General features: G+C 54.1%; 57 protein-coding genes. 27 read left to right on the top strand and 30 right to left on the bottom strand.

Features of this window, described 5'->3' with window-relative positions:
* Window positions 1-2,702 (top strand): PAS domain S-box protein (locus QXT02_RS05750; RefSeq protein ID WP_342812472.1); only part of this gene is annotated, 2,702 nt, incomplete at its 5' end.
* Window positions 2,703-2,748: 46 nt separating this feature from the next.
* Here the strand turns inward: QXT02_RS05750 and QXT02_RS05755 are convergent.
* The gene (locus tag QXT02_RS05755) at window positions 2,749-3,183 is read right to left on the bottom strand and encodes a hypothetical protein (protein WP_342812474.1); all 435 of its coding nucleotides are present in this window, start codon (window positions 3,181-3,183) and stop codon (window positions 2,749-2,751) included.
* A 290-nt stretch (window positions 3,184-3,473) separates the two neighbouring features.
* On the opposite strand from QXT02_RS05755, the gene QXT02_RS05760 reads away from it, so the two are divergent.
* On the top strand, window positions 3,474-4,526 hold the full coding sequence (locus QXT02_RS05760) for a hypothetical protein (RefSeq protein WP_342812475.1): 1,053 nt from the start codon (window positions 3,474-3,476) through the stop codon (window positions 4,524-4,526).
* 78 nt (window positions 4,527-4,604) lie between these two features.
* Window positions 4,605-5,375, top strand: coding sequence for a S16 family serine protease (locus QXT02_RS05765; protein WP_342812476.1), 771 nt, complete (start codon window positions 4,605-4,607; stop codon window positions 5,373-5,375).
* Window positions 5,376-5,457: 82 nt separating this feature from the next.
* Here QXT02_RS05765 and QXT02_RS05770 read toward each other — a convergent pair whose 3' ends face one another.
* Both QXT02_RS05770 and QXT02_RS05775 read right to left on the bottom strand, forming a co-directional pair.
* Window positions 5,458-5,793, bottom strand: a complete 336-nt coding sequence (locus QXT02_RS05770; protein WP_342812478.1) for a transcriptional regulator — start codon at window positions 5,791-5,793, stop codon at window positions 5,458-5,460.
* A 104-nt stretch (window positions 5,794-5,897) separates the two neighbouring features.
* On the bottom strand, window positions 5,898-6,155 hold the full coding sequence (locus QXT02_RS05775) for a helix-turn-helix domain-containing protein (RefSeq protein ID WP_342812480.1): 258 nt from the start codon (window positions 6,153-6,155) through the stop codon (window positions 5,898-5,900).
* Between the two features lie 146 nt (window positions 6,156-6,301).
* On the opposite strand from QXT02_RS05775, the gene QXT02_RS05780 reads away from it, so the two are divergent.
* From QXT02_RS05780 to QXT02_RS05805, 6 genes are all read left to right on the top strand, one after another.
* The gene (locus tag QXT02_RS05780; protein WP_342812482.1) at window positions 6,302-6,775 is read left to right on the top strand and encodes a hypothetical protein; all 474 of its coding nucleotides are present in this window, start codon (window positions 6,302-6,304) and stop codon (window positions 6,773-6,775) included.
* A gap of 93 nt (window positions 6,776-6,868) precedes the next feature.
* Complete coding sequence (locus tag QXT02_RS05785; protein WP_342812484.1) at window positions 6,869-7,129, top strand: MoaD/ThiS family protein; 261 nt, start codon at window positions 6,869-6,871, stop codon at window positions 7,127-7,129.
* Entirely contained in the window at window positions 7,101-8,003 is a 903-nt protein-coding gene (locus tag QXT02_RS05790; protein ID WP_342812486.1) for a xanthine dehydrogenase family protein subunit M, read from the top strand. Before QXT02_RS05785 ends, QXT02_RS05790 begins: the two co-directional genes overlap by 29 nt.
* A gap of 7 nt (window positions 8,004-8,010) precedes the next feature.
* On the top strand, window positions 8,011-8,487 hold the full coding sequence (locus QXT02_RS05795) for a (2Fe-2S)-binding protein (RefSeq protein ID WP_342812534.1): 477 nt from the start codon (window positions 8,011-8,013) through the stop codon (window positions 8,485-8,487).
* A complete protein-coding gene (locus QXT02_RS05800; protein ID WP_342812487.1) occupies window positions 8,484-10,811 on the top strand; it encodes a xanthine dehydrogenase family protein molybdopterin-binding subunit in 2,328 nt (775 codons plus the stop codon). Before QXT02_RS05795 ends, QXT02_RS05800 begins: the two co-directional genes overlap by 4 nt.
* Before the next feature lie 63 nt (window positions 10,812-10,874).
* Window positions 10,875-11,246, top strand: coding sequence for an MscL family protein (locus tag QXT02_RS05805; protein ID WP_342812488.1), 372 nt, complete (start codon window positions 10,875-10,877; stop codon window positions 11,244-11,246).
* A gap of 20 nt (window positions 11,247-11,266) precedes the next feature.
* Here the strand turns inward: QXT02_RS05805 and QXT02_RS05810 are convergent, their stop codons facing one another.
* From QXT02_RS05810 to QXT02_RS05820, 3 genes are read right to left on the bottom strand one after another with little or no spacing between them, the layout of a single operon-like run.
* Window positions 11,267-11,956, bottom strand: coding sequence for a hypothetical protein (locus QXT02_RS05810; protein ID WP_342812489.1), 690 nt, complete (start codon window positions 11,954-11,956; stop codon window positions 11,267-11,269).
* Window positions 11,957-11,961: 5 nt separating this feature from the next.
* Complete coding sequence (locus QXT02_RS05815; protein WP_342812490.1) at window positions 11,962-12,375, bottom strand: iron-sulfur cluster assembly scaffold protein; 414 nt, start codon at window positions 12,373-12,375, stop codon at window positions 11,962-11,964.
* 9 nt (window positions 12,376-12,384) lie between these two features.
* Entirely contained in the window at window positions 12,385-13,554 is a 1,170-nt protein-coding gene (locus QXT02_RS05820; protein WP_342812491.1) for a cysteine desulfurase family protein, read from the bottom strand.
* Window positions 13,555-13,632: 78 nt separating this feature from the next.
* On the opposite strand from QXT02_RS05820, the gene QXT02_RS05825 reads away from it, so the two are divergent.
* A complete protein-coding gene (locus tag QXT02_RS05825; RefSeq protein ID WP_342812492.1) occupies window positions 13,633-14,133 on the top strand; it encodes a DUF5518 domain-containing protein in 501 nt (166 codons plus the stop codon).
* Between the two features lie 107 nt (window positions 14,134-14,240).
* On the opposite strand, the gene QXT02_RS05830 is transcribed toward QXT02_RS05825, so the two are convergent.
* On the bottom strand, window positions 14,241-14,462 hold the full coding sequence (locus QXT02_RS05830) for a hypothetical protein (protein ID WP_342812493.1): 222 nt from the start codon (window positions 14,460-14,462) through the stop codon (window positions 14,241-14,243).
* 66 nt (window positions 14,463-14,528) lie between these two features.
* Here QXT02_RS05830 and QXT02_RS05835 point away from each other — a divergent pair, with 66 nt between their 5' ends.
* Window positions 14,529-15,116, top strand: a complete 588-nt coding sequence (locus tag QXT02_RS05835; RefSeq protein WP_342812494.1) for a hypothetical protein — start codon at window positions 14,529-14,531, stop codon at window positions 15,114-15,116.
* A gap of 10 nt (window positions 15,117-15,126) precedes the next feature.
* Here the strand turns inward: QXT02_RS05835 and QXT02_RS05840 are convergent, their stop codons facing one another.
* A complete protein-coding gene (locus QXT02_RS05840; RefSeq protein WP_342812495.1) occupies window positions 15,127-16,266 on the bottom strand; it encodes an aspartate-semialdehyde dehydrogenase family protein in 1,140 nt (379 codons plus the stop codon).
* An 87-nt stretch (window positions 16,267-16,353) separates the two neighbouring features.
* On the opposite strand from QXT02_RS05840, the gene QXT02_RS05845 reads away from it, so the two are divergent.
* The gene (locus QXT02_RS05845; RefSeq protein WP_342812496.1) at window positions 16,354-16,494 is read left to right on the top strand and encodes a hypothetical protein; all 141 of its coding nucleotides are present in this window, start codon (window positions 16,354-16,356) and stop codon (window positions 16,492-16,494) included.
* Window positions 16,495-16,512: 18 nt separating this feature from the next.
* Here the strand turns inward: QXT02_RS05845 and QXT02_RS05850 are convergent, their stop codons facing one another.
* From QXT02_RS05850 to QXT02_RS05875, 6 genes are all read right to left on the bottom strand, one after another.
* Complete coding sequence (locus tag QXT02_RS05850) at window positions 16,513-16,839, bottom strand: DUF6951 family protein (protein ID WP_342812497.1); 327 nt, start codon at window positions 16,837-16,839, stop codon at window positions 16,513-16,515.
* 149 nt (window positions 16,840-16,988) lie between these two features.
* A complete protein-coding gene (gene dapB, locus QXT02_RS05855) occupies window positions 16,989-17,765 on the bottom strand; it encodes a 4-hydroxy-tetrahydrodipicolinate reductase (protein ID WP_342812499.1) in 777 nt (258 codons plus the stop codon).
* Window positions 17,765-18,643, bottom strand: coding sequence for a 4-hydroxy-tetrahydrodipicolinate synthase (gene dapA, locus QXT02_RS05860; RefSeq protein WP_342812500.1), 879 nt, complete (start codon window positions 18,641-18,643; stop codon window positions 17,765-17,767). The genes dapB and dapA overlap by 1 nt, the downstream gene beginning before the upstream one ends.
* Window positions 18,644-18,646: 3 nt before the next feature.
* A complete protein-coding gene (locus tag QXT02_RS05865; protein WP_342812501.1) occupies window positions 18,647-19,876 on the bottom strand; it encodes an aspartate kinase in 1,230 nt (409 codons plus the stop codon).
* Window positions 19,873-21,180, bottom strand: a complete 1,308-nt coding sequence (gene lysA, locus QXT02_RS05870) for a diaminopimelate decarboxylase (RefSeq protein WP_342812502.1) — start codon at window positions 21,178-21,180, stop codon at window positions 19,873-19,875. Before lysA ends, QXT02_RS05865 begins: the two co-directional genes overlap by 4 nt.
* Window positions 21,180-22,535 (bottom strand): acetyl ornithine aminotransferase family protein, encoded by a 1,356-nt coding sequence (locus QXT02_RS05875; RefSeq protein ID WP_342812503.1) that lies wholly within the window; start codon window positions 22,533-22,535, stop codon window positions 21,180-21,182. Before QXT02_RS05875 ends, lysA begins: the two co-directional genes overlap by 1 nt.
* Window positions 22,536-22,694: 159 nt before the next feature.
* On the opposite strand from QXT02_RS05875, the gene QXT02_RS05880 reads away from it, so the two are divergent.
* The 4 genes from QXT02_RS05880 (at window position 22,695) to QXT02_RS05895 (ending at window position 26,027) form a co-directional block, all read left to right on the top strand.
* On the top strand, window positions 22,695-24,206 hold the full coding sequence (locus tag QXT02_RS05880; protein ID WP_342812504.1) for a DHH family phosphoesterase: 1,512 nt from the start codon (window positions 22,695-22,697) through the stop codon (window positions 24,204-24,206).
* A 73-nt stretch (window positions 24,207-24,279) separates the two neighbouring features.
* The gene (locus QXT02_RS05885; protein ID WP_342812505.1) at window positions 24,280-25,107 is read left to right on the top strand and encodes a class I SAM-dependent methyltransferase family protein; all 828 of its coding nucleotides are present in this window, start codon (window positions 24,280-24,282) and stop codon (window positions 25,105-25,107) included.
* Between the two features lie 93 nt (window positions 25,108-25,200).
* Window positions 25,201-25,632, top strand: a complete 432-nt coding sequence (locus tag QXT02_RS05890) for a PUA domain-containing protein (RefSeq protein WP_342812506.1) — start codon at window positions 25,201-25,203, stop codon at window positions 25,630-25,632.
* 50 nt (window positions 25,633-25,682) lie between these two features.
* Entirely contained in the window at window positions 25,683-26,027 is a 345-nt protein-coding gene (locus QXT02_RS05895) for a nascent polypeptide-associated complex protein (protein ID WP_342812507.1), read from the top strand.
* 41 nt (window positions 26,028-26,068) lie between these two features.
* Here QXT02_RS05895 and QXT02_RS05900 read toward each other — a convergent pair whose 3' ends face one another.
* The 3 genes from QXT02_RS05900 to QXT02_RS05910 form a co-directional block, all read right to left on the bottom strand.
* On the bottom strand, window positions 26,069-26,287 hold the full coding sequence (locus QXT02_RS05900; protein WP_342812509.1) for a hypothetical protein: 219 nt from the start codon (window positions 26,285-26,287) through the stop codon (window positions 26,069-26,071).
* A gap of 3 nt (window positions 26,288-26,290) precedes the next feature.
* Window positions 26,291-26,953 carry a B3/4 domain-containing protein gene (locus QXT02_RS05905; RefSeq protein WP_342812510.1) on the bottom strand — a complete coding sequence of 221 codons (663 nt, stop codon included), beginning with the start codon at window positions 26,951-26,953 and terminating at the stop codon, window positions 26,291-26,293.
* Between the two features lie 192 nt (window positions 26,954-27,145).
* On the bottom strand, window positions 27,146-28,486 hold the full coding sequence (locus tag QXT02_RS05910) for an MFS transporter (protein WP_342812512.1): 1,341 nt from the start codon (window positions 28,484-28,486) through the stop codon (window positions 27,146-27,148).
* Window positions 28,487-28,600: 114 nt separating this feature from the next.
* On the opposite strand from QXT02_RS05910, the gene guaA reads away from it, so the two are divergent.
* Window positions 28,601-30,151: a glutamine-hydrolyzing GMP synthase gene (gene guaA, locus QXT02_RS05915; RefSeq protein ID WP_342812513.1), complete on the top strand. Its 1,551-nt coding sequence runs from the start codon at window positions 28,601-28,603 to the stop codon at window positions 30,149-30,151.
* A gap of 1 nt (window position 30,152) precedes the next feature.
* Here guaA and QXT02_RS05920 read toward each other — a convergent pair whose 3' ends face one another.
* The 3 genes from QXT02_RS05920 to QXT02_RS05930 all read right to left on the bottom strand — a co-directional run bounded on the left by QXT02_RS05920 (window position 30,153) and on the right by QXT02_RS05930 (window position 32,931).
* Window positions 30,153-30,731, bottom strand: coding sequence for a hypothetical protein (locus QXT02_RS05920; protein ID WP_342812514.1), 579 nt, complete (start codon window positions 30,729-30,731; stop codon window positions 30,153-30,155).
* Between the two features lie 138 nt (window positions 30,732-30,869).
* Complete coding sequence (locus QXT02_RS05925) at window positions 30,870-31,673, bottom strand: hypothetical protein (protein ID WP_342812515.1); 804 nt, start codon at window positions 31,671-31,673, stop codon at window positions 30,870-30,872.
* Between the two features lie 73 nt (window positions 31,674-31,746).
* Window positions 31,747-32,931: an OFA family MFS transporter gene (locus tag QXT02_RS05930; protein ID WP_342812535.1), complete on the bottom strand. Its 1,185-nt coding sequence runs from the start codon at window positions 32,929-32,931 to the stop codon at window positions 31,747-31,749.
* 168 nt (window positions 32,932-33,099) lie between these two features.
* Between QXT02_RS05930 and QXT02_RS05935 the strand changes: the two genes are divergently transcribed.
* Complete coding sequence (locus QXT02_RS05935) at window positions 33,100-33,273, top strand: hypothetical protein (RefSeq protein ID WP_342812536.1); 174 nt, start codon at window positions 33,100-33,102, stop codon at window positions 33,271-33,273.
* 331 nt (window positions 33,274-33,604) lie between these two features.
* On the opposite strand, the gene QXT02_RS05940 is transcribed toward QXT02_RS05935, so the two are convergent.
* Window positions 33,605-34,156 (bottom strand): acetate uptake transporter, encoded by a 552-nt coding sequence (locus QXT02_RS05940; protein WP_342812516.1) that lies wholly within the window; start codon window positions 34,154-34,156, stop codon window positions 33,605-33,607.
* Between the two features lie 194 nt (window positions 34,157-34,350).
* Between QXT02_RS05940 and QXT02_RS05945 the strand changes: the two genes are divergently transcribed.
* From QXT02_RS05945 to QXT02_RS05960, 4 genes are all read left to right on the top strand, one after another.
* Window positions 34,351-34,635 (top strand): acylphosphatase, encoded by a 285-nt coding sequence (locus tag QXT02_RS05945; RefSeq protein ID WP_342812517.1) that lies wholly within the window; start codon window positions 34,351-34,353, stop codon window positions 34,633-34,635.
* On the top strand, window positions 34,635-35,096 hold the full coding sequence (locus tag QXT02_RS05950) for a hypothetical protein (protein ID WP_342812518.1): 462 nt from the start codon (window positions 34,635-34,637) through the stop codon (window positions 35,094-35,096). The genes QXT02_RS05945 and QXT02_RS05950 overlap by 1 nt, the downstream gene beginning before the upstream one ends.
* Before the next feature lie 255 nt (window positions 35,097-35,351).
* Window positions 35,352-38,150 (top strand): DEAD/DEAH box helicase, encoded by a 2,799-nt coding sequence (locus tag QXT02_RS05955; protein ID WP_342812519.1) that lies wholly within the window; start codon window positions 35,352-35,354, stop codon window positions 38,148-38,150.
* A 210-nt stretch (window positions 38,151-38,360) separates the two neighbouring features.
* On the top strand, window positions 38,361-39,521 hold the full coding sequence (locus QXT02_RS05960; protein WP_342812520.1) for a hypothetical protein: 1,161 nt from the start codon (window positions 38,361-38,363) through the stop codon (window positions 39,519-39,521).
* Window positions 39,522-39,533: 12 nt separating this feature from the next.
* On the opposite strand, the gene QXT02_RS05965 is transcribed toward QXT02_RS05960, so the two are convergent.
* Window positions 39,534-39,770, bottom strand: coding sequence for a hypothetical protein (locus QXT02_RS05965; protein ID WP_342812541.1), 237 nt, complete (start codon window positions 39,768-39,770; stop codon window positions 39,534-39,536).
* Between QXT02_RS05965 and QXT02_RS05970 the strand changes: the two genes are divergently transcribed.
* Entirely contained in the window at window positions 39,666-40,727 is a 1,062-nt protein-coding gene (locus tag QXT02_RS05970) for an MFS transporter (RefSeq protein ID WP_342812538.1), read from the top strand. The two genes, QXT02_RS05965 and QXT02_RS05970, sit on opposite strands and share 105 nt — an antisense overlap.
* Here the strand turns inward: QXT02_RS05970 and QXT02_RS05975 are convergent.
* The gene (locus QXT02_RS05975; protein WP_342812521.1) at window positions 40,711-41,553 is read right to left on the bottom strand and encodes a vWA domain-containing protein; all 843 of its coding nucleotides are present in this window, start codon (window positions 41,551-41,553) and stop codon (window positions 40,711-40,713) included. The genes QXT02_RS05970 and QXT02_RS05975 overlap by 17 nt on opposite strands.
* Window positions 41,550-42,437: a MoxR family ATPase gene (locus tag QXT02_RS05980; RefSeq protein WP_342812539.1), complete on the bottom strand. Its 888-nt coding sequence runs from the start codon at window positions 42,435-42,437 to the stop codon at window positions 41,550-41,552. Before QXT02_RS05980 ends, QXT02_RS05975 begins: the two co-directional genes overlap by 4 nt.
* 91 nt (window positions 42,438-42,528) lie before the next feature.
* Between QXT02_RS05980 and QXT02_RS05985 the strand changes: the two genes are divergently transcribed.
* Together QXT02_RS05985 and QXT02_RS05990 are read left to right on the top strand one after the other, a co-directional pair.
* On the top strand, window positions 42,529-43,008 hold the full coding sequence (locus tag QXT02_RS05985; protein WP_342812523.1) for a MarR family transcriptional regulator: 480 nt from the start codon (window positions 42,529-42,531) through the stop codon (window positions 43,006-43,008).
* A complete protein-coding gene (locus QXT02_RS05990; protein WP_342812524.1) occupies window positions 43,001-44,404 on the top strand; it encodes an MATE family efflux transporter in 1,404 nt (467 codons plus the stop codon). The genes QXT02_RS05985 and QXT02_RS05990 overlap by 8 nt, the downstream gene beginning before the upstream one ends.
* Before the next feature lie 1,122 nt (window positions 44,405-45,526).
* Here QXT02_RS05990 and QXT02_RS05995 read toward each other — a convergent pair.
* The 3 genes from QXT02_RS05995 to QXT02_RS06005 all read right to left on the bottom strand — a co-directional run bounded on the left by QXT02_RS05995 (window position 45,527) and on the right by QXT02_RS06005 (window position 50,126).
* Entirely contained in the window at window positions 45,527-47,188 is a 1,662-nt protein-coding gene (locus QXT02_RS05995; protein ID WP_342812526.1) for an ATP-binding protein, read from the bottom strand.
* 339 nt (window positions 47,189-47,527) lie between these two features.
* Entirely contained in the window at window positions 47,528-48,541 is a 1,014-nt protein-coding gene (locus QXT02_RS06000; protein WP_342812540.1) for a dimethylarginine dimethylaminohydrolase family protein, read from the bottom strand.
* Between the two features lie 301 nt (window positions 48,542-48,842).
* The gene (locus QXT02_RS06005; protein WP_342812528.1) at window positions 48,843-50,126 is read right to left on the bottom strand and encodes a serpin family protein; all 1,284 of its coding nucleotides are present in this window, start codon (window positions 50,124-50,126) and stop codon (window positions 48,843-48,845) included.
* Between the two features lie 273 nt (window positions 50,127-50,399).
* Between QXT02_RS06005 and QXT02_RS06010 the strand changes: the two genes are divergently transcribed.
* Together QXT02_RS06010 and QXT02_RS06015 are read left to right on the top strand one after the other, a co-directional pair.
* Window positions 50,400-50,903 (top strand): hypothetical protein, encoded by a 504-nt coding sequence (locus tag QXT02_RS06010; protein ID WP_342812529.1) that lies wholly within the window; start codon window positions 50,400-50,402, stop codon window positions 50,901-50,903.
* Window positions 50,904-50,927: 24 nt separating this feature from the next.
* Window positions 50,928-51,752, top strand: coding sequence for a hypothetical protein (locus QXT02_RS06015; protein WP_342812530.1), 825 nt, complete (start codon window positions 50,928-50,930; stop codon window positions 51,750-51,752).
* Between the two features lie 55 nt (window positions 51,753-51,807).
* Here the strand turns inward: QXT02_RS06015 and QXT02_RS06020 are convergent, their stop codons facing one another.
* From QXT02_RS06020 to QXT02_RS06030, 3 genes are all read right to left on the bottom strand, one after another.
* A complete protein-coding gene (locus tag QXT02_RS06020) occupies window positions 51,808-52,401 on the bottom strand; it encodes a hypothetical protein (protein WP_342812531.1) in 594 nt (197 codons plus the stop codon).
* The gene (locus QXT02_RS06025) at window positions 52,394-53,185 is read right to left on the bottom strand and encodes a hypothetical protein (RefSeq protein ID WP_342812532.1); all 792 of its coding nucleotides are present in this window, start codon (window positions 53,183-53,185) and stop codon (window positions 52,394-52,396) included. Before QXT02_RS06025 ends, QXT02_RS06020 begins: the two co-directional genes overlap by 8 nt.
* Window positions 53,186-54,851: hypothetical protein (locus QXT02_RS06030; RefSeq protein WP_342812533.1), on the bottom strand; the 1,666-nt coding region annotated here is incomplete at its 5' end.

The raw sequence follows: 54,851 nt of genomic DNA on the forward strand, positions 1-54,851 counted from the left end.
GGCATGTGGCCGACTTTCTCGACGATGAAAATAGAAAGATCTTTGAAGAAAACTTCAAAAAGGCGCTGAGGGGGGAGAGGTGCGTTTACGAGCTCGTGAGGCTCAGAAAGGACGGAGGGAAGGTGTATACTCTCACCTCCTCGGCACCCTTACTCATTGAAGGTAAGGTTAAAGGCACATTTGCCGTTATCACCGATATCACGGATTTGAAGAGGACTGAATCGAAACTAAGGGAAAGTGAATTGAAGTACTCAACCATCGTGGAAAAGGGGCCAGAGGGCGTTGTTATCATCCAGGATGGAATAATAAAATTTGTCAACAGAAGGTTGTCCGAGATCACTGGAATAAAAGTGGAGGAGTATCTTGGCAGTTCATATCTTAATTTTATCGCCCCGGAATACCAGGAACTCGCCGCTGAGCGATACACAAAGAGAATGTCCGGAGTTAAAGTTCCAGATCGTTATGAGATCGAGCTCATTGGCCGAGACGGTCGCCACATCCCCTTTGAGATAATAGCCACGGTGATAGACTACGAGGGTCGGCCCGCGGACATGGTGATACTTCGAGACATCACCGAGCGTAGAAAGGCTGATCAGATGCTACGAGAAAGCGAGGAGAAGTATCGCTCGTTGGTTGAGTCGTCGTCGGACTCCATCTACATGTTGGACAGAGACTTGAGATATATCCAAGTTAATCAGGAGCTGCTGAAAAGGTTAGGCCTGCCGCAGGAGAAAGTAGTTGGCAAAACCTTTGGAGAGCTACATTCTGCCGAGGAAACGAGGGAATTCGAGGCTAAAGCAAGAGAAGTTTTCGAGACGGGGAAAGTGGTGCAACAGGAACACTACCATGCGCGGCTGGGGAGGTATTTTTTGAGAACGATTAGCCCGGTCAGGGACCCGAAAAGCGGTGAAATCAAAGCTATCATTGTGGTGGGAAAGGACATCACCGAACTGAAGCAGGCTTTGGAAAACCTGAAAAAATCCGAAGAGGAATACCGGAGCCTAGCCGAAAATGTTGCTGATATACTGCTTCGAATCGACCTCAACGGGAACTGTACATATGTCAGCAAGTCGGCCTTTGAAGAAACGGGATATACGATTGAGGATGCTAAAAAGTTAAATATCAAGGACATACTCACCCCAGAATCATACGAGACCGCCCTAGCTCGGATAAAAATGTGGAAATCAGGCACCCGAAAGTTGCCCCCTTGGGTGGCTGAAATCAAAAGCAAGGACGGCAGGATCGTACCATACGAGTTGAAAACGTCCCCCATCTTTGAAAACGGCAAACTCAGCGGCATCCAAATAATAGCCCGAAACGTCAGCGAACGCATAGCAGCGATGCAGGCTATTGAACATGCGCGTGCCTACGCAGAATCTATTGTAGAAGCCGTGCATGAACCTCTGGTGGTGCTCGATGCCGACATGAAGGTGATCTCGGCCAACCGCGCCTTCTACGAATGCTTCCAGGTAACTCCCGAGGAGACGGAAAAATACTCGCTGTACGAATTGGGCAACAAACAATGGGACATTCCGGAACTTCGAAAACTCTTAAACGACGTCGTGGAGAAAAACATCTCCTTCAAGGAATATGTGGTCGTACATGATTTCCCTCGCATCGGTAGAAAGATCATGATGCTGAACGCTAAACAGATGCGAACGAAAGAAGGAGGGAAGCCGATGGTTCTACTGGCTATTGAAGACATTACCGAGCGCCATCTGATGGAAACGCAGCTCAGGCGAAGCAGCGAAATCCAGAGCGCGATAGTCTCTCTGTTGAGCCTCCCTCTAAACTATTCCATGGAAGAAATACTAAAACGAGCCCTAAAAACCATTCTTTCTCTCTCTTGGCTCAACCTTGAGCAACGAGGCAGCATTTTCCTTGCTGACGACGAGCAAAACACCTTAGTGCTGAAAACTCAACATAAGGTTCCAGAAATTTTACAAACCTGCAGCACCGTCCCGTTCGGCAGGTGTCTTTGCGGCAGGGCAGCGGCGACCAAGAAAATTATATTCACCGACCATGTGGATGAAAATCACGAGACGAAATACGAGGGAATACGGCCTCACGGCCACTACTGCGTCCCTATTCTGACAGACGACAAGGTCGTTGGTGTAATCGATCTTTACATCCAAGAGGGTCACCGCCAAGACGAGGCGGAGATGGAATTCTTAAAAGCTGCTGCCAACGCTTTAGCGCTAATTATCACGCGCAAGAATTTTGAACTCGAGCAACTGAAGTTCATCTACAGAATTAACGAAATCTCTAAGGGTGAATGCTACCTGTACCGCTCCCACCGTGCCGCCTATAACATTGCCTCACATCTAATGCTGCTTGGGGTTCCCGGCATCTGTTTCACCAGAGAAGACCCTGAGAAACTAATTGAATATAGAATCCCTAAGGAAAACATCATCATAATATCCTCCGTGCCACTGAAGGGTTATGACACAACAGACAATCTCCAAGAAATCAGCATGAGGATCGGTGAATTCATCAGAAATAACAGGGGCTCGATTGTGCTCCTCGACGGGTTAGAATATTTGGTGAGCCGCTTTGGATTTGATATGACTTATAAATTCCTCCAAGAAAAGCGCTTCCAATTCATCGAAAACGATGCAATATTACTGATGCCGGTTGAACTGAATATTTTCAGCGAGAGGGAGAAGGCGTTGTTTGCCAGTGAGGTAAAAATCATCGGTTGAGAACTATTAACTGGTGTTTGTTCCGCTGATGCCTTCGAAAAATAAATTACTCGCCAAGAAAATCCTTGCTCACCTTCAACACATTGGTCCTGAAGTAGCGCTCCTTGGTTATGGCATGCTTTCGCTCGAGATTTTTTACCAGAGCGCTCAGTTTCGATTTCGACATGTCGAGTTCACGTCTGAGTTTGTCCTGATAGGCCCGGCCGTTCGAACGTAGTATTGCTTCAAAAACCCGCCGCTCATCCTCGGTCAGCGTCATCAGGACAACGCGCATCGCCCGCTCCGTGGAATACTTCTTGAAGATAAACGCCAGCACTGAAGCTATTCCGCCGGCAACCGCGGCCATCAAAGCGATAGCAACCAAGATTGTGTAAATATCAAGGCTGGACGAGGCCTGCAATGGGCCATAGAGCAACAGCCCAATGAATATCTGCAGCACGATCACCAGCGCCACAACGCCGAAAGCCTCTCGAAGCGTCATCGGACAGTATTAAGCCAATCAACCTATATAGGTTTGAAAATTATTAAATATCATCACGTTCTGGTTCTCCCTGAACAAATAATAAATAGGGCGTTTAAAAGCTATTTTTAAGAATTAAAGAAATTTTAAAGAATTATGAACGATAAAAAATTGAAAAAAGTCTTAAAAAATATTTTAAAAACCATTTTTTACTTTTCAAAAAGGCAAAATGAACCGTCTTGGGAAATCAATTAAATAGCTATTTCGACTCAGTCCTATCAAAAATCAATGGTGATTTAAAGATGTCCCGGTTGGGAAAAGCGGGTATTGCCGTAGCAATCGTGCTGGTAATAGTTGCAGCATCTATAGGCGGAGCCATGGCCACCCCGATAATCGTCGACTCCATCGGTGCTTCACCGGATTCTCCTCTTTACGGTCTGAGGCGACTTGGCGAAAAAATTCGTATGGTCAGCGAAGAAGAACAGATGAAGAGAAGATGGGATGAATACCTGCAAATGGTGAACAAGGGAAAGGGCTTAGAATATGCACAGATTCTCGAGGAGTTCCATGAGAAGATGACAAAGGTGGCCTCGGCCGAAGTCGAAGCCAAGGAGGAAATCGTGCGGTGGATGCAGGAACAGGTGCCCGGAATTGGGTTGGTGGAACTGAAACTTGCAGGCGAGTGCATCAGCAGGTCCAGAGGATTTGTTGAGAACGCGCCGGGATTTCCTGAGGGTTTGGAGAACATAATCAGGATATTGCAGGAACTGGAGCAGCGGTACCAAGCCGGCACTGATGAAGCCCGGGAAAATATCTTGGCACAGCTCCAGCTGGTAATGGAACAACTACGGATAATGATCAGCCGGATCAGGGGACAGCTGCCTGGAGAGTTGCGCAGATACTTTGACGCTGACAATCTGCTGATGGATGCAAGAATCGGCCTGAAACTTCGCATCGGCGGCGGACCTGTTCCTTGGATCGAAAACAGGTGGCCAGTTCAGGAAAATCTGTCCCAGCTTTTCCTAGAGGGTCTGGAAAAATTCGACAACAAATTAACCAAAGTTCAACAGAAACTTGAAGAAACGTCCGAGAATCACCCAGGGATTAGAGCGGCAGAGGTCCAGATTCAAGCCGCCATAGAACTCAGAGACAACGCCATTGCTGAGAACAGCACCGGCAACCTTGAAAAGGCTGTCTTCATCCTCAAGATGGCCTTCATGCGTCTTGACTGCGCCGAAAGAATGCTGGAACAGGCAAGAGTATGGCGTCCTGAGTTTCCGCCAACTTGGTGGTCGTGGTCAAAAGAGTTACCAATACCAATGGAGCCGTGGAAACAACCAGTGCCTAAAGGCCGGGGTTGGTGAAACTCATCAACAAATTTTTAACATCCAGCGCGGCAAACCCGCTATCGACTTTCAAAATAGATGATCGTTGGTGAAATGATGAGGAAAAAGAACAGGATTTATTTAATTGCCGTGTTCGTGGCTGCCTTGGCCTTCGTTGGCGGAACGGTTTTTGGCATCTCCATCTCGAACCTCGGCAAGATAGAAACTCAGGCAAAGGTTATGGGGTTAGAAAACTCGAGAAGCTCCTCAATTGCCATCGTTGCGGTGAGTGCCAATGAAACTGGCGCGCTGCTGAACCTGAACGTGGAAGTAAGGCCTGGCACCGGCGAGATATACGTGAACACGGCCCCGCTGGTGGAGGCTGATTTTCAATATGCCCAGTGGATCGCGGTCTCGGTCGCAGCGAACTACCTCGGTTTACCTGTGGATGACGATAACGTCGGCATCAAGGGCTTGGACATCAGCTTTTCCGTCAGCTCCGATGAACCAATCCAGCTGGTTGGGGGTCCGAGCGCCGGCGCCGCGATGACGGTACTCACCATCGCTGTGCTGGACAACAAACAGGTCAAAAACAACGTCGTGATCACAGGTGAAATCAATGATGATGGCAGCATCGGCAAGGTCGGTGGACTAATCGCCAAGCTCGAGGCGGCGGAAAAAGCGGGCAAAGAATTGTTCCTAGTCCCGCCCGGTCAGTCAAATGTAATTGTATATAAACAGGTAGCTTACAAGGTTGGTCCTTTCACCAAGATCATGCTTGAGCCGGTAACGGTCAACCTAAACGAGTATGCCGAGAACATGGGCTGGAAAGTCAAGGTCCAAGAGGTCTCAACCATCCAAGAGGCCATTACTCTTATGTTGGAATGAGCTGGTGATGAAAAAGGTAAAGTTAGGTGATTGGTATCAAAAGCTAAACCAACCATGATTGAACGGACAAATAAAATTATTTTCAGCTGGTTCCAAAGTCCTGGAAAATCCCCTTCTTCTTCATCCGGCTACAGATGGCGCAATATCGCCTGACCACATCGGCCTGACTGAGCTTGCCGCTGGCCACATCGTCGGCGAGGCTCCTGATCTCACCGCCGATGGATTTCATCAGCTTCTTTTCCAGCTTCCTCTTGCCCCGGAGCGCGCTAAGGTACTGGCTGACCGCGGGCTGCGTGATCCCCAGCTTCTTCGCCACCTCAACCTGACTCAGCTCGTAGCGCCTGACCAAATCCTTCACCACCATCGCCCGGATAGCGGGCAGCACCTGCCCGCTCACGAGTTCGCACAGCGGCTTCATTTCCTCACCAGATATCCCCTCAACCTAAATTTACATAACTTTGTTATAAATATCCCTTCTGCTCATCCGAAAGAAAAAGCGGGAGCCGGGAGCGGCTTGATCAACTAGGAACCCAGTTTTTCCTTCAGCTTTGCCCAAAACCCGGGCTTTTTCTCCGGGACCGCCTCAGTCCTAGCCGTGGCCCCTTCCTCGGCCTCTATCCTGGCCTCGGGATATTTCTCCACGTTCAGATATTTGTAAACGGTGAGATAGGAGAGATTGAGTTCCTTTGCGATCTTCTGATAAGTCATGCCCTGACTTCTCAGCTCCCGCATCTTCCTTACAACTTCAGGAGTTACTTTTCTTCTTTTATCCTCTTTCATAATTAATCGTTTCCTTCTCTTTATATATTAATTTATTTTTAACAAAACAATACAAAAAATTATCTTTAGATTAAATGATCTCATGAAATTAACATTTTTCGCGGCAAATATATATGTTATAAAAACAATAACTTCATCGGTGATTCATGGCCGAAAGAGGGCAGGTTGGCAGCACCCTCATCGGACTCGGCGCCTTTCTTATTTTTCTAGGAGTACTTTTTCTGCTGTTGGTGTTTCTGGGACATTTACCGAACCAAACCTGGATCTTCCCTTGGATCACGACCAACCGGGCTGCGGTGGTCGGTGTCATCCTCGGGGTAATTCTCCTTGGGGCTGGGCTCCACACGAGAGCCGCTGTCAAGAGATATGAAAGAAAGCTGGAAGAACTTGAGCAGGCTAGAAAGCAGCAGGAGGCCATAATCAGGGCTAAGGCCATCAAACTCGGCAAGGCCAGGGCTAAGGCCAAGAGAAAGGAGATCGCCCTGAAGCTCGCCCACGCAAAGCTGAAGAAAGCTAGGCTGAAGGCGGAGAAAAGAAAACAGGCTTTGCTGAGGGTGCGCGGCAAACTGGGTGAACGCAGCAAACGGTTGAAGAGAATAAGGAAATTAGCCGAGGTCTGAAGGGGAAAGCGAGTAAAACTTCAGACGGGCGGTTTCGGCTAAGTTAACCATAAAAACACCGGAGTTGAAAATCATCTGCAAAAGATGATCTCAATGAGCATCCGGGTCAAAGTTGAACTCATGCCCGGCCTGAGGCCGGTGAGAAAGGAAAACGTTTTTGAGATGGAGCTGCCTCCAGAGTCTAACCTAAAATCGATGCTGCTGGAGGTAGGCTTCAGGGAGGATGAAATCGAGCACCTACGCGTCTTCGTTAACGAAAAACTGGCCTCGTTGAATAAAGAGTTAAAGGATGGAGACAACATCTGGATAGGCATCGTTATGGGAGGTGGAGACGATCATCAAGACCTACAATAGGGCCCTGCTCTGCGACTTTGAATATTTTGAGCCCGTGAATATTTCTGAGGCAGTAAGTTTACTTCAAAAATATGGCGATGATGCCAAGTTGATCGCCGGAGGTACCGATCTGCTGGTTGATATAAAGGAGGAAAAAATCAAGCCTAAAGTTTTAGTGAGCATCATGAAAATTCCCGATCTGAAATGCATTGTTGAGGATGGCACGGAACTCAGGATCGGCGCCGCGACAACCCTAGCAGAGATTGAGGAGTCTCGGGTGATTAGGGAAAATTATGGGCTCATCTGCGAGGCGGCAAAGGAGTTGGGGACCGTACAAGTGAGAAATATGGCTACCATCGGCGGTAACATCTGCAATGCCGTCCCGTCCGCTGACCTGCCGCCCGCGCTGGTGGCCCTCGACGCCCAGTTAAAAATAGTGGGAGCAAATGGCGAGAGGATTCTACCGCTTGAAGAATTTTTCGTCGGCGTGAGGAAAACCAAGCTGAAAAACGAACTGCTGAAGGAGATCGTGGTGGGGAGACCACCCGAGCGCTCGGGAACGGCGTTCATCAAGCTGGCAAGAACCTCGGAGGACCTAGCCATCGTCAACGCTGCCGTCAGGGTCACGCTCAACAAGGACGGCATTTGCGAGGAGGCGAGGGTCGTAGTCGGCGGCGGCATTGGCCCCACGCTGCTCAGATCTAGGGAGGCGGAGAAGATGTTGGAGGGCAGAAAGCTGGACGGGGAAGTCATCGGCAAAGCGGCTGAAATCTGTGGCCAAGGTTTTCAGTGCCGCTCCAAATCAATCCGCGCCTCGCCTGAATATAAAATCGAGGTGGGCAAAGTTCTGGTAAAACGGGCGTTGTTAAAGGCGCTGGAAAGGGTCGGGGGATGAACGGATGATGCGTGAGATTGAATTCACCATCAACGGAAGGAAGAGAAAGGTGTTCGTCAAACCGAAGGATCTGCTCCTCAACGTGATAAGGGATGAGCTGGGCCTGAAGGGAACCAAGTACGGATGCGGGACTGGCGAGTGTGGTGCCTGCACGGTCCTTCTCGACGGCAAGCCAGTCCTCTCCTGCCTGACGCTGGCCGTTGCAGTAAATGGAAGAGAGATAACGACCATCGAGGGTATTGGAACGGATGAAAACCTGCACCCTATCCAGCAGGCTTTCATCGACGCCGGGGCCATCCAGTGCGGCTATTGCACTCCGGGAATGATAATCTCGGCCAAGGCGTTACTGGATAGAAATCAAAATCCCACCGAGGAGGAGATCAGGCGGGCAATAAAGGGAAATCTCTGCCGCTGCACCGGCTACGTCAAGATCATCGCGGCCATCCAGTTGGCTGCAAAGCGAATGAGGGGTAAAAGCCCATGAGGGACTTCAAAATAGTGGGTAAAAGGGTCAAAAAAATCGACGCGGCACTTCTGGCGAGAGGTAAACCCCTGTTCACGGACGACATAAAGCTCGAAGACATGCTCCACGCGCGGATCCTCTGGAGCCCACACGCCCACGCGCGCATCAGAAACATCGACACCAGCGAGGCCGAGGCGCTGCCTGGAGTTCACGCGGTGCTCTGTTACAAGAATGTACCCCGTGTGCTGTACACGAGCGCTGGGCAGGGCTGGCCGGAGCCGTCGCCTTACGACATGGTCATGTTCGACAACAAGGTGCGCTACGTTGGCGACCGCGTGGCAGCCGTGGCGGCAGAAACTGAAGAGATCGCCGAAAAAGCTCTCCGCCTGATCAAGGTCGATTACGAAATTTTACCGGCAGTTTTCGACCCGGAAAAAGCGATGGAGGAAGGAGCACCGGTAATCCATGATGAACCTGACTGCCGACAGTTGTTGCCCCTTTTCTATGACCCAAAACACAACCACTGCGCCCACATCGAAGTTAAGACTGGGGACCCCGAACGAGGTCTGAAAGAGGCCGACGTCGTGGTCGAACACACGATCAAGAACCACTACGCCCAGCACTGCGCTCTGGAACCGCATTCCTGCATTAGCTATCTAGATCATACGGGGCGCCTTGTCGTCCGCAGCTCAACGCAGGTGCCCTACTACGCGCGCAGGATTATTGCCCACTGCTTACAACTTCCAGAGAGGATGGTTCGGGTGATCAAACCAAGGATTGGCGGTGGCTTTGGATCCAAGCAGGAGATCGTTGTTGAGGACGTCTGCGCCATGTTCACGCTGAGGACGAAACGACCCGTGAGGCTCGTCTTCAACAGGCCCGAGGTCTTCGTCTCCACGAGGACCCGCCACCCGATGATAATGAAAGTGAAAACCGGGGTGAAGAAGGACGGAACCGTCACCGCAATCGAGATGCGCGTGATTAGCAACACGGGGGCCTACGGTCCCCACTGCATGACCGTCCTCGGCAGCACCTGTGCCAAGACGCTGCCTCTCTACAGGTGCCAGAACATCAAGTTCATCGGCGACACTGTCTATACCAACCTCCTCAACGCTGGGGCCTACCGGGGCTACGGGGTCCTGCAGGGCACCTTCGCCATGGGGATCATGATGGACGAGATGGCCCACGCGATCGGCATGGACCCGGTTGAATTCTGGAAGAAGAACACCATAAGGGTCGGGGAAACTTCGCCCATCTTCAGCGCGCTGAGCGAGATCGGCAAGGGCGCCGAGCAGAAGGTGGACAGTTGCGCCTTGCCTGAATGCATCGACCGGGGCGCGGAGGCCTTCGGGTGGAAGGAAAAACGTGAGCGCTACCGCAATCAACCTGACGGTCCCCTCAGGCGCGGCGTGGGTATGGTCTGCACCGTGCACGGCGGCACCGTCGCCCTCTTGGATGCCAGCTCGGTCACCGCGAAGATGAACGAGGACGGCTCCTTCAACCTCCTCATCAGCGCCAGCGATGTCGGTGGCGGCTGCGACACCGTGCTCTCCCAGATCTTCGCCGAGGCGCTGGACATCCCGCTGGAGGATGTGGTCATCTACGCCACCGACACCGACGTGACCCCCTATGACAAGGGTGCCTACGCCTCAGGAACCACTTACCTCTCCGGGCTGGCCGTCATCAAAACTGCTGAGGAAATCAAGAAGCAGATACTCCGAGTGGCTTCGGAGATGCTCAACGAACCACCTGAGAACCTGAAGCTGGAAAACAAAGGAGTGGTGTCGACCAAAAGCGGCAGCAGGGTGGAGTTCAGCCAGATCGCCAGACGAGCCATGTACAGTAAGAACCAGTTCCAGATCGCGGCGACGGCTTCAGAGTACAGCCACCTGCACCCACAGACCTTCACAGCCCAATTTGCCGAGGTCGAAGTCGATAAGGAGACGGGACAGGTCAAAGTTCTCTCGTATGTCTGTGCAGTTGACTGCGGGACGGCCATAAACCCGACTCTGGCTGAAGGTCAGGTAGAGGGGTCAATTGTCAACGGGATAAGCTACGCGCTCACCGAGGAATTTATCTTCGATGAAAACGGCCGGGTGTTAAATCCCAACTTCAGAGACTATAAAATATTCTCCGCGCCCGACATTCCCAAAATAAAGACTATCCTCGTGCCTAGCTATGATCCCACGGGTCCCTTTGGTGCCAAGCCCATCGGCGAGCCGGCCATCGATGGAGTTCTGCCCACCATTTCCAACGCCATCTACAACGCCATTGGCATCAGGTTCACCGAGTCCCCCTTCACACCTGAGAAGGTCCTCCGGGCAATAAAGCAGAGGAAGAGGTAACATCGCCGCCCGCTAACAAATTATATAAGATGGAAAACTGCCTCAAACTTGGTTGGTGGAGTCTTGACCGACAATAACGAGATTCTGGAGGAGCTGCGCCAGATCAGGAAGCTTTTGGAGCCAAAGCCTGCACCACCCGCCCCAGCAAAGAAGGGCCTCATCGCGGAGTTTTTGGATTTCATCACCAAGTACAAGGTGCTGGGGATGGCCGTGGCCTTCATCATCGGTCTCTATCTGGGTGCTCTAGTACAGGCTCTGGTGATTGACCTGATAATGCCGATAATCCAGTTGGGGGTTCCGGGAACGATGTGGGAGGCCATCGAGATCGGTCCCTTCAGAGTCGGCCATTTCATCGGCGCATTGATGACCTTTCTGATAGTGGCGCTGGTGATCTTCCTCATCGTGAAAATGACCAAAAGGTGGGGCCTCGAGTAAACCGGATCCGTATCCAGTTTTCACCTTTTCATTTTTTCAGCCTTGGCCAGCAGCAGCAGGCCGAGCACGGCGTCCTCCTTCCGCGGCGTCTCTATCGCAAAATGCAGCGCCAGAAATCTGGCCCGCTGGAGCCTGCTCTCGTACTCCTGCGGAATCAGCCCCTCAAGACCTTGCAGAGCCGCATGTCCCTGCTGAAGCAACTCAGAACCCGCGATTCCTGAGACCTCAACCGTCGTCTGCTCGGGTAAAAGGCATTTTCCACATTCCCCCGAGGCACAATTTATTACTGGCTCTCCACAAACGTTGCAGACCACTGCCGCCCAGATCAGGCGCGACACGGCGTTGGCCACCCTCAGTATCTCCTCGCGGTCCCTCGCCTGTTGGATCTTTATCTTCCCGTTCCTGAAGATGCTGATGTCCCGACCGCCCCACCTCAGCTTGGCCACACCTAAATTCTCGCTGCATCTGAGGTCGGAAAAGCGGTGGCGGTGGATCCTCAGCAACGAGCAGAGCTTCTCTGAGTCCAGAAACCTTGAATCGGTCTCCTTGGTGAGCTCTATGTCGGCCATCAGCTTACCCCGCTCTGAGGTGCACGGGTGTACATAAAGCAAGGCTTCCTTTCTGACCCCGACCAAGTCCTTAACATCGATGCCCTTGGTAACCAGACAGTCGTCCCTGAACTTTGGAACTGTAAGCCTCTCCTCGACCAACGATATCATCCCTGAGAAACCGTGCTGGATTTATGGTATTCGGCGAGCGCCTTCTTCAGGGTTTTATAGGAAAGCACGGCGCAGTGCATCTTTATCGCCGGCAATCCGCCCAGCGCCTCGGCGATTTCCTTGATCTGCAGCTTTTCCGCCTCGGCCACCGTCTTCCCCTTAATCAAGTCCACAGTGACGTCACCGGTGGCTATGTTGGCCGCGCACCCAAAGGAGAGAAACTTGGCGTCAACTATGCGGTTATTTTCGATCTTCAAAAACATCCGGAACATGTCCCCGCACTGTGGGTCACCCTCCTCCGCCACCACGGTCGGGTTCTCCATCTCACCGATGTTCTTCGGATTCCGGAAGCGCTCGAGCAGCTTTTCGCTATACTTAAGCATTCCCCTCTCAGTATATTCCACAGTCATTTCGACACCTCACAGCTGCTCCGGCTTCACCGGGCTTATCCTCCTGAGCTGTTCCACCACGCGCGGCACCACGCTCAGCGTGTAGTCTATTTCCTCCTCGGTGTTATATCGGCTCAGGGTAAACCTTATCGTCCCGTGGGCCACCGCCGCCTTGACCCCGATCGCCGTGAGGACATGGCTGGGCTCCAGCTTGGTCGTGGAACAGGCAGATCCCGTGGCAACCGAAATCCCGTTGAGATCAAGGTGCAGCATCATCGATTCCCCCTCCACACCCTTGAAGGAGCAGCTAACGTTCGCCGGGCTGCGCTTCTCCCCGCGCGGGCCGTTGATCACCGTATGAGGAATCTCCTCCAAGCCGGCCATCAGCCTGTCGCGCAGCCTCCTCATGTTGAAAATATCGCGATCAAAATTCTCAGCCATCAGCTCAGCGGCCCTACCAAACCCTACTATGCCGGGAACATTCTCGGTCCCAGGTTTCAATTTGAACATGGAGATGTAACCGTAGGAAACCGGCTCAATTGGTGTGTTCTCCGTGATGAAGAGGGCGCCAACTCCTTTGGGGCCGTGAACCTTGTGGGCGCTCAGGCTTAACAAGTCTGCACCAATTTTCCTCACATCAATCCTCACTCGACCATAGCCCGCCGCAGCGTTGACGTGAAAGTATATTTTCTCCTTTCGCCCCCGCAGAATTTCACCGATCTCATCCACCGGCTGAATGGTGCCGATCTCGTCGTTAACGTTGGCCACGCTTACCAGTATCGTCTCCTCGGTCAACCTTTTTTCAAGCTCAGCGATATCAACAAATCCCTCACCATCGACGGGAAGATAGTCGACCCTGAAGCCTTCCTTCTCCAGCCTCTCGCAGACCCTGAGCACCGATGGGTTCTCCACCTTGGTGGTTATGATGTGACGCCCGCGGTGGCGGTTAGCATAGGCAACACCGCGGATGGCCATGTCGTTGGCCTGAGTTGCCCCCGAAGTGAAGATTACCTCCTCAGGTTTGGCGTTGATAGTTTCTGCGATGGCCCGCTGCGATCTCTCCACGGCCTCCGCGGCCTCCAAACCAAGTGAATAGGGAAAAATAGGATGGCCGAACTTCTCGGTAAAATAGGGTAGCATAGCGTCAACGACTTCCTTGGCAACTTGGGTGGTCGTGCCATTGTCCAGATAGACCCTCACGCGAGCACCAAGGGATAATAACCCCTTTATAGCTTATACTTTTTATTCCCGCCAGCGCTGTTTATTTGTGATGATCTCATGGAAGAGTTGACCTTCCGGGCTGCCTACGCGATTTTTGGGGCGGCTCTCTTTGTCCTCCTACTCTTCATTTTCAGCCGCAAACTCGACCGCAGGACTTTTTTGATTCCGGTAGTAGTGGGCTTCATCTTCTCCGCCGTCACAGCTCAACTCATCGGCGGCGGCGTGGCTTCTCCCCTCTTCGGCGGCGTCTTGACGGGATACCTGATAAAAAACACCACTGAATGGAAGACGCTCTTTCGGGCTGGTGCCGTTAACGCAACCATAACCTTGGCTGTACTGTTCGTGCCCATTCACCTCTTTCTCTACCAAACCAGTCTTCCAGATATCCTAGCGATGATCTCCACAGCCGGATACACGGTAAACGCGGAGCAGCTTCTCTACCTGCTCATCGGTAACTTCCTCCTCTACTACGTGACCATCTTCATCGTCCTCACTGGGCTGGGCGCCATCTTGGGGAGCTACCTGCGCAGGGTTTTGATGCCCGCCAAGCAACCTTGACGGCCGCCATTGATCCTAGCGGCACTAAAAACCGCAATCCATTTATCCGAAAAGAGCTGACGATTTCACGGTAGCGGGAGAGCTACCCTCCGTAGCGAGCCTAGTGCCTACAAGGGTAGGGCAGCATGGAGTGCCCGCCGGTCGTGGGAAAACCACGGGCGAAGCTCATAAGGCGTCAAGCCGTGAGTTTGGCGCTCCTGCGACACCCGGAGACATTCGTGCCAAAAGGCATGGATGCCGGAAGTCGGTGGTTCAAGAGAAGGCGGCGGCAAGCCGGCTTCTGAAGTTCCACCCCCCGCTACCATCCCAAAACTGATTTTTATAGCCATAACGCCGCACCACTTGAGACCAAAAATCTCTTCTCCTTTACCGCCGAAAATTAAGGGGATGATAGCATGGTCGACTTCTTCTTCATCGTGTTCTTAACCTTTCTCTTCGGGCCTCTAGGCTCCACGCCCTACTGCTTTTCCCAGGGACTGTCCATCCTTGAAACGGCGCTTCTGGTGAGCATCGTCCACGCCGCCCTTGTCCCGATCTGGTTCCTCATCTTGGAGGCCATTCGCTACCGGTTAATCTACGAGAACCGTCTGATCAAAAGGATCGCTCGTAGTGCCTGGACTAGGTCGGAGAGACTCCGGGCCAGCCTAGAGAAAAACACCCGAGAATTTGAACGACGGGTGGGTCAGAAGGGATTCGGGATTGGTGTAATGGCATTCACCTTTACCTTCGGCGTCTCCTGGGCCGCCCTCGCCGCCGTGATGCTCAACATAAAGAAAAGCACCATAATTTACTCCATTGCCGTGGGTGCGGTGGCCTCAAGCGTCTTCACCGCAGTCACCCTAGGAACCGTCGGAACACTGCTGCCCAGCCCTTGGCTCCTCTACCTCGTCGGCGTGGGCATCATCCTATTAATATTCGGCTACCAGAAATATCGCGAGCGCAGACTGTTGCGCGAGTTATCAAGGCCAAAAATGCTGCGATGATTAGTCCAATTCACTTGACTAGGCCGATGCTGTAGAGGTACTCCGCAGCCAGAACCGCGCCCTTCGCCGCACCCAGCTCGGTGTTGTGGGAAAGCACAGTGTACTGAAAGCCATTCTCGAAAACATTGGGCTCCACTCCACCGATGACGGCGACCATCCCTCCCTCGACCAAGCAGTCAAACCTCGGCTGCGGGCGGTCGACCGCCTCGGTGACGACGATGGGTTGCCTCGGCGCCGTGGGCAGGCCCAGCCGCTGCGGCTCGCCCCGGTAGTTCCTCCAAGCCTCCTTCAGCTCCTCAACGGTGCATTTATCCCTCGTCTCAATGAAGACCGACTCGGTATGACCGTCGAGAACAGGGACGCGGTTGCACTTGCAGGCTATCTTGAAGGAAGCCGGGACAATTCGGCCCTCGATGAAATCGCCGAGCAGCTTCACCGTTTCCCTCTTGACCTTCTCCTCCTCCCCCTTGATGTATGGGATCACGTTGCCCTCAAAGGTCCCGGGAACATATTCCGGGGAGGGCTCAGGCAAGTTGCTGCCTTGGGCCCGTCGCTGACTTGCCCAGCTGCTGACCGCCGCGTAACCAGCACCGGAAACTGCCTGCATTGACGCCATCGTCACCCTCTCCAGCCCGAACCTATCATAAATGGGCTTCAGGGACAAGGCCAAGCCGATGGTGGTGCAGTTGGGCTGCGGAACGACGAAGCCCTTCCAGCCTCGCCTCCTCTGCTGAATCTCGATGATCTTAACGTGTTTCTCGTTAACGCCGGGAAGATAGGTGAAGCTATCATCAAAATACCTGTAGGCCGAGGCCGTGCTGACGACCGGCTTCTCCCTAGCAATTTTACCCTCGACCCCAAGCGCCGTCTCCGAAGGCAGCGCGGAGAAAAAGAGGTCCACCTCATCCCCGCGGGCCTCGTTAACGTCCCTCACCTCTAGGTCAAGAATTCTCCTCTCGGGGGCGGCCTTGAGAAACCATCTGGACTCCTCGGTGCCGAAGCCCAGCGCCTCGGCATAGCTCTTTCCGGCCGACCTCTCGGAGGCAAAGAGAGCAGAGATCTGGAACCACGGGTGGTTCTGCAGGTTCGCGACGAACTTCTGCCCCACTTCACCGGTCGCGCCCAGTATGCCCACGCTTATTCTTGCCACCATCGCACCTGCCAAATTTTCGTCAATACTAAAATTTATGAGCGAACACCTTTTAACAGTTACCTACCAAAATCAGCTGGTGATCGGTTGCCTCGCCGCAAATACGGGCACATGGTCGGGCCGCTGCCGCAGCCGCCGAAGCCGGAAAAATGCCGTTTCTGCAGATCCGGGCGACCCTGTCCCTTTCACAAACAGAACCAGCGCCTGCAGGACCATGTGCAGACCTAGCGGGTCAAGATTTTAGGTCTACTCCTCGAAAATTATCTTGAGTTCCTTATTGCTCAGGGCCAAGTTCTTGGAAATGAGCTGATTTTCTATCCAGCAGGCGTTCATCACGGCAACGGGAACAATGCAAGTGGGAGTCAAGTGGGCCTCGCGAGCCCTCGAAAAGACCGGGCTCGTCTCCGCCCGGTATAGGTCCTCCTTTCTCACCTCAGGCAGGCACTCACCATAATCCCTTATCTTAGCACAACTGCTCTCCAGCTTCACCTTTGTGGACCGACCATCTTTCACAACCGTGACCACCGTCTTAAATCCACAAAGCCTGCTGTCAACGATTACCCTAGTTGTCATTTTTCATTACCTACGCTTTCCAACTGTTGCTTATAATATAAAATCTCTCCGAGGAAAGAGAGATAGCTCCAGTGTAAATTGGTGACAGTCAACTCGTGCCCCCGACAGAATTGAAACAATTCATAACATTTCTGAAAAATGAGTGTTGATTATCGCAGCCCAAGCACATCCTGCATGTCCCTTATTATTCCGGGCTTCCCCTTCTTGAGCACGTAGCGAATTGCCCTCATCACCCCAGCTGCAAAAACCTCGCGGCTCTTGGCCCGGTGGGTAATCTCCAGAGCCTCAAAGGGGTCTGAAAACACCAGCGTGTGATCGCCAACCACCTCTCCCTCCCGAATCGACTTTATCTTAATCTCCTCGGGATCAATGCCGAGCTCCTTTGCCACCTCCTCCGCTGCCTTCAACGCCGTTCCGCTGGGGACATCCTTCTTGTAAACGTGGTGTACCTCAGTGATGCTGGGCTCATAATCCCTGCCGAGGATGGCGGCGGCCTCACGAGCCAGCTTGAAAAACACATTCACCCCGACTGAGAAGTTGGGGGAAATCACCGCACGGATGCCGCTCCTTTTTATCGTCCTCTCCAGCTCCTTTCTCTGTTGTTCCGTGAAACCAGTGGTGCCCACAACAACAGCAACCTTGGCCCGGGAGGCGGCTTTTATATTCTGTACTGAGGCCTCGGCAACGGTGAAGTCGACGAGGACATGGGGCTTGGCTTTCTTGAGGACCTCGCTGAGCTTGGTCGACTCCACGAGATTGACACCCAGCTTCTGGGCGCCAGCAATTAATCCGGCATCCTTCCCCATCATAGGGTGCTCGGGCACGTCCACCGCCGCCACTAGCTTCATGTCCTTCTGGCTGGCCACTTGGCGGACGATCAGCCTTCCCATTCGTCCGGCCGCCCCGCAGACCGCTACCCGGATCATCACAACACCCCCATCTCGACCAGAACCCGGCGCAGCTTCTCCTGATTCTCCGGCTGCATTTCCACCAGCGGCAGCCTGTAGCCACCAGCGGGCATACCCATCCAGTTCATAGCAGTCTTCACCGGTACCGGGTTGGTCTCGATAAAGAGCGCCTTGAAGAGCGGCATGAGTTCATCGTTCAACCTCCTCGCCGTCTCGACATCACCCGCGCGGAAGGAATCGACCAGTTTGACCACCTTCTCAGGTACAATATTGGATGCCACCGAGATAACCCCCCGACCACCCAACTTCATTATCTCAAGGGTCAGTGCGTCGTCACCTGAAACTACCGTGAAATCCTCTCCGCGGGTAAGCTCGATAATCTTGGCCACTTGGTTGAGATCACCGCTGGCCTCCTTCACGCCCACGATATTCTTCAGCTTGGCCAGCTTCGCCATCGTCTCCGGAAGCATATTCACTCCGGTGCGGGAGGGGATATTATATATCATCTGAGGAATGTCGACTTCCTCGGCCAGTTTCTTGAAATGGGCGTAGAGACCGGCTTGGGTGGGCTTATTATAGTAGGGCACAACGATCAGCGCGCCATCGGCCCCGACCTCCTTTGCGTGCTTGGTGAGCATCAGCGCCTCCCAGGTGCTGTTGCTCCCGGTCCCGGCCAAGACCGGCACCCTGCCTCCCGCCTCATCGACAACAATCTCAATGACGCGGTTGTGTTCCTCGTAGGAGAGGGTGGGCGATTCTCCGGTGGTGCCGGTCGGAACCAAGCCGTGGATGCCCTTCCTGATCTGGAACCTCACGTTCTCGCGAAGTCCCTCCTCATCGATCTTCCCATCCCTGTCAAAGGGGGTCACCATCGCAGTATAAACGCCCTCAAACATAGATCAACCCTCGATATCTTTCATTGCTTTTTTGAAGAGTTTCAGCGCCTCCTCACGGACCTCCCAGTTAACGAAGAAGCTTATCGATGCCCGGCTGGAGATTATCTCGACGATGTTGATCTTGGCCCGGGCCAGGGGCTCGGTCAACTTTGCGATAACGCCCGGGGCATAGATGAAACGCTCGCTCTCAGTTACGATCATGGCGATGTTGCCCTCGCTGGTGATCGCCTTCAGCTTGCTGCCGACGACGACGCGGTGAAGTATCGTCATCGCCCTCTTCGCGTCCTCCTCGGCAAGATAGATGGAGAATGATCTGGGGCCGATGGAAACTGCATAGATATTTATTCCTGCCTTGCTCAGCGGGGCTGAAAACTTGGCCAGAATGCCCGGCGTGGTCTGCATGGACTCACCCACGATCGTCAGCATCGCCAGCGGCTTTTCGTGCAGCCTAACGCTTGCCAAACCATCATCCCTCGGACCAACTATTTTGGTTCCACTCACACGTAAATTACCGTGTCGATAGTGTATAACCTTCGCGCTTATGTCCGGGTCCTTGTAAGCCATCGCCCTCGGGTGCATCACTTGGGCCCCGAACCTGGCGAGATCGGTCATCTCCTCGACCGTGATGCTCCTCAGGAGCTTGGCCTCGGGAACCTTGTTAGGGTCAGCCGTCATAACTCCTTCGACATCGGTGACGATAATTACCTCGTCGGCTTTCAAGCACCTGCCAATGAGAAAGGCGGTGATGTCACTGCCGCCCCGACCGATAGTCGTCACGTTGCCCTTTCTATCACGTCCCAGAAAGCCGCAGATGACAGGGACCACTCCATCCTCGAGTAGAGGCACGATAAACTTCTGCACCCGCTGTTTAGTGGCCTCGAAGTCGATGTTCGCCATGCCGAAGTTGCTATCCGTAATCACCGGCCAGATCTCCATCCCTGGATCAACATAAATCGACTTTACGCCCAAGCTTTTCAGCGCTGCTGAGAAGATACGGGCGCTGGTGCGTTCCCCCATCGCCAAGATATCGTCAAAATCCTTGGGGTCAATCTTATCCTGAGAGCTGCCCTTCGCCGCCGCCACCAGTTCATCGGTGTAATGCCCCATCGCCGAGACCACCACGACAATCTGGGTTCCTCGGCGGTACTCATCCCAAACGGACTTGGCCCCCAGCCTGATGCGATCGGCATTGCCCACGCTGGTGCCGCCGAACTTCACCACAATGCGCCTCATTTCAACCAACCGGGAATTCGGTCAAGCCTAGTGAGATCGTCATACGTTTCTCTTCTTCTGACTATCTCGGCCTTTTCTCCGTTAACGAGAACCATGGCCGGTCGCGGCTGGGCGGTATGCTGACAAGCCATGGCCAGCCCGTATGCGCCCACATCAAAAACCACCGCGAGATCTCCTTGCTCAACTTTGGGCAGCCTTCTATCCTTCCCGAGAAAATCTCCAGATTCGCAGAGCGGGCCAGCGACGTTGACGAGTAACTCGTTCCTCTGATTCATCTTGTTGGCGAGTTCAATATGATGATAGGCACCATAAAGTGCCGGCCTCATCAGAGCATTCATGCCCGCATCTACCGCCACCCAGTCCGGCATGCCCGGGCGCTCCTTGATATAACCAACCCTGGCCAACAACACACAGGAATCACCGACAATGAAGCGGCCGGGCTCCAGCAACAGCATTGGCTTTTCCAGTCCCTCTTCATGTACGACTCTTTTCACCACGTTGACCATCTTCTCAGCCACCTCCTCCGGAGGTAACTCCTTGTCCCCAGGCTTGTAGGGGATTCCGATGCCGCCGCCGAAGTCCACAAACTTGATGTCGATGTCAAACTTTTCTTTAACCTCAGAAACAATCCCCATGATCTTTTCAGCCTCCTCCACAAATGGAGAGGCATCCAAGATCTGTGAACCCACGTTGGCATGGATGCCAAGCACTTCAACGGAGGGCATCTCCTTGGCGCGCTCGTAAGCCGCCAAAGCTTGACCGCTAGGGACATCAAACCCGAACTTGCTCTCCCTGAGTCCCACAGCTATATAAGGGTGGGTGTCGGCCCTGATGTCTGGATTTATCCTGAAACCGATCCTCGCCCGCTTGCCGAGACGGCGTGCTATTTTATCAATCGTCTCTAGCTCCTGAAAGCTGTCGACGTTAATCAGGACATCGTTAAGTATGGCCAACTCCAGCTCCCGATGGGTTTTGTAGTTACCGTTGAAGACAATTTTTTCGCCGAGAATACCTACATTAAGAGCAATCCTGAGTTCTATTTCTGAGCTGACGTCAGCGCCCGCGCCTTCGGACTGGAGGATCTTCACCACAGCCATGTTCGAGTTCGCCTTAAGGGCATAGTGTATCCTCACCTCAGGCCAGCGACTAGAAAAAGCCCTAAGATAGCGCCGATACCTCTCGCGGATTCTCTGCTCATCAACCACATAGAGGGGGGTGCCAAATCTCTCAGCTAGCTCCACCGCATCCAAATTGCCGATCACCAAGTGACCCAGCGAGTTCACCGAAAAATGCTCCTTGAGCATCAACATTTTCTCTCGACCTCTCGCAGGGACTCCTCAAGTAGATTTAGGCCGAGGTCGAGGTCCCGCTCACTTATTATCAGCGGTGGTGCAATCCTGATGCTGGCATTGCCTCCCCTGAAGACAATCAGTCCTCGCTTCAAAGCCTCGGCCACGATCATATCCCGTTCCTTGACCCCGTGCTGCTTCGTCCGCTTGTCCCTGACGATCTCCAAGGCCAACATCAGTCCCAGTCCCCTCGCCTCCCCGACGATCTTCGACTTCTCCTCCAGTTCCTTCAGCCGTTTCAGAGCCATTTCACCGAGATCGGCCGCTCTCTTGACTAGCTTCTGCTCCTCAAGTATCTTCAGGCCCTCAATCGCCGCAGCGCAGGCGACAAGGTTGCCGCCGAAGGTCGAGGCGTGGGCACCGGGTTCCCAATCCATCACCTCGGCCCTAGCGATCATGGCACCTATCGGGGCTATCCCGCAGGAAAGTGCCTTGGCCAGACAGATGATATCTGGGACTACACCCCAGTGTTCGATGGCAAACATCTTGCCCGAGCGGCCCAGCCCCGTTTGAACCTCGTCGACTATGAAGAGCCAGCCGTGCTCATCACAGAGTTCCTTGATCTGTTGATAATATCCCGGGGGCGGTATTATGTAACCCGAGTTTCCCTGAATGGGCTCGGTGATGATCGCAGCCACCTCCTCGGGTGGCACCACCTTCCTCAGTTGATCCCTAATGAAATCAACGCAGAGGAAACTGCAGTCAGGGTGGGTCTTGCCAAACGGGCAGCGATAGCAGTAAGGGTAGGGTAGGTGGGTGACCCCCGGGACCAAGGGTGAGAAGTAGCGGTGGTGCAAGACGTTTGTGGAGGAAAGGCTCATCGCGCCAAAGGTTCTGCCGTGAAAGGCCCCGGTGTAAGCGAGCATCCTCGGGCGTCGGGTGTGCCAGCGGGCGCACTTGAAAGCAGCCTCAACCGCCTCCGCCCCGGAATTGCCGAAGTAGACCCTCTTGGGAAAATCACCCGGAGTTATCCTCACCAGCCTCTCCGCCAGCTCCACTTGAGCGGGATAGTAAAAGTCGGTCCCGGCGAAATGGGTCAGCTTTTTGGCCTGCTTAACCACGGCCCTGATGATGCGGGGATGCGAGTAGCCGTAGTTGAGCACGAACATTCCGGAGGAGAGGTCCAAAAGCACATTGCCGTCTAGATCCTTTACATAGCATCCCCAGCCCTCCTCCGCCGCAATTGGCTCGGCCCTAGTGTAAGACGGGGACATCACCTTCTCGTCCTTGGCCACGAGCTCCCTCGCCCTAGGGCCGGGAATCTCCTTGATCACTCTCGGTCCTCCCTTGACCCACGATGGCTTTGACATAAGATCACACCTCATCCTTGATTCTTTTCTCCTTAAATATTTGAGGAAAAAATCATTTTCTTAACAACTGGTGGTTATGGTCATCATGAATGCCGAAAAACAGACCAACCTCATCCATTAATATTTGATGAGAAATAGATATGCGAGGAGGCCGGACGCATGTATCTCATTCTGGGATGCGGCGACGTGGGTTACTCGGTAGCGGCCGAGCTAAAGAGTCGCGGCGCAGAGCTGGTGATCATCGATCGGGACCCGAAGCGCGTTGAGCAGCTGAAGCAGCTGGGCTACAACGCGGTCGTGGGTGACTTCGGTCTGCCCGATGTTCTGCGGGAAGCCGGCTTTGAGCGCGCCGAGATGATCCTAATCATGGCTCCTGAGTTCTCCTCTGTGGAAAGTGCTCTGGGCGCCATCGGCAGGCTCAAGACGGAACTAAAGATTGACCCGGTCGTGGTCGCTCGGGTCACTGACGAGGCCGAGGTTGATGAGGTTAAAAGGCTGGGGGCCAGCGACGCCCTACCCAGCTCACAGCTCTTGGCGAGATTTACCGTCGACAGGTTTGAAGCCCTCAGGGCCATGGTCAAGGAGAAGAGGCTCCGGGCCTTAATCCAAGAGTTGGTCGGCGGCAGGCTTGCCATCGTCCTTCAGACCAATCCCGACCCTGACAGCATCGCCAGCGGGGTGGCGCTCAAGCGCTATGCCAAGGCCTTCGGGCTCGACTCCGACCTGATTTATGACGGTGTGGTCGGACATCCTCAAAACCGCGCCCTAGTCAACCTGCTGGAGCTGAACCTGCAAGAGGCCGAGAAAACCGACTTCACCAAGTACACCTCGTTTGCGCTGGTGGACGTGGCCACGCACGCTAACTGCGCCCTACCAAAGAGCATCATCCCAACCATCGTCATCGACCACCACTCGGTGCCTTCAGGAGAAGTCAGGGGGAGATATGTAGACACCTCCCTTGTCGGCGCCAACGCCACCATCATGACAAACTACCTCAAGTATGGTGGGGTTGAGATCGATGGACCCACTGCGGCGGCCTTGATCGTCGGGATCCTCACGGACACCATGTTCTTCACCCGCGGGGCCAAGGCACCTGACTTCGAAGCCTTTGAGCATCTGATGAAAATCGTGGACACAGATTTGCTCAACCGGCTGCTCTGGCCGACGATAACCTCTGACGCCCTGGATGTTCTGGCGACAGCGATAAAGAACAGCAAGTTGAAAGGGGGCTACTTATTAGCCAACGTGGGTGAGGTCAAAGAGAGAGATCTCATCGCCCAGGCTGCCGATTTTCTGCTCAACCGAGATGGGGTCACGACCACTTTCATCTACGGCATCTGTGGCGACGTCGTCCGCGTCTCGGCGAGGACCAAGGACGTAACCCTTCACTTGGGCCAGAAGTTGAGGGAGGCCTTTAGCGAGATCGGCTCGGGCGGCGGGCATCCGCGAATGGCTGGTGCCACCATACCGCTCACCTACTTTGGCAGGGCAAACCGCGCCACCGTCAAAAGAGAACTGAACCGGGTGGTCGCGAAAAGGTTCCTCGAAGCGGTGGGGCTGGAGAAACCGAAGACAAAACGGAAGAAAAAACCCAGCGCGCCGGCGCCTAAGCCGAAAGCCCCCAAGCAGAAGACGGTCGAGCCCCCGCCTCAACAGCAACGCCTGTTGTGAAAAACCCTGATTAATCTGGAAAAGATCCTGCTTGAGTTTATCCCAAAGAAAAAGAATCATAATTGGGGTGGATTTGACGAACCTCCACGAGTCCCTGCAAGGAATTCTCACCAAAAAGGAGCTGGAGTTGCTGCCGAGGAGATTCAAGAGAATTGGACACGTGGCGATCATCAATTTACCTGACGAACTTCTAAACAGATCCCAGGAGATCGCGCTGAAGATAATGGAACTCACCGGCGCCAAGACTGTCGCCCTGAGCGAAGGAGGAATCACAGGAAAATTTCGAGTACCACGGCTGAGGGTCATCGCTGGCAATCCCAATACTGAAGTCATCCACGTGGAAAACGGTTGCAGATTCAAAATGGACGTAGCGAAGGTCATGTTCTCCCCGGGCAATGTCCACGAAAGAAAAAGGATCGCCGATTTGGTTTCACCGGGCGAGGTCGTTGTTGACCTGTTTGCCGGCGTGGGCCAGTTCAGCATCCCCATTGCCGTACATGCCAAACCCCGCCGTGTCCACTCCATCGAGATGAACCAGATCGCCTTCGGCTATCTCCAGGAAAACGTCAGGATTAACAAGGTGGGCCACATCGTGAGACCAATCATGGGTGACTGTAGCGCGGTCGCCCCGAAGGGTGTTGCCGACCGGGTGATCATGGGGATTCTCCACGTGACCCACCGCTACCTGCCGCTGGCGATGGAGGTCCTCAAGCCGGAGGGTGGCGTGATTCATTACCACGAGACAGTACCCTCGCCGCTCAGGTTCAAGCGCCCGGTAGAAAGAATTTTTCAGGCGGCAGGTGGTCGAGAAGTGGAGATAATCAACCGACGTGTTGTGAAAAGATATTCTCCTGGAGTTGACCATGTGGTTGTCGATGCGAAGATCGGCGGGATGAAATAGCTGGGTTTTTAGCGAGCCAATAAGATGTAAACTAAGGGGGTTGATCAAATCCTGCAGGAACCTACCCAGAAGGAACTCATCAAGCTCAGGGCTATGGCCGACTATCTTTTTGACAGAGGAGTCGGAGCGCAGCTTTTTCCAGATGGTGTTCGCGTCATCAAAACTCACGGCAGGATCAGGCAGGTCTGGCTGGGCGACAAAATCCTGTGCACGATCAGGGCCTCAGATGGGTTCATCGTGCTAAACAGGAAAGGTGCGGAACTTCTCCATGCCGCCCTCAAGCCACCGCGCCTGAGGGTCACCGTGAGCGAAGAAGCAGCCCCATTGGTTGCCAGCGGCAGAACTGTCTTCGCCAAGCACGTGATGGCCGCGGACCCGGAGATCAGGCCGGCTGAAGAGGTTCTTGTCGTTGACCCCCAAGACAAACTGCTCGCCAGCGGTAAGGCCCTGCTCAACGGGGAAGAAATGGTAGCATTTAAGACGGGTGTGGCAGTGGTGGTCAGAAGAGGTTTTGGTGGAGATTAATGTTTTAGGTTGAAAAAATAAAATCTGCCTAAAATGGAACTGGTGAAAAGATGTTCCCAAGAAAGATAGACCGGCGCCAGATGGAAAGGGCCATGCGCCAGATGGGTGTCAAGATGCAGGAGCTTGACGGCGTTCAAGAGGTGATAATAAAATTCTCCGATCGGGAAATCGTCATCCCCGAGGCCCAGGTGACGCTCACCGAGATGGCCGGACAGAGAAGCTACCAGGTCGTGGGCAGGGAAATTGAACGCAAGCTGGTGCCGGAAATTCCTGAGGAAGATATTAAGCTGGTTATGGAGCAGTCAGGGACAAACAGGGAAACTGCAGTTCAGGCGCTCCGGGAAACAAGCGGCGATATCGCGGAGGCAATTCTGAAACTTAAAGGGAAGCAATAGTCCCGGTTGTCGCTGGTCAAAAAATTTCTCGACGAATTCATTCATCTGGTCAAAATCGCGATTATGATCGAAACTGCGGAAATAATCAGCAGTATCGGCGAGGTAACGAAAACGAAGCCATCGCTGCGGTAGACGTAGATGATCCACCACGGCACCTTGGAAAGGTCGATGTAATTTCCGATGACTGGAATGAGCACCAGCGCTATCCCGATGAGGATGAAAGCCACGCCGAGCAGCGTTATCGCGTTCGTGGCGACCACCGCTTAAAGGACTTCGACGTGCTCCACATATCCGCCGCAATATCTCCTGGCGTAGAGAGCGAGGGAGTTTACTGCAGCCTCAACGCGATCGCGAGGTATCCCTGGCGCATTCCAGACGACAATCGCTATCCGAGAGGTCTTGTAGGTAACCATGGCGGCCTTGGCGTCACCAGCGGTGTAAGCGGAAAGTACCCGTTGATCGTCTCTTAAAATCACCTCACCAGGCCTGGGGCTGACCTTGCGGCCATCGATGAGCTCAAAAGGCATCGTGTCGGTGGCTAACGTTGTCCTTAGCTCCCCCTTGACCCTCTCCAGATCATGAACGCTGACCAAAACCATATGCTCCACGGTGGCAAGTAGACATGAGTCGACGACGTTGTTCACCGAGGGGAACCTGTTGTCAAGGGCGCGCCTCACCAAGTACTCCGGTGCCGGACGGTGGCTGGATGGATCCACGCCCATCGCACTGAAGAAATCACGGTAGGCTTTGATCTCGGGTAACTCAGCCAGGTTAACCGTCCCCAGCTTGGCCTTGAGTTCGCTGAGGACCTGCTGCTTTCTCTCCTCCAGCTTTTCCACGGTGGGCTCAACCGTCACCCCGCTGGCCATGACATAACCCGCGACGAAGCCGGGATATTTCTCCCTGACTGTCAGATCTAGCTTCAAGCTTCAACCTCCTTGTATATTTCGATCGAAGTCCTTTTTTTAACTTTCTAATGATTGTTTGACCTAAAAGTCTTTTAGATTGAGGTGTTTCTGAAAAAGAGCTACCGAAGCGATAAACTTTCGACTAAAACTTATTAATGAAGAATAAAAAATCATGAACAACTCCTAGGCTCAAGAATTTTATTTAACGAACTATTCCTTGGCGATTTCCTCGAGAACTTTGCCTTTGGTCTCGATTCCCAGCACCGCAACGGCAACGGCACCTAAAAAGTGCATTAGGGAAAACACGGCGAAGGCTGCGGCCAAGCCACCATAAGCATACAGAAGAGGAGTTGCCGTGGGGGCAATTACTCCCGCAATGCGTCCTATACTTGCAGCGGCACCAGATCCGGTACCTCTGATGCCCGTAGGATACAGCTCGGGCGTGTAGGCATAAAGGGCCGACCAAGCACCCAAGTTGAAGAAGGAGATGACGAGGCTCCACAGGAGTATAGATGTGGGCTCAACGGCAAAGCTCAGCAGGACACTCCCGACGCCGGCAAACGCGAGATATATCAGCGCAATCGGCTTTCTGCCCACGCGGTCGAGCAACATGGCCGCACTGTAGTATCCCGGCACCTGCGCCAGCGTGACAATCAACACCCACTGAATCGATTTAACAACGGTGAAATTCAGCGGGGGGCTCGCGTAGAAGGTGGGCAGCCAGATGAAAATTCCGTGATAGGTGTAAACGAGGACGGCCCATAAGATCCACAACAGGGCGGTTCTTCTGCGGTAATTCCGAGACCAGAGTCCCTTCAAGGCGGCTCCGAAGCTGTATCGTTGTGGATAAATTGTGGGCAATTTCGGCTCGCTGAAATCCGAGGGAACTATTTTATATTTTTTGAGCACCCCTAACGCCTCGCGGGCTTTTCCCTTCAATTGCAGGTATCTCAGGGATTCCGGCGTAAAAAAGGCAACCACGGGAAGCAGGGATAAAGGCAATAAAGCCACCAAAAATGTGGCCCGCCAGCCATAGGCCGGAAAAAGGAAAAAGGGAAAAATCAGGGAGAGAAGGGCACCGTAAACCCAGGCAGTTTCGACCAAACCCAAAAAACGTCCCCGGTACTTCGCGGGTATGTACTCCGAAACATAAACACCCGGCTGAGGGAGCGACCCACCCAACCCCACACCGGCCAGAAAGCGCAAGAGGGCCATGGTGGCAGGGTCGGGAGCCAGCGAGTTCAGGGCAGTGAAAACAGACATGGTCGTTATCGTGAAAAGGAGGGTTCTCTTCCTACCGATGCGATCAGCGAGAATGCCGCAGACAAAGGCACCGACGAACATGCCCAGATAACCCGCGCTCAACAGTAAGCCTGAAATGAGTGGTTGCTGCCCTAACCCAAACTCCTTGATAATTGGGGTCAAAACTGCGGCGATGAGCAGGACGTTCATCGCCGTGAAGCCGTAGATAAGGCTGCCCACTAACAGCAACATGTAATGAAAGCGCGATAGCGGAGCCTTCTCCAGATAATCTAGAATAGTCTCGGCCATCTAAGTCAACGAGAGTTATCTAAATTTAAAACCATTCTGACAGGGGGTCTGAACAAATTGTAAAAGGCTTAAAGAGCTGACCGACCTAGCTTCTTTCAGCACTGGGGAATTGAGATGAGCGCAAAAACCGATGCCATTATTGTGGTTGACTTTGGTGGTCAATACGCCCACCTGATCGGCAGAAGGATCAGGGATTTCAACGTCTATTCGGAGATCGTCCCCTACGATGTCCTCAGCGACGAAATTGCCGGTCTGAGGGAGAGATTTCTGGTGAAGGGAATCATCCTTTCAGGAGGTCCCTCCAGCGTTTACAAGGAGGATACCGTTGAAAAAGTCAACCAGATCTTTGATCTTGGATTGCCGATACTAGGTATATGCTACGGCCACCAGCTCATTGCCCATGTTTCCGGGGGAAAGGTGAAAGCAGCGGCAAAAAAGGAATACGGGATAACCATTGCCACCATTGACCGGCCGCTGGGTGTCCTGCGGGGATTAAATAAAAGGGAAAAGGTTTGGATGAGCCACAGCGACACCGTCTATAGCGTCCCACCGGAATACCTCGTCCTCGCCCACACCGAGAACTGTCCCGTGGCCGCCCTCAAGCACCGGGAGAAACCCATCTTCGGCCTCCAGTGGCATCCAGAGGTAACCCACACCGAAAACGGAGAGAAGATGTTGCGCAACTTCATCTTCGAAGTCTGCGGCTGCCGAGCCAACTGGAGGATGGGCGACTTTGTAAAAAACTCCGTCAAAGAGATAAGGCAGCAGTCGCGGGGCAAAAAATGCATCATCGCGCTCAGCGGGGGAATCGACTCCAGCGTGGCCACCGCCTTGGCCGCTAAGGCAATTGGTAAAAGATTGACCGCGGTCTTTGTCGACCACGGCTTCATGAGGGAGGGTGAGCCGGAATTCGTTAGGAAAACCTTCGGAAAAATGGGCATAAACTTTATCTCGGTGGATGCGAGGAAAAGGTTCCTCCTGCGGCTGAAAGGAGTAACCGACCCGGAGGAAAAGCGGAAGATTATCGGTGAGGAGTTCATCAAGGTCTTCGAGGAAATCGCGAGAAAGGTGGGCGCCGACTATCTAATCCAAGGTACTATCTACCCGGACAGGATCGAGTCGGGTTTCAGGAGGAGGTCCGAGAAGATAAAGACCCATCACAACGTCGCCGGTCTGCCCACCAAGATGGAATTCAAGGGAATCATCGAGCCGCTGCGGGACCTTTACAAGGATGAGGTGAGGAAGGTCGCCGAAAAATTAAAGCTGCCCCAGGCGATCGTCCGGAGACAGCCCTTTCCCGGACCAGGCCTTGCGGTCAGGATAACTGGAGAGATAACTCCGGAGAAAATCAAGATAGTCAAAACTTCCGACCGCATCGTCAGGGAGGAGATAGAGAGATCTGGACTGAAAGACCGCCTGTGGCAATACTTCGCCGTTTTGACCGAGACCAAGAGCACCGGGGTCAAGGGAGATGCTAGGGCCTACGGCTACACCGTTGCCATCCGGGCCGTGGAGAGCCGGGAGGCGATGACGGCAAACTTTGCCAGAATTCCTTACGAGGTTCTGGAGAGAATCTCAACCAGGATAACCAATGAAAATCCCGGCGTCACCAGAGTCGTCTACGATATCACCCACAAACCCCCGGCCACGATTGAATGGGAGTAAATCAAAGACGACCAGACTTGAGCCTTTTGAACACATAGACCACGATGATTACCACCGCAATCGTGGTTAACAGACCAGAGGCTGTGATGACCAAGATGTCGTCAGTCTCAGCGATAAAGGCGATCGAGATCGCGGCCAAGAAGACCCCGATGTAGAGGCTGGCGTTGCTGCTCAGGAACTTGGTAAATTCCAAGCGAATGATTCTGTGGTATCGGCTAATCAAGATCACCAGAGTGGAAAAGATAACAAATATTATCACCAGCGTGTAGGTGATCCCGGTCCGGTAATCGCCGAAGGTGAGCAGAAGCCCAACCTCGTCCCCGATCAGCCCCCCTCCGGATCCGAACAGAATCGCGGCCAACCGGTCGGCCCGTTCGTCGCGATAGCTGATCCCAATCCAGCCACCTATGGCCATCATCGCCAGGCCGAACCAGAAGTGGTGGATGTGAAAACCGCCGCTGACCAAGACGATGTTGGGGTAAAGCGTGGTGAACGCCCGAGCGGCCAGGAAAGCCAGGATGAAGGAGATTAAGGCCAACACCGAGAGATTGGGCCTAAGCTCCGATCTTTCTGAGGACAAGCAGCCACCCCACAGGACAGAAAATAATCTAACCATTCTCCCTTAAAACTCGTGACCCACTGCAAAGGTGACAAATTCCTAACCGATCTCATCATAGGCTATGCTGCCAAAAAGGCCGCTGCAACTGAGTCAAAGTAATCATCCCATGGCAGCGAGCTCGCTGTATTTTTTCAACCGAAACTTTTTCCCGATCTCCCCATCCCGGAGTAAATCGGTTATTTCCCTGCCTTCTCTCTCGGCCTCCAGAGCCAGCTCCCGATGTCGGCGCAGAAAATCGAGTATCTCAGCATCTTGGAACTTCAACCCCTTGAGATACAGGATGAGGGACTCGTCAAGCGGAGTTAGATAGATGTCCTCCAGAACCACCGTCTTCAAGGCGAATTTCTTCTCCAGCCTGCTGGCGACATCAGGGGCGTGAAGTCTGCCGATGACCACATGCAAGGTGCCCACGTTGCTGGCGAGGGTAACCAGCCTCTCAGCTATTGCTGTGTTCCTCCTCTTGGTCTCATTTACCAGCTTTTGATAAAGACCCAGTATCGAGGCAAAATCCTCATCTCCCAGCAGCGCTAGGACAAGTTCATCCCGGCAGAACACCCAGTCGTTGTAGCGACCAAAATCCTCGTAACAATGAGCGCTGAAACTTTTGTTCCTTTGATAGAGTTCGGGGAGGGCCTGCAGGATGGGGCGGAAGCCGCGCTCGAAATAGGGAGAAATGACATCACCGCCGATGAGAAGCTCCATCAATTTATCGTAGGAAGTTTTGCCCCGCGCATAATCGTTTACGCGAGCCTCAACTTCCTGAGGGAATTCAAGCCCCAGATGAACGCAACCATCACTCAACAAGTAGTCTGCCACCAGCTCGCCAAATTTGTTCTCATGTGGGGCGGGTATTAACTTGATCAACTTCTCAATGACCTTCCTCTCAAAATTAATTATCCCCATTCCCTTAAAACCGCTGACTCAAAAAACCATCCGCTTTGAAATTCCCGCAAGCACCTTTGCTGGGTGATCTCATTTATCTCTTGTGCCTCAAAATTAACGAAATCACCACGGCAACCGCACAAAGAACGCCCGCGATCTGGAAGGCCCAAAGGTAGCTCCCGGTAAGGTCGAAAAGATAGCCGCTCAGATAGGGCCCGAACACACCGCCGATGCCGTAGGCGGTGAAGACAAAGCCGTAATTTATACCATAGTATTTGGTGCCAAAAAGATCTGCCGTGGCCGAGGGAAACATAGATAGGTTGCCGCCGAAGCAGAACCCAACTACTGCCACGGCAAAAAAGAGCGAAACACCACTGGTGCCGATGAGGAGGAACATCACCGCAGCCTGAATGATGAACATTATCGTCATTGACTTTGCCCAGCCGATCCGGTCGGAAATGCCTCCCCAAGAGATCCTGCCCAGTCCGTTGAAAATAGCCAGCACGCTCACGGCCAGCGAAGCCAGCAGGGCATCCATCCCGGTCTCCTGGGCAAACTTGGCCACGTGACCGATGACGCCCAGACCGGAAGTCGTGCCAAAGGTGTACATCAGCCAAATCATCCAGAATTTCTTCGTCCCCAACATCTGCCGCCAAGTGTAGTCCTGGATGGAGGCGGCTTTCGCCTGTCCCGATGACTTCCATCCCTCCGGACACCATCCCTGGGGCGGCACCCTTAGCCCCTGAGCACCTCCGACGGCCACCACGAGGAAGGTTATCCCCAGCAGCTGAAAGGCGGTCTTCCAGCCAATTGTGCTTATCAGATAGGTAGCCAGCGGAGCCAGAAAAGCCGAACTGAGGCCGAAGCCGCAGATAATAATTCCGGTGACCAGTCCTTTCTTATCCGGGAACCACTTGACGCAGGTGGCAATAGGAGTTACATAGGCGAGGGCGACCCCGGCACCTGCGATGAACCCGTAAGTCAAATAAAGCCAGGGCAGGGAGGAAGTGAAGCTGGCCAAAAAGAAACCCAGCCCCAGCAGCAGGCCGCCTACCGAGGCCACCTTTCTGGGCCCGATCTTGTCGTTGAGCCGGCCGGCGGGAATCATCACAAAGGCGAAGGTGAGGAGTAGTATGGTGAAGGCCAGCGAGGTCTCTGCGGTCGTCCAACCAAACTCATTCATCAGCGGCTTGAGAAAGACGCTCCAGGCGTAGACCACTCCCAGCGTCAGGTTTATGGCGAAACCGCAGGGGACAACTATCCAGCGATTGAACCCCACCGTCAACTCCTCCGCAATGTTAATTAGTTAGAGTGAAGGCATTCTAGTTTTTAAACCTATTGTCAAATACTCGGTGTTGATTTTTTTATTTTTAGTAGCAACATCTTTAGAGATGATTCTATTGGGGCGCGACCATCAGCCAAAAATATCTGAACACCAAGGGGGCTGCTGGCGCTGTGGAGAGAAGCGCTGCTCGCTCAAGAGGTTTTGCGCATCAGGACTAGGAGCTGGAAAAATCGCCTAAAGCTGGACAGGTCCAAGGCCCACCCGGATCCGGTCTCGGCCATTGGATCTTACCTCCATCCACTTAGGGAAAAACAGGAGTTATCGTTTGGGACATAACTTATTGCAGGTCGAAAGAAGTCCAAGCGATAACGGTTTCAAGAAAATGGCTAGACGAGGAACTAAAGAGAAAACGCAATAGATCAAAGTATCGGATTCTTTTGAGGGCCAAAAAGACAGAATTACATCCCGTCTTTCGGCTTTCGAAAAGATAGGTAAACGGGCGCACATCGGTTGATATTTTTGAACTTGGGGACAAAAATTATCACGGCGGCGGAGACCAGCTAGCCCTGACTAGCGTTGGCTAACGCTGTGGACGATGGGCACACACTAACCGCCGCCTACACCAGAATGGCGATTTTTCGGTTAATTGCCAAAATGCCGGGATTTGTCATAAAGGCAACAGTTCTCTCTTGTACACGTCTTTAAGTACCTCGGCGGCGGCCACGTAAATTGCGCTTGCCCCGCAGAAGATTCCTTCAATGCCTGCTATAGTTTTTAGTGCTCCGATGCCGCTGAGGTCGGCGGCGGCCAGCAGAAAGAAGAGGATGACCAAGGTCAGAAAAACTACCTGGAGCCCTTTACCCAGCTTCAACGTCCCAAGGAACAAGAACCCGCTGAAGATTCCCCACAGGATCAAGTAGGCAGCCATTGACCTTGGGTCCACAACGCTCGCCCAGCCCAAGGAAGGGAAAAGCAAAATTGCCACTAGGGAAATCCAAAACATCCCGTAGGAGAGGAAAGCCACCGTCCCAAAGGTGTTTCCTTTTTTGAACTCGAGGACACCGACGATCACCTGCGCTATACCTCCGTAAAATAAACCCATGGCAAATATTACACCCACGCCGCTCGAGGGCAGGATTCCGGCGTTGACCAGATTGAGCAACACCGTAGTCATACCGAATGCCATCAAGCCCAGCGGTGCAGGATTTGCGCTGGTCACCTGAACTGCCGAAGCCTCCTGATGCGGCAGGTATCATACCCCCAATAACAATAGTAACAAAGATAATCATCTAAAAAAGGATTTTCGTTGAAAAATTTTATCGCTGAACCAGACCAAGACGATGATGGGAAGTATCGATTTTTGAGGACTCTAAAAAAGCTAAATTTTTACAGAAAATAAATTATAACGAGAGCATGAAGGTCCGGGCTCACGTCTACGTCAGCGGGATGGTCCAAGGTGTCTTCTTCAGGGCCCACACTCAGGACCTAGCGCGGAAACTCGGCATCACTGGCTGGGTGAGAAATCTCTACGACGGTCGGGTCGAGGCGGTGTTCGAGGGCGAGCGAGACAAGGTGGAGGAGATGATAAACTTCTGCCGCCGTGGCCCCCCCGGAGCTGACGTGAGCGGGGTCGAGGTCAAATGGGAGAGCTATAAAGGTGAATTTTCCGACTTCAGCATCAGGCACGGGTGGAAATGATGAGCGTGCGTTCAATTTCCGAGATCATGGAGGAGATGCTCCGGAAGTACAGGCAGAGGCCAGATCTCCGGAGCCAGTGGCGGTTTCTGGCCGGAAAAGACGATCACGGCTACAGCGATTTTTTCATCTACGGCCCGGGCTTCGGGATCTGGCAGATAAAGGGGGAACTCAAGAACCCCTATGAGCTAGTCGGAGCTGGGGCGAGGATGGCTGCCCGGAGGATAGACGATGAGATCAGGGAAATTCTGGAGCAGGGTTCGCCGCTTCCCTTCGGCTTCCTCTCCCCGCATCCCAGGCTGAGAGACCGCGTCATCGTGGCCTCCGGGATCGGGCGCTACCAAGAATCGATGGACGAACTCCGTGCTGCGCTGCCGGAAAGACACCACTGGGTCGAGCGGGGACTAAGGCAAAAGCTCGAGGAACTGCGCCGGAAATTTGAGCTTGACAAAGCCTACCTTTAGTCGGCGGGTGTCAAGCGGAGACTTCACAAGTGCTTGGAGTAAACAGTCAAGACTTGAGTATAGTAAATTGACACACTAATCATCAGAAACCACGTCTTTCCGAATTCAAGGATCCTGCGGAATGTCAAATGAGGACTAAAATTACTCGCAGCCGTTCAAGTGATAAGCTCCAAAAATAAATTATCTGTGGTGTGAATTCTGGAGACCAGCTCCTTCGAACTTCTGGCCAAGCCCATCCGCAGGTTGCTGGAGGAGATGGGCTTCAAGGAACCGACCCTGCCCCAGCAGGCGGCGCTGCCGAAGATACTTGAGGGCAAGAACATCCTGCTGATCTCTCCGGCTGGGACGGGCAAGACTGAGGCCGCCTTTCTGCCGGCGCTGCACCTCATCCTCACCTCGCCGGCTCGTGAGCCCGGGATAAAGATCGTCTACATCACCCCGCTGCGGGCACTGAATCGAGATCTCCTGGACCGGCTGGGGCGCTGGTGCCGCGAACTCGACCTGAAGGTTTCGGTGAGGCACGGTGATACCGCCACCAGGGAGAGGCGCCTGCAGGCCTTGATACCTCCTGACGTGATCATAACCACACCGGAAACCCTTCAGATCCTGCTGCTGGGCAGGAGACTCAGGAACTACCTGCGGAGCGTGCGCATGGTCATTGTTGACGAGGTTCACGAGCTAGCCGATAACAAGCGCGGTGCCCAGCTCGCCGTCACGCTGGAGAGGCTGAGGAACCTCAAGGGGGGCGATTTCCAGGTAATCGGCCTTTCCGCAACCATAGGCGCCCCTGAAGAAGTAGCGAAGTTTCTGGTCGGCAGGGATAGAAACTGCGAGATCGTCGATGTCAGCGTTGCTCGAGAGGTAAGAATTGGTGTCCTCTATCCCACGGCCAAGAAGGTTGACGAAAAACTGGCGGAGGAGCTATACACCTTCCCAGCGGTGGCCGCTCGGCTGCGGGTGATGCGGGAGCTTATCGAGAGGCACGGCTCAACGCTGGTCTTCACCAACACTAGGGCCACGGCCGAGGTTCTCGCCAGCAGGTTCCACCTCTGGGATGTGAAGTTCCCCATCGGCGTCCACCATGGTTCCCTCTCAGCGTTCACCCGGCTGCGCGGCGAGCGGGGGCTGAAACAGGGAGAACTCAAGGGCCTCATCTGCACCTCGTCGATGGAGCTGGGGCTTGACATCGGCGGGGTCGACCTAGTCATCCAGTACAACTCCCCGCGGCAGGCAACCCGTCTGCTCCAGCGCGTGGGACGCAGCGGGCATAGGATCGGCGAGGTCTCTAAAGGGATCATCGTTGTTCAGGACCCCGACGATGCCCTAGAATCCATCGTGATCGCGGCCCGCTCGCATGAGTACCAGCTCGAGCCGGTTCAGGTGCCGGAGAAGCCTCTCGACGTGCTGCTCCACTTTCTAGCCTCCATTCTGGCCTCTCAGAGGTCCGCCTCTGTTGACGAGGCCTACGAGACCGTGCGCCGCGCCTATCCATTTCAAAACCTCGACAGGGAGGAACTACTTGCCGTGCTGAGGTTCGCCCAGAGCTTGGAGAAGCGCCTCCTCTGGGTCTCCGAGGACGGCCGGGAGTTCTCCCGCCCGAAATCCACGCAAAGGCTATTCGACTACTACTACAGCAACCTCTCAATGATCCCGGAACTCAAGCAGTACATTGTCGTTGACGACCAGCACAACCGCCCGGTGGGAATCCTCGACGAGTCGTTCATCGCCGAGTACGGGGAGCCTGGAGTGAAGTTCGTCATGGGGGGCGAGCTCTGGAGGATACTGCAGGTGTTCCGTGACAAGGTCTTCGTGAAACCGGACCGGGATCCCATGGGCGCCATCCCGACCTGGATAGGTGAGGAGATCCCCGTTCCCTTTTCAGTGGCCCAAGAGGTAGGCAGGATCAGGGGCAGGGCTGAGGAGCTGCTGAAATCCGGCAGGAAGTTCGACGAGGCGGTCTCCGAGCTGGCTGCGGAATACCGCGCTGACCAAGAGACTCTGAAATTGGCACTTGAAGATGTCCGCGAACAGGTGAACACCAATCTGGCCGTGCCCACCGACCGGCGCCTCACCGTGGAAAAGGTCAAAGACATCTGCGTGATCAATGCCTGCTTCGGTACCCTGGTCAACAGGACGCTGGCCCGGGTGGTGGCCCACAGGGCCTCGGAGGAAACGGGAGAAGCAACCGCCACCACAATCGACCCCTACCGCATCCTGCTGCGGTCGAGGATGCTGGAACCTGACGACCTGGTGACTCTTCTCCGGGAAAGGCTGGCTGAGATCCAAAAAGACATCCGCAAGGTGATTGAGGAGAGCCGTTTCTTCAGGTGGCGTTTGGCCCAGGTGGCGCGTCGGATGGGAGTTCTGGAGCGGGAGGCCGAGATAACCAGCTCGGCGTTGGAGAAGCTGGCGCGGGCGCTGCGGGGCACCCCGGTCTTCGAGGAGACGTTCAAGGAGGTGGAGCGGAAGGACCTCGACCTGAAGAAGACGCTGGAGGTGCTGGAGAGGATAAAAAACAATGAAATCGAGGTGGTCTCCCTCGGCCGGTTAAGGGAGCCGAGCCCGATCTCCAAGCTGGCCTGGATGCAGCGCTATCTGGCTCTAGAGCCGGTGATGCCGGAGCGGACCAAGTTGCTCGCCATCGCCTCGACCAAGGCCCGCCTGCTCAGCGAGGCCCGCATTTTCGTCTGCACCGATTGCAAGAAGTACATCCGGGAGCTCCAGATTCACCAGCTGGAGGAAAAGCCCCGCTGTCCCCTCTGCGGCTCAACTAGGCTGGGCATGGTCGAGGAATCTGAGGAGGAGGTGCGGCGGGCAATGGAACTGGTGGAAAGAGGCCGCGATGTCGCCCTCTGGAGGGAAATCATGGAGAGCTCTAAGCTGATCTCTCAATTTGGCAAGGTGGCCGCGCTGGGACTGGCCGGCCGGGGCCTGACCCCTGCGGCAGTGAGGGAGATACTCGCCAAGGAGCCGAGGTTCACCAACCAGTTCCTGGAGCTGGTGCTGAAGAAGGAGCGGGAGCTGCTGTTCAGGAGATACAGGTGGGGCGGCTGAGGCTCAACTTCTGCCCTCAAAAAATATCCCGCTGTTTGGTTGGTTTTCTCGAGCTCCAATGACACAGCTATGTCACCCGTGATGATACACGTGTATCAATCACGAATTTTCACTGCCAACACAAAATCAAAGGCCGACAAGCTTTTGGGTAGATAGCCATCTTGACGCATGTCTGATTTATACTCCAGCGCCATTAATTGTGGAGCTGGTATGGGTAAAATTCATCCTGGATCTGAAATAGCTGCCCTGGTGAAAAAACACGAGGAACTGAGGGCCAACGGAATCAACCTCATTGCCTCGGAGAACTGTCTCTCCTCCGCTGCCCGCGAGGCCCTTGCCAGCGACCTTGCCGGCCGTTACCACTCTGATTTCTACGGCGGTTCAAGGTTCGCTCAGGAGATCATCGAAACAACGGAGCAACTGGCGGAAAAGCTCTTCCGGGCCAAACACGCGCTGGTTTCACCGCTCTCCGGAACCATGTGTGACCTCGCCGTGATGCTCGCCTTCACCGTCCCGGAGGAAAAGGTGGCCATGGTTCCGTTCAGCTCCGGTGGCTTTCCGCTCGGGGTGCAAAAGTTCCACCGCCGCCTGGTCCAACTCTCCGTGAACGAGCAGAGCTACGAAATCGACCTCAACCATGCCAGGAAAACAATCGCCGAGGAGCGCGTGAGGCTGACGATCCTCGGGGCATCCTACATCCTCTTTCCCCACCCGGTCAAGGAGCTGAGCCAGTTCATCGAGAGCGAGGAACTGCCCTGCCTTCTGGGCTACGACGGCTCACACGTCCTAGGCCTGATCGCCTGCGGAGAATTCCAGGACCCGCTTCGAGAGGGGGCGGAAATCCTCTTCGGCAGCACCCACAAGTCCCTCTACGGCCCGCAGGGAGGGCTGATCCTGACCAACTCCAGCGAGCACGAACAGAAGCTCAGAAATTTCCTCGACATCGACCTGGAAACCGGCATCGGTCTCGTCGACAATCCCCACGTGAACAGGATCGCCGCACTCGGGGTTGTCCTCGAGGAGCTGCTGCGGGACAGGAGCTACGGCCGGCGCGTTGTCAGAAATGCCCAGTCTCTGGCCAAGGCCCTCGATGAATCAGGCGTCCCGGTGAGGTTCAAACAGAGGGGCTACACCCAGAGCCATCAGATCCTCCTCGACCTCAATCCCACGGCTGCGGAAAGGCTCTGCCGGCAGCTGGAACAGGTGAACATCTTCATCGACGTCGCGGGCAGGCTGGGCGTGGCTGAGGTGACTCACCGCGGGATGGGGCTCCCTGAGATGTTCAAGATTGCCGAGGTAATTTCCTCAGTTTACAAAAAGGGACCATCAACGGAACTGAAAAGAAAGATACGGCAACTGGTAAAACGCTGAAAACATCTTCGTTTATAAACCTGTCCAGAGATAACAGTTGAGATAAAAAAGGTGTTGCCAATGAAGAGCCGGTGGTTGCCGCTTGCGGTGATGACCTTTGCCCACTTCTTCAACGACTTCTTCCAGTTCATCCTGCCGCTGTTCCTGCCCCTCTTCATCCTCGAGTTCAACCTGAGCTACTTTGAGAGCGGGGTGCTGCTGGGCGTCTACCTCGGCTCCGCGGTGGTCCTGAACGGGCTGCTGGGACACCTGGCCGACAAATACCGCAAACGGAAGCCGCTGATGTGCCTCGGGCTGGCCCTCTACGGGATCTCGGTCTCAGCGCTGCAGTTCGCCCAGGATTACCCCACGCTCCTGATTCTCTCCGTGATCATGGGAATCGGATTCAGCTCCTACCATCCTCAGGCCACCAAGATCATCACCTCGCTCTACCCGAACCACAAGGGTAGATACATGGGGATTCATGGGGGCGGGGGCGCCATCGGCTTCTTCGCCTCACCGCTGCTGCTGGCCCCTCTAGCCTACTCCATCGGCTGGAGGCCAACCGTCTCCCTGCTCTTCATCCCCACCTGTGTCGCCGCCCTGCTGCTCTGGCTGGTGCTGAGGGAACCAGAGCCCGAGCCGAAGAGCAGCGGCAGGAGGATACTCTGGTGGCCGATAATCCTGCTCGGCCTCGTCTACGGCCTCACCTTGTTCGTCTTCCGGGGCTTTACCAACTTCATGCCCGTCTACTTCTACTCGGTCCAAGGCAACACCGCGATCGAGATGGGTCTGCTCAGCAGCCTGGTCTGGGGGATGGGCGTGATTGCCGAGCCGCTGGGAGGCACGATATCGGACTACATCGGCCGGAGGAACACCTTCACCATCTCGCTGCTACTGCTGGCATTTTCCCTGCTGGGATTCTTGAACTCCTCAGGTCCGCTGGCAATCGCCCTCCTCATCCTCTTCGGCTTCTTCGGCCAGGCAACGCGCTGCGTGGGTTTGCTCTACTCCTCCGAGCTGGCCCCGCCGGAGAGCACCGGGATGTTTGTGGGCATCGTCTTCGGCATTTCGCAGGGGTTGAGCCTGATCTCCACGATGACGGTGGGCTACATAGCCGACATCACCGGTTTCTACTGGGCCTTCATGGGCCTCGTCACCGTCGCCATAGTCGCCACGGCGCTGTCGCTTCGGATGAAGGACTCCAAAGCTAGGCAAACTCCCTGAGGAGCTTCCGGATGGCTCCCGGGATCTGGGAATACTCCCTCACCCGATAGACTCTGCCTCGTCCCAGCTCAGCCAGTAGTGAACAGGTGCCGGCGTCGGAATGAGGAGACTCGACCATGATCACGCAGAGCTTGGGAAATCCAGACGCGACCCTCTCTGGGTGAAAGCCTTCTGAGCACCTGCCATCGGTGATTATTATTCCCAGCCTTTCTCCTGCCGCGGCCCTCTCCAGCTCGTTCAGCCCTGCCCTCAGTCCCTCCTCCATGTTTGTGTACCCGAAAGCGTTGATCTCTAGAAGATCAGAGATGACCTGACGCACATCCCTCCTCTGCCCCATTGCCTTGAGAACCTGCGCCTGGGAGTTAAAGGTGATCACGGCATAATTATCCTCCCTCAACTCGATGGCCAGCATCGAGGCTCCCACTGCAGCCACGGCCAGCTTCTCCCCAGCCATGGAGAGGCTGGTGTCCAGCATCAGCGAGCAGGCCAGCTTCTTCCTCTCCCTCGTCTCCACCACGATGTCCTCGGCTCGGTAGTCCGGCTTACCGACGATCCGCTCGCAGGTGGCCTCGAGGTCCATCTCATCGGCGCCGAAGCGGTAGCTGTCCCTCCTCAGCCTGGCGGACCTCTTCGTGGGACCAAGGCTTCTCAGGGCCCGGCGCAGAATTGCCCTGATGGCTATCTTCCTGAGTTCCTCGCGCTGCCTCTCGTCGAGCCTGTTCTTGAGGTCAGGGTAGCTCCGCGCAATCAGCCAGCCGACATCTTCATTTTCGGCCTCGGTTGTCTTTCCGGAAAAAATCACGGTGTAAATCGTAGGTTCAGTCAAGTCTTTTTTTTTACTTCGAGAGGGGTGGTGATTCTATCCAATCCCTCTGCTCTTTTCAGGAGTGAATCAACGATCGCGTCGATGACCTCGGTGGGCTGGCTCCGGGCCTCCTCCCTCAGCTCGATTCTCGTGGGCAGGGCCAAGCGGCAGGCCTTCCTGACCGCCTCAACATCACCGCCCAGCTGGACAGCGAGCAGGGCCACGCTGATCGCGGCCCGGATCGAGGCCCCCCTCCTTATCTCAGGGTGCTCGCGGGTCGCCCTGACTATCCGAACGACCAGCCGGGCAAAGTTATCGTCCTCAATCCCAGTCCGCAGCTTCAGGATCTCGATCTCCTCGGCCTCAGGCTGGTAGCCCAGCGTCACCAGCTCGAAGCGGTCGCGCAGCGCCTCGGAGATGGGACTGGTGGCGATGAACTCCCTCGGGTTCTGGGTGGCAATGATGACGAAGCCATCGGCGGCGGTGATGCTGCCGATCTTTGGTATCTCGATCTTGAACTCGTCCATCGCGGGCAGCAGCACGTTCTGAACCGACTCCGGCATCCGGTTCAGTTCGTTGATGAAGAGGACGCCGCCGCTCTGCATCGCCATCGTCAGCGGCCCAGGAATGAAAGCCTCTTGAACGTAGCCCAGCTTTAGGACAATCGGCGGGTCGAACCAGCCGGTGAGCTTCTGCTCGGTGTACCTCTCATCGCCATCGACGCGGAAGACCTGCTTGTGCAGGTAGTTGGAAATGGCCAGCGCGATGACGGTCTTGCCCACGCCGACCGGTCCCTCGATTAGGAGATGTCTGCCCGCCCGGACCACCGCCAAAGCCTGCTCCAGCTCCCTCTCCCTGCCGATGATGCCGAACCTCTTCTGAATCTCCCTGATCTCCTCGATCATCAAGGCTGCCCCAGATAAACTAGCCGCTGGGGGATAAACCCTTTTCCGGCGTTGCAGGGTAAAATAGTTGCTATAGCAACCTTTATATCGGATGGTTGTGTTGGTTGATGGAGGCACGGCAATGGGCGAACGCAGGTCAATCGGGCGGCTGATCTCCTACCTTTACCGGCTCACGGGAAGCTACCTTCACGAGAGGCTGAAGAAGCACGGCATCGGCAGCGGGCAGGTCCCTCTCCTGATGAGGCTCTATCGCGGCGACGGCATCAATCAGGACCAGCTGGCGAAAGAACTCAGGATCGACAAGGCCACCTGCACCAGAGGGCTGAGGAAGCTGGAGCGGGCGGGCTATGTGAGGAGAATTTCTGATGAAGCCGACCGGAGGGCCTACAGAATCTGCCTGACCGAGAGGGCAAGAAAGCTGCAACCGACAGTCGAGAAGGCTCTGGAGGAGTGGACGAAGCACCTCCTCTCCGGATTTTCTGATGAGGAGAGGGAAATGGTGTTCGACCTTCTGGAGAGGCTGGTCGCCAACGCCTCGGCATGGAAAGCGGGTGGCGGGAAAGATGTCTGAAGAATTGCTGGCGCCGGAGAAGAGCTACACGGAAGGGGTCAAGACGCTGCTGGGAGATCCAAAGAAGGCCATCGTCAAGCTCTCCCTACCCATGATCATGGCGATGCTGATTCAGGCCACCTACAACCTCGCCGACGCCATCTGGGTGGCGGGCATCGGCGCCGACGCTCTGGCCGCCGTCGGCTTCGTCTTCCCCTTTTACTTCATCATGATGGCGATCTCAACCGGGATCGGGATCGGAAGCAGCTCGGCCATCGCCCGGAGAATTGGCGCCCGGGACAAAACCGGGGCCGACAGCGCTGCCACCAACTCCATCGTGCTGGTGGTGATAACCGCGGTGATGTTCACCGTGCCCTTGATCACCCTCACCGAGCCCATCTTTGGGGCAATCGGGGCCAGCGGGACGCTCCAGATGACCGTGGACTATGCCCGAATAATCTCAGCCGGGGCCATCTTCCTCTTCTTCAACAACGTCGGTAACGCGATCCTGAGGGGAGAGGGCGACGCCAAGAGGGCGATGTATGCCCTCGGGCTCGGGGCCGGGATGAACATCGTTCTGGACCCGATCTTCATCTACTCGCTGGGGCTGGGCGTTGCCGGGGCGGCGCTGGCCACCGTCCTCTCGATGGCCGTTTCCTCGGCCCTGCTGCTCTACTGGCTGGCGATCAAGAACGACACCTATGTCTCGATCAGGTTCCGGGGCTTCAGGTTCAACGGGAAGATACTGAAGGATATCCTCAGGGTCGGCATCCCCTCGTCGATAGTCCAGCTCTCGATGTCTATCTCGATGCTGGTGATCAACTTTCTCATCGTCCTCATCTCAGGGGGAGGCACCGATGGCGTTGCCGTCTACTCGGCGGGCTGGAGGGTGGCCACCGTGGGCACTCTGCCACTGAATGGAATTGCCACCGCCGTGGTCGCCGTCTGCGGCGCGGCCTTCGGCGCCAGGTCCTACGAGAAGATCAGCATCTCGCACCTGCACGCGATTAAAATCGGCCTGCTCATCGAGGCGGCCGTGACCGGGGCGACGTTCATCTTCGCCCCGCAGATCGCCGCCGTGTTCACCTACTCTGAGGGCGCGGCCCACCTCGCCGACGACCTGACGCTGTTCCTCCGGATCGCCTGCCTCTTCTGGCCCTTCGTCTCCTTCGGGATGCAGTCGTCGGCGCTGTTCCAGGCGGTGGGCAGAGGGATCAGCTCCATGATGGCGACGATCCTGCGCGCGCTGGTGCTGACGCTGCTCTTCATCTTCATCCTGGCCTTCGTCCTCAACTTCGGGCTGATCGGCGTCTGGTGGGGCATCGTGGTGGCCAACATCATCGGCTCACTGGTGGTCTTCAGCTGGGCCAGGTTCTACGTGGGCGGGCTGATGCGGGCTAACAATTCCGCGCGATGAAAAATCTGGCTAAATTCAATGGGGGCCGGGGCATCTATGGGTCCTCGGTTAATTATTCTTCCCGCCTTCAACAATGGTGGTGTATTAGGTGACCAAGGCCGCAATTGCACCGAGAGCCGCCAGCTAGGACGCCAGCAGCGCTCCGACGATTCCAGCCGTGACCAGAATCTTAGGGTTTTGCCCCACCTCATCCTTGACGATTATCTGGGTTATGTTCAACGCACGCTGATAAGCGAATAAAATACCAGAGGATCAAGAAATATGGAAGTTACTCAAAGATAAGGACGGCGATTAGGGAGGAGCCGATAAAGCTGGCGCAGTATTTGAGGGGAGAGAAAGAAAGTTATTGCCCCATAGGGCTTAATTTGGTGCAAAAACTTGGGATTTTAGCCACAAAGAGTTAAAAACGCTTGAACCAATGCGCAAATACATGAATACACTTAGACGTAAAACAGATGAGGTGAAGATCCAACTTTTAAAAGGTAAAGTAGCTGAATATGTAGCTGTTCGCTTCTTCCAACGGTGGTTATCCTTGGTCAGAAAAAGGTGTGGCAAAGATATGGACTCCTTACTTGTCGCTTGTTATTTCAGTTACCCGTACCGGAGCATGCGACAAAAATTAACGTGGGCGTACATCATTGAAGAAAAGTTATTGATGCCCGAGCTTATGCCCATTTTCAAAATTCTAAAAAATAAGGGTTGTGCATCTGACTTAATAGCTGAGGTCGACTTTTGTGAAATAAAAACTGAAAAGTATTTCATAGAAGTGAAATATGGTAGATCGCGCTTAGATCCATGGTAGAAACTATCCCAAGAACTCTAAAAAACGAAAGTTTTATCCCCGTGATTATTCGCGTTAGACGCGTGAATCTGGCTAAAAACCTTTTCGACATTGTGTTCGAATAATTTGAGATGAAAAATATTCGACCCGTTGTACAATCTACTTAACTTGGGTTATGAAGTCCTGAAAAAAGTGGGAATGATGGAGTTTAAAAAAATAAAACTTAAATCACTAACACTGATTCGAAATTTAACGTTTTGGCCAACGAAAAAGAAGATATAAAAACACAGATTCTGTAAAAAAGAAACATTTAATAAAAATAAAAAATAGCGTCTTATTTATCATAATCTAAACTCTTTGAGCAAAATCAAAGGAACCTCTCTATTCATATTGACATTAACTAACTTGAACTTTGCTCCGTAAAAAATTTTTTCGTCCTCTGGAATCGGTTCTACTTTCCAACCTTTTCTGATCTTTTTTCTATTTAGATCATACGCTACAAGTAGCATTATATCCTCAATTTTCTTTAATCCCTTGTCATGGTCCGCCATGAATTCTACTGCATCAACCTTGTATTCAACAAATCCTTCGACCATAAAAATATCGGGCTTTTGTTTAATTTTTCTGAATCCTTCTTGAATCAATTCCTGAGCACGGGGCTGTAGGTCAGATATTTTTACCGAATATCTAATAATGGCGTCGTATGGGGCATCCGAACTCTCAGATAATGTTTGATAACCTTTTAATATGCCTTTACCAATCAGTTCGTGGAATATTCCTACTACACTTAATTCCTCCCCTTTAGTGGGAACTTTCGCATATGGGATTTCTGCGATCTTAAGATCTTCTTTATTCCTAGCCTGATTTTTTAGTTGATCTAAAACCGGGATTGTAACTCTTGGTGGCGGAGTAAAGAGTCTCGCATATCTAACTACTTTTTGGTTGAAAAAATCTGCCAAATCTCTGTGAATTTGAATTAAATCCGAGCGGGTAATCGATTTTCGTCCAACATCTAAAGCTACATCGTCTCTCTCTATCAAGACAAATAGATTTCCCCAATAGCCAGCATAGCCAGTCTTTGGGGGAGATATTTCTACAGGCATGGGGGCACCTTTAACCCCCAAAACGATTGTTGCCGGAAATGGATATTGGCCTTTTTCTGATCGCAAATCTTCTCTCGCAAAAGTTGCTCGAATTTTTCTGTCTTTGTCCAAGATATCAAAAAGATAATCCTGATAAAAACCGTCTGGATAATCATTAATTTTTGTATCATTTTCTAGTTCTTCAAATGTTTTTACATGATCCGAATATTTGAGACTCGGATGCAAGAAACAAAAAGGTATTTTTCTTGTGGTTCTTATTTCGTCGCCGGATTCGTCTTTAGTGATGAAACAAACTTCAATTTCGATGTCAATGTCCGTTTCGGCCAATGCGTTTCTCGTGTTTCCAACAGCAGTGAACAATCTAAGCGCTTCGGCTAGGTCTTCAATATCTTTGAAGTCAGTCTTGAATTCAATACTTTTCGTTGTTATTTTAGTGTAGTTTGAGGTTTGTGTCCTTGCCACTTCCACAATTTTGAGCACAGGTTCTTTTCTACTGAGTAACGCATCTCTCGCTTTTTCACAAACAGCTCTAACCTTTTTGCCATCTTTTACTGATTCTACCTCAAAGTAGTCAGAGACAAGCAAAACATAGGAACCACCAACCCCTTTTTCCCCTATAAGAAAGGATCTCAAATCCTCTTTGTCAGTTCTTCCTAATGCAAATAGCTTTAAATCTTCTTCATCCATACCAGTTCCGTTGTCAAATACAGTAAACAAGCCTTTAGGAGCGTTAAATTCAACGTATATCTTGTTTCCAGATTTGCGTCCCGTTCGTCTAATCGCATCAACTGAATTTTGTAATAATTCCGAGAGGAAATCTGTTTCGTAATGATAGCTATCTACTATATCTTTTCCAATACGAAAAAGATCCGCTTCGCGGAAAATTCCGATTTCATTCATTTTTATCAATTGAAATTAATAATTAGTGTATATAAATTTTTAACCCCAACGATCTCATTTTTTAGAATTATCGAACTTATCAGTGCTGCTTATCCCATGATCTAACACGTCTCTCTTCATGGCCCTGTTTATAACTGCGTATAGAAAGAGGCAATCAGGGCAAGATTTAGGTATTTATTGGCGAAAAGGAGCTATTTAAAGGTAGATTTTGTTGTTCCAAAGATTTAAAAGGCTGGGATTGGCTAAATCGGTGTCCAAGCTATCTTAGATGGCATATTTTTGAGGTCAAAAGTGGGAAAATGATAAAAAAGTTAAAAATTAACCATCCAAACTTATAACCTAAAGTTTCGGCCCCGGATCCCGTATCAGCGGCGCCGTGGCACAGTGAGGCCCACCGCCCGCCTTGATGAACTCGCCCATGTCCACGGCGATGACGTCCACGCCTTCCTTCTCCAGCCTCCTCCGGGTAAACTCAAACCCATCCAGCATCATCACCTTGCCCGGCTCCAGCGCCAGGGTGTTACAGGCATAGTCCTTCCCCTCCTCGGGCGGGACCTCGATCAGGTTAATCTCCTTCTCCCTCAGATACTCCAGAAAGTCGTAGGGAACGCCGGGCGGGTAGATCAGCGCCAGCCCGTCGTCAACATAACCGAAGACGCAGTCCAGGTGGGCGAAACCACCCGCGGGCCAGTCGGTGTTCTCCAGCCACCCCGGAATGGACACAACCTTGATCTCCTCAACCCCCACCGACTCCAGCACCCTCGAGACCTGGTCTATCCCCTCCTGGTTCGTCCTGATGCTCTTCCCGATGCATACGTGTGCTGGATCGAGCCAGACCACGTTGCCGCCCTCGAACGTCCCCTTCCCCCGAACCGTGTACAGGATGGGGCAGCCCAGCTCCATGACTCTCTTCGCAAACCAGACCTCGCCACCCCGGTCCCAGGGCAGCGACATGCGGTGAACGATGGCGCCCCCTTTGACCACGAAGCCAAAGTCCCTGGTCCCCCAGAGCCCCTGCAGCACCGCGTAGGGTCCCCTGGCCATGGGCGGAGCCTTCATGTCGTAGACCTTCACCCCCTCCTTCTTCATGACCTCGACAAACCGGTCGTGCTGCTCTGCCGCCTTCTTCGCGTCCGGCGCCGACTTCATGCCGAACCACCTCCAGTCCTCCTTCAGCGGCGCGATCTCGGGACCGGGACGCTGCACCAGAACCTCCCGGAGTCTTCCGATCTCGCTCTGGGCACCCCACCTCTTGCCCCAGATGTGCTTCAGCTCGTCATCAAAACTCAGAGGAATCGGCACCGCGGGTTTCTTCTTGTCAATCTTTCTCAACGCCTCCTTGACCTTGTCCACCTCCAACCACCACGTTAAGTTTAGAAACGCCTTAATTAAACAGTTTAGTGTGCCCAATTTGTGGCATTAAAATAACGCGTCAACTTTATTTATTTTCAAGATAATTTAATTTGGAAAAATGGAGGGAGGTGGAGAAATGGCCAAGAAAAAGAAGGCGGCCAAGAAGAAAGCTAAGCCCGCCGAGGAAAAGCCCGCCGAAGCGCCGAGCTGTGGAGGCTGATCCGCCGCTCTGTTTTTAACTTCTCTCCCTCGAAATTCTCCATTTTATTGTAATTCTGAACCACCTGTTTCCCTAAAACTGCTAACCGCTGGGATCGAGCACGCGTCCCATGAAGAGAACCGCTCCTGTGCTGGTGTCGTGTATCAGGAAGATGAAGGGGCGATCCATGGAGACGGTGATCGGTGGAGGCAAAACTGCGGTGAGTTCCATGATTACCGCGGTCGCTGCCGCGGCCTCGGTGCCCTTCTCGTCGACGGAAATGAAGGCCTTGTGCAGCACCTTGCTGATCTTCAGCCTGTCCTGAGCCATCCCGGTAAAGTCGGCCTGATCGCTGAAGGCCGTTGCCATCCCCATCCCGGCCAAGGTTTCCGTGAGGTCCAGCGGGAACTCAAAGCGGAACTTCGGCATCTTCACGATCACATTCTGGCTCTCCAAGCTCGCCACGATTTCCCTCAATCGCCCGGCCGTCAGTGTGCCCTCAAACTCCTCGAAACTCTCCGGCAGGATGACCAGCATCGCCGCGGTGGTGTCCCGGTAGGGCAGCTCGACGGCCCGGTAGCCCTCTCCCTCTGTGTAGCGGATACGCTCACCCTTAGGCCAGGACATCGTAGGCACGGTGATCTGAGAACCGTCCAGAAGCGTGAAGACACCGTCCGCTGTCAGATTCTCCGAAAACTGATGCTCCCAGACCGCGTTGAAGTAGATGGCGTTGGTCAGCACCAGCCTGGTCAGCGCGTCGATGGCCCCGGGCGGAATCAGGTCCTTTATCTTTCCCTTTGTCTGCTCGCTCACCCAGTCGTTTATCCTGACCCGGGCCGACTCGGGGTTCTCCCGGAAGTTCAGCCCGCGCAGGCCGGCCCCGTAGTTCAGGGCCAAGACATCGAGGAACTCTTGCCTGAACTCAAAGCCGATCTGCCCCCAGATCGAGTTCGCGATGTTGAGCCTGAAGTTCTCGCTGTTCTGGGCCATGAGGGCGAGGTCCAGCGCGTTGAAGGCGGGATGCAGCCTTTCCTGAGGCAGGGTGAAGTGGAGCACCTCGGCCATCTCCTGAGCGGTGGAACCGCGGGCACCGGCATAGGTCATCGCCAGCGCCAGCGAGATGCTGTAGGGGGAGAAGAAGAGGTTGCCCTCGGAGCCGCGAACCACCCTGTAAAGATCCAAGGCAAAACTCGAATTGCCGTCAACCAGCTCCGCCTGATCAACAGGTGATACGCTGGGGCTAGTATTGCGGGAAAGGCTGGAATGGTAGAACTCCTCACCGGAGGCTGCATGGGTTCCCCAGAATACTGCGCCCAGCGTGGCCAGAACCACAACGACAACAATCACCAGCGCCAGAATGCGAAGGGCCGAGTATCCGAGCCTCACGTTAAACCCGGATAAACCTCAGCTCTCTCGGCTTATTAATTAAGTTTCATTTAAGCAACTTGGCGCTTCGACTTGTCAAGAGCCTCAGAGATCTTCAGAGGTGTAATAGGCGAATTCTTGGTTAAGTACAGCCAAAGATTAGAATAAACATGATTTGAGGATAAAAAATAGAAGGATGTTTTTGAAGAAGGGAAGTTACAAGCTGACAAAAGCGTTTATAGAGGAAAAAGAAAAGAAAAAATGAGACTGGTGTGGATAAATAGGGTGTGAGTGTTGGGTATCCGAGATAATTTAGAAGCGGGGCGGGAATGGTGGGCATCCGAGTTTAAGAGAATTTTTCCCACCTGCCCCATCTGCGGTTCTGACTCGGGTTACGATGTCACCCGCAAGTTCCTGACTTATTACGCTAAATGTAGGTCGTGCGAGGCGGTTTGGCAGCCAATTGTTGAGGGCCCAGTCTGGAAGACGGAACACAGATATCTCCTCGTGGAACCTGACAAAGAAATGCGGGCCAGTTCTCTGGTCAAAAAAGGGGACAGATGGCATAAGGGTTATAAAGCCGAATTCTGGAAATCGCTGAACTTGGGCCCGAGAGAGCCAAAGCCCACGGCACCACCCTTACCACCATTAACGGACTTGGAGGAGGAAGTTTTTGATTACATCGATAAACATGGCGGAGAAATCTCCATCCCGCAGGCGAGCGAGGACCTGGGCCTGAGCGAGGCAAGGTTGAAGGCGACAATCGATAAACTTAAGGAGAAGAAATATATCGAATAGTTTAGGAAAGGGAGTAGAAAAAAGATGGCATTTCTCCCGAAAAAGAGGCCGCGCAAGCCCCCTGAGGAGAAACTTAAGGTAAGAGTTGTTTATCGTCCCCCGAAGGGTCCAGTAGAGTTCGGAAAACCCAAGACAAAGCCAGAGATGCCGCAGGCCCAGCCGGCTGAAAAGGTGCCGAAGGAAACTTTCAAAGTGACCACTGAAGCGAAAAGAGCTATTGTCGAGCACATGGAAACTCCAGTTAAAAAAGGAGTATGGAAAACGCTCCCCACCGCACAGAAAATCCTGACAGTGGTTATACCGGCGGCCATTATCGTCCCCATCTTCGTTTTTGTGATCTATCCTTCTATTGTTCCTTTACTCACTCCGGCGCGTGATTTGACTGGGACATGGAGAGATTCAATTTCGGGACGAGGTTTAATATATTGGGCTGGACATACAAGCCCTGGAGCATTTGTCTCCGATAACCCCGAGGACCCAACTGTAGACTTAGCAATATATTGCACTGTTGAGTGGAAAGTGACGCAATCTGGCGATACTATCGCTGGGCCTATGACAATCAAGGTGGTAAAGATAGGAGGGACAAACCCACTTTGGGCAGCTTTACAAGGGATAGCAGTGGGAAATACATATGTGAACTATGTGACCGGAATTGTTGAGGGCACCAAAATCACACTTACGGAATCACCGGAGGGATACTCGGGTATATGGCCGGCGGGGTCTGGTACATTTACGTCTGATATGATGACAATCACGAAGTCTGTACCTGCGGAAGCGTACGAGGATAGCGGAGTAGTCACTTTTGTACCATCTGTTCGTAATAAACTGAGCCTCAAACGGGTCTGGTAATCTTCAGAAAAAAGCTTGTATGGCTCGGCGACATATGATGATCTAAGATAAAATTTTAACTTCTCGTCCCTGTTTCCAGCTCTCCCTCTTCAGCCCTGACCTCCTCGGCCTTCTCCTTCCCCAACAGCAGCCCCAGCAGCTGCCTCTGGTCCACCTCGGCCATCGCCCGCCAGCCCAGGTAGAGCAGCCCCTGCTCGTCCTCAGAGAGGTAACCCCGCCTGATGAAGCGGTCAATCGTCGCCTCCACCCGCCAGCGGGGGAACTTCTCCTGGAGGATGCGCTCGACCTCCTTCAGCGGCGCCTTGCCCCCTCTGGAGAGGATGTGAGCCAAGGCCACGGTGAGCATCGCCATGTCGTCCACCCGCCAGCCGAAGGTGCGCGCGTCCGAGAGCCTAGGATGTCCGCGCAGGGTGATGAAGTAGCGGTCCGACTCCGAGTTCTCCTCACCCTCGCTGACCCGCTTCACCGTCAGCCCCAGCTTCTCCAGCTCGGCGTCCAGCAGCTTCAGTATCTGCTCATAGTCCCGCCCCAGCGCCCGCCTCAGCTCCCAGGCCTTGGCCCCGGGCTGCATGTGGTGCCTGAAGAAGAGCAGCTGGGCCGCCCGCGCCAGCTTCTCCCTGAGCTCAGCCACATCCGGTGCCTCAGGCACGCTTCTTCCTCCTCTTCAGCCAATCCTCGCGGCTGATGGCGATGGGCACGGAAAAGGTGGCCACATTCTCCAGCACCTGCGGCTTCGGCAGCGGCTTCAGGTTGATCTCATCCTCGAGCGGGTCGATGTCCAGCGTGGCATAGCCGTAGCTCACCAGGAAGCTGACCAGCCAGGCCCGGAAGACCGTCTCCTCAAAGCTCTTTCCCTGAATGAACTTCCAGTAGGAGATGAACTCCTTGTTCCCGACCGCCTCCCTCAGCTCCCTCCAGGTCCGGTCGAGCAGGGCGGTGAGGTCCTCGTCGCTGAGTATTCCCATCTTGGCCAGCTCCCGGCGCGCGATCTCCCCAGTCATGACCTCGGTGACCTCCAGCTCCTTGAACCGCTCGTCAAGGCCGGGCAGGTTGCGCCAGTAGTCAAGGCCCTCCCTGACCGCGGGCAGGGAGAGGCTTTCGAGGTCGATGATCGGGTGCCAGGAGCGGACGAGCACCTCGGCCAGGTCTTGCGGCTGCAGCGCGTAGAGCTTGAGCGTGATCAGCAGCGGGTCGAGGTAGAGTAGGGAGGACTTGTGCTTGATCCACTCGCCCTGCTGGAAGATGACGTCGGCCAGCCCGAGCACCGCCTGAACATCGAGGTAGAGCTCCTCGTTGGTCTTCAGCTTGGGCAGCAGCTCTCTGAGTCGGTCGAAGAACTCCCGGACCTCGACATCGAAGGGGTCCAGCCCGCTCTTCCGCACCGAGTCGCAGAGCTCCACGATGCGCTGCAGCAGCTCCTGTCGCTCCTTCATCTAGGCGGCCACCTTGACGCTGGACAGGCCAGCTATGTTCTGAACCGTGATCACGTTCGGGACCCCCTCCACGTTCACCAGCCTGCCGGGGGTGATGACGATGTACTGCGCCTCCTCATCCTTCATCGAATTGAGGATCTCGGTCATCATCTGCTCGCGGTTCTTCGGGTCCATGTGCATCTCGAACTCGTCAATCGCCCGGATCGGTGACTTTATCCTCTGCTGAAGAGACAGCAGGAAGCACATGATCGCTGTGGTGCGCTCGCCGCCGCTCTGGGTGTGCGGGTCCAGCACCTGCGGCTCGGCGCCCCTGAAGCCGACCAGCAGCTGCAGCCCCGCCTCATCGATATCATCAGGATTCTCCAGCCTGACGTCACCGGTGGCGTTGACCCGCTTCAGGATCTCCATGTACCTCACCCTGACCTCGCGCAGCAGCTTGTTGATCTCGCTCTTCCACTTCTGCCGGCGCAGGTCAAGCTCCTCAAGGGCCCGCTTTCGGTTGGCCGCGGCGATCTCCGCCTTTGCCTGCAGCTCCTTGAGGGTGTTCTGGTAGCTCAGGTACATCCGCTCCACATCGGGCGAGACATCGGCGAGGCTGGCCAGCTGGATGTTGGTTGCCTTCAGCTCGTCCATGACCTCCTGTGGTTTCCTCTTGGTCTCGACCCTAGGCCCAATCTTGTTGGCCTCGGCCTCAACCTCCTCAAGCTCCCGCCTCGCCTTCCTCAGCTCCGCCTGAACCTCAGAGATATCCTTCTCCAGCAGCTCCCGCTTGAGGCCGAGAACCGCCTCTCTGACCCTGGCGTTGATGTAGGACTCCTTCGTCCGCTCGCTCTCCTGCTTGGCCTCGACCAGCTTCGACCGGGTTTCCTTCACCCTTTCCACGGCTTCCTGCGCCGCCCTTTGGGCCCGCTTCAGGTCAGACTCAAAACCAGCCAGAACTTCCTTGAAATCCATCCTGATCTTCTGAAATGTTTTTCCTAGGCTCTCCAGAATCTTGCCCCGCGCCTCGGCCTCGGCGTGGGCCCTCTCCTGCTCGATGAGCTTCTGATAGGTTGCATCTATCTCGAAGTCGATCTCCTTCAGCCTCTTTTCCAGAGCCTGCTCGTCCCGATTGCTCTTGGCCAGGTCCTCCTTAACCTCCTTCAGTTCAGCCTCCAGCTCGCCCAGCCTCTGCTCAAGGTTACTCACCGACTCCATCTGTCGGAAGAACTTCGACCAGGCCAGCTCGATTTCAAGCTCGAGCTTCTTGGACCCCAGCTCCTGTTTCCTCCTGAAGCGCTGGTACTCTCCCTCCCAGTAGCGCAGCGTCTCCTGGGCCTTCTCCAGCAGGCTCTTGATCGCCTCCTCCTCGCTGAGGCTGTGGGAAAGCTTTTCCCGGGCCTCCAAGATCATGTCCCGGTATTCCTTCAGCCCGACGACCTCCTCCACCACCTTCAGCCTCTCCTTGGCGTCTATGGCCCCGAAGACGTCGATCATGCTCTGGTGCATGATGATGAGCATGTTGTCCGGGTTTATCGACAGCCGACGCAGCAGGTGCATGACCTCACCCTTGGTCGAGGCCCGGGAGTTGATCTCGTGCCAGTAGTTGCCATCACGGCTCAGGTAGCGGGAGAGGACGATGGTGTCGGAATTTATGCTCGCGATCGGCCGCTTCCCCTCCCTCACC

It is taken from the genome of Hadarchaeum sp. (SeqCode) (genome assembly GCF_038871235.1).
Taxonomy (GTDB): domain Archaea; phylum Hadarchaeota; class Hadarchaeia; order Hadarchaeales; family Hadarchaeaceae; genus Hadarchaeum.

Coding starts and splice junctions, on each gene's coding strand:
- QXT02_RS05865 (WP_342812501.1), bottom strand. CDS start 19,876: ATGAGGCGCATTGTGGTGAAGTTCGGCGGCACCAGCGTGGGCAATGCC.
- QXT02_RS05795 (WP_342812534.1), top strand. CDS start 8,011: ATGCGTGAGATTGAATTCACCATCAACGGAAGGAAGAGAAAGGTGTTC.
- QXT02_RS05825 (WP_342812492.1), top strand. CDS start 13,633: ATGGAAGAGTTGACCTTCCGGGCTGCCTACGCGATTTTTGGGGCGGCT.
- QXT02_RS05755 (WP_342812474.1), bottom strand. CDS start 3,183: ATGACGCTTCGAGAGGCTTTCGGCGTTGTGGCGCTGGTGATCGTGCTG.
- QXT02_RS05980 (WP_342812539.1), bottom strand. CDS start 42,437: ATGATCGAGGAGATCAGGGAGATTCAGAAGAGGTTCGGCATCATCGGC.
- QXT02_RS05775 (WP_342812480.1), bottom strand. CDS start 6,155: ATGAAAGAGGATAAAAGAAGAAAAGTAACTCCTGAAGTTGTAAGGAAG.
- QXT02_RS05895 (WP_342812507.1), top strand. CDS start 25,683: ATGTTCCCAAGAAAGATAGACCGGCGCCAGATGGAAAGGGCCATGCGC.
- QXT02_RS05955 (WP_342812519.1), top strand. CDS start 35,352: ATGGGCTTCAAGGAACCGACCCTGCCCCAGCAGGCGGCGCTGCCGAAG.
- QXT02_RS05765 (WP_342812476.1), top strand. CDS start 4,605: ATGAGGAAAAAGAACAGGATTTATTTAATTGCCGTGTTCGTGGCTGCC.
- QXT02_RS05985 (WP_342812523.1), top strand. CDS start 42,529: ATGGTTGTGTTGGTTGATGGAGGCACGGCAATGGGCGAACGCAGGTCA.
- QXT02_RS05875 (WP_342812503.1), bottom strand. CDS start 22,535: ATGTCAAAGCCATCGTGGGTCAAGGGAGGACCGAGAGTGATCAAGGAG.
- QXT02_RS05770 (WP_342812478.1), bottom strand. CDS start 5,793: ATGAAGCCGCTGTGCGAACTCGTGAGCGGGCAGGTGCTGCCCGCTATC.
- QXT02_RS05910 (WP_342812512.1), bottom strand. CDS start 28,486: ATGGCCGAGACTATTCTAGATTATCTGGAGAAGGCTCCGCTATCGCGC.
- QXT02_RS05950 (WP_342812518.1), top strand. CDS start 34,635: ATGAGCGTGCGTTCAATTTCCGAGATCATGGAGGAGATGCTCCGGAAG.
- QXT02_RS06025 (WP_342812532.1), bottom strand. CDS start 53,185: ATGAAGGAGCGACAGGAGCTGCTGCAGCGCATCGTGGAGCTCTGCGAC.
- dapA (WP_342812500.1), bottom strand. CDS start 18,643: ATGTTTGAGGGCGTTTATACTGCGATGGTGACCCCCTTTGACAGGGAT.
- QXT02_RS06015 (WP_342812530.1), top strand. CDS start 50,928: ATGGCATTTCTCCCGAAAAAGAGGCCGCGCAAGCCCCCTGAGGAGAAA.
- QXT02_RS05780 (WP_342812482.1), top strand. CDS start 6,302: ATGGCCGAAAGAGGGCAGGTTGGCAGCACCCTCATCGGACTCGGCGCC.
- QXT02_RS05785 (WP_342812484.1), top strand. CDS start 6,869: ATGAGCATCCGGGTCAAAGTTGAACTCATGCCCGGCCTGAGGCCGGTG.
- QXT02_RS05880 (WP_342812504.1), top strand. CDS start 22,695: ATGTATCTCATTCTGGGATGCGGCGACGTGGGTTACTCGGTAGCGGCC.
- dapB (WP_342812499.1), bottom strand. CDS start 17,765: ATGATCCGGGTAGCGGTCTGCGGGGCGGCCGGACGAATGGGAAGGCTG.
- QXT02_RS05925 (WP_342812515.1), bottom strand. CDS start 31,673: ATGGGGATAATTAATTTTGAGAGGAAGGTCATTGAGAAGTTGATCAAG.
- guaA (WP_342812513.1), top strand. CDS start 28,601: ATGAGCGCAAAAACCGATGCCATTATTGTGGTTGACTTTGGTGGTCAA.
- QXT02_RS05995 (WP_342812526.1), bottom strand. CDS start 47,188: ATGAATGAAATCGGAATTTTCCGCGAAGCGGATCTTTTTCGTATTGGA.
- QXT02_RS05850 (WP_342812497.1), bottom strand. CDS start 16,839: ATGACAACTAGGGTAATCGTTGACAGCAGGCTTTGTGGATTTAAGACG.
- QXT02_RS05830 (WP_342812493.1), bottom strand. CDS start 14,462: ATGGCTATAAAAATCAGTTTTGGGATGGTAGCGGGGGGTGGAACTTCA.
- QXT02_RS05815 (WP_342812490.1), bottom strand. CDS start 12,375: ATGACTGTGGAATATACTGAGAGGGGAATGCTTAAGTATAGCGAAAAG.
- QXT02_RS05890 (WP_342812506.1), top strand. CDS start 25,201: ATGGCCGACTATCTTTTTGACAGAGGAGTCGGAGCGCAGCTTTTTCCA.
- QXT02_RS05800 (WP_342812487.1), top strand. CDS start 8,484: ATGAGGGACTTCAAAATAGTGGGTAAAAGGGTCAAAAAAATCGACGCG.
- QXT02_RS05835 (WP_342812494.1), top strand. CDS start 14,529: ATGGTCGACTTCTTCTTCATCGTGTTCTTAACCTTTCTCTTCGGGCCT.
- lysA (WP_342812502.1), bottom strand. CDS start 21,180: ATGCTCAAGGAGCATTTTTCGGTGAACTCGCTGGGTCACTTGGTGATC.
- QXT02_RS05990 (WP_342812524.1), top strand. CDS start 43,001: ATGTCTGAAGAATTGCTGGCGCCGGAGAAGAGCTACACGGAAGGGGTC.
- QXT02_RS05945 (WP_342812517.1), top strand. CDS start 34,351: ATGAAGGTCCGGGCTCACGTCTACGTCAGCGGGATGGTCCAAGGTGTC.
- QXT02_RS05960 (WP_342812520.1), top strand. CDS start 38,361: ATGGGTAAAATTCATCCTGGATCTGAAATAGCTGCCCTGGTGAAAAAA.